Here is a 57,535-nt window from a genome sequence, read left to right on the forward strand (position 1 = left end):
CAGGAGAACAGGAAATGAGCGACTGCCAGGGATTGGGCGATTGCGACGACGCCCGGATGCAACGCATCTACGAGTACCTAGATGGAGCGCTGACCCGCGGTGACCTTGCGGAAATCAAGCATCACCTGGACGAGTGTCCGGAATGCACGCAACAGTACGATCTCGAGTGCGTCATCCGGAACATGGTGAAGCGGTCCTGCACCGAAGCCGCGCCGGAGAACCTGAAGAACGCGATCCTGGACAGGATCCACAACATCCGGCCCGTGGACGCCTGAGGTCGGTGCACGCCTGAGGCCGGGCCAAAGCTTAAACGAAGTGCCCCCGCAACCAGCAGGTTGCGGGGGCACTTCGTTTAAGCTTCGGTTCTAGCCGTGGCTTAGGTGTTGGGGCGCTTCCCGTGGTTAGCGCCGCCACGCTTACGGTCACGGCGTTTACGTGCACGCTTGCTCATAGCTGGCCTCCTTAATATCGGTACTCGAAAGAGCTGCCCTCAAGTCTCCCACATCGGTGGACGGGCCGCGAACCGGCTCCCGGTGCGCGGAACTGAAGGCGGATGTCCCTCCCGGCGTATGCGCTGACCGGGCCGCGGAAGCCGGCGTTTGGTGATCGGCGGAGGCAGGACCGTAGGAGCCCCAGATGACGTTCACGGCTCAGCCTTCAACGAATTCCTGATCGAAATGCGTGCCTGGTCAAGCACCGTCCGCACGGTCTCCAGCATGACGGGCGTCAGCGGCCGCGTGCTGGCCTGCGTCCGAAGTTCCACCCGCAGGTCATCCCGGAAGGCCTGGAGCAGCATCTCCGCCTCCTTGAGCATGCGGTGTCCCTCCGGGGAGGACCGGGCAGTCGAGCCGGTGAAGTCGGCTGTCCTGGCAGCGGAGCGGGCAGCTTCTGCCGTGGCCGCCAGGTCCGCGCGCAGACCCCGCATGTTACTGCGGATGTCGGCCCGCAGGGCGTCCGCCAGCCGCCGGACAGACGCGGCGATGTCATTTTCCACGTTCGCGAGTTCGTCACGCCGGCTGTTCAGCTCGGCCAGGCCTGCCGCCGTGATGCGGTAGTTGGTGCGCCGGCCCTCCGCTTCCGTGGCAACGAGCCCCTCTTCCTCCAGTTTCCCGAGCCGTGGATAAATCGTGCCGGCGCTGGGGGAGTAGGTGCCGCCGAACCTTTCGCTCAAGGCTTTGATGAGCTCGTAGCCGTGCTTGGGCCCGGATTCCAGGAGCGCGAGGAGGTACAGGCGCAGCGCGCCGTGGGCAAAGACCGGGGGCATCAGAGCGGCGATTCTGCGTCGGCGGGAGCCTTGCCGTGGAAGATGGAGGTCTTGCCGGACACCGAATTGGTCCGCACCAGCATCAGCTTGGCATCCGGGCCGGCGATGGTCTGCACCTTGCCTCCTGGCAGTAAGTACTTCTGGTCATCGATCACCACGGCACCGCTGGCAGATTTGGCCACGATGTCCACGCCTACGTCGCGGGGCAGCCTGATGGTGAGGTCGCCGGACACCGAGTTGGCACCGAAGTCGTGCGTGAAGCCCTGAAGGTCGAAGCTCATGTCGCCGCTGACGGTGTTGGCGCGGATGTTGCTGAAAAGGCCCGACGCCGTGACCTCGCCGGAGACGCTCTTTGCCGTCAGGACCCCGCGGTGGTTCCGGGCGATCACCTCGCCGCTGACGGTGTTCACATGGAGGTCACCTGAGGTGCCGTCCGACATGACGGAGCCGGACACGGTATTGAGTTTGGTGTGGCCGCTGATGCCGGACACAAGTCCGTCGCCGCTGACAGTGCCGGCTTCAACCTCGACGCCAGCCGGCACCCCGATGCTAATGACCACCGAATTGTTGCTGTTGTTGTTGACGGAGCCCATCAGGTTCTTGAACCAGCCCTGCGGGCCGTGCAGCTGGTGCCGGACCTCAAGGCGGCCATCGGCGACGGTCACGGCCAGCGGGTCGCCGTGGACCTCGGAGACCTCGATGCGGGCCACGTCCTCGTCGTGGGTGACGATGTCAAACCGGCCGCGGACAATGCCGAGCTTCAGCGACGAGACGCCGTCGACGTCGATGGTTTGGGGGCCGGTGACGGTCCACGAGTTCTCTGCCATGATTCCTCCGCTTGCGATATATCGTGACTGTCAGATCACGATATATCGCAAGAAGCGGAAGATCAAGATATATCGCGAGTAGTTTTTGGCTACTCGGGCGCGTCCATCCCCAGCCACTGGAACCAGCCGCGGTGCAGGACGAGCCATGCCATTAGCCCGTAGCCGGCCTGGCCCGGGGTGCCGCCGTTGGCCGCAAGGTCCTGGCGCCACTGCTCGTGGTTGAGCAGCGGCGAAAAGGTGTCCACGTAGAGGTGCTTGCGCCGCGTGGTGACGTCGGCGAAGGCCGTGTTCAGTTCCTCCAGCCGGCGGTTCTGCACCGGATCCAGGGTGGGCGGCGGCCCGACGACGAAGACTTCGAGCCGTTTCTGCGTGGCGGAATCGAGGATATTGGCCAGATTCAGCCTGCTCCGCGCCGTGGACAGCCCGAACTCTATGTCCCGCCCTGACAGCCCGATGACCAGGCGGTTCTCGTAAAGGTCGCTGAACCGACGGCCTGTTTCCTCCAGCCACCGCGCCGCGAGGCCTTCGGTGCCTTCCTGGGGGCAGGGAAGGGCATAGCTTTCAACCGTCAAGCCGTCCTGCGGAGTGCGGGCCAGCACGCGGCCCAGCCAGCCCAGGGCCCGGGGGTCCCCGAGTCCGGCCAGCAGCTCATCTCCAACAGCTGCAATGCGCAGCATCCTGTCTTCCACTACTACCTCTTCACCTATTTGGAGGGCGCGCCCCGGATACGGACCAATTCCGTACGGCGGTGCAATCCGCAGCCTGCGCCGGCGTCCTGCCTGTGTCCATTAACTCACGCCGATTAAACAGAACTGCCCGGCTGAAACGGTATGTCACCGTCCGGCCGGGCAGCTGCTCTGCTACTTACGCGCGAATGCCTGCTTCAGGAGTACATCCTGCTCGGCGGCGTGGCGCTTCATGGAGCCGGCAGCGGTTGATGCCGACGCCGGGCGGGAGACCAGGCGAACGTGGCGGTCCAGCGCCGCCGGGAGGTTCAGGCCCATGAACGGCCACGGACCCTGGTTCGCGGGTTCGTCCTGCGCCCACACCACTTCGGCGTTGGGGTACTTGGCCAGCTCGGCTTTGATTTCCTCCTGGGGCAGCGGGTACAGCTGCTCCACGCGGACGATCGCCGTCGTCGTGTCATCCGTCTTCTGCCGCGTGGACAGGAGGTCGTAGTAGAGGCGTCCCGAGACCAGGAGAACGCGTTCGACGGCGTCCGCCGGCAGCTGCTCATGGTCACCGATGACGGGCCTGAAGCCGCCGTTGGTGAAGTCCTCCACGGATGAAGCGGCAGCCCTGAGGCGCAGCAGCTGCTTCGGGGTGAAGATGATCAGCGGCTTGCGCGGACGGCTGTACGCCTGGCGGCGCAGGAGGTGGAAGTGCGATGCCGCGGTGGTGGGATTGGCCACGACCATGTTTTCCTCGGCACACAGCTGAAGGAAGCGTTCGATGCGTGCTGAGGTGTGGTCGGGTCCCTGGCCCTCGTGGCCGTGCGGCAGCATCAGGACGAGCGACGAACGCTGGCCCCACTTCTGCTCTGCGGACGAGATGAACTCATCGATGATGGTCTGTGCGCCGTTGACGAAGTCGCCGAACTGCGCCTCCCACAGCACCAGGGCATCCGGGCGCTCCACCGAGTAGCCGTATTCGAAGCCCATGGCTGCGTATTCGGACAGCAGGGAGTCGTAGATCCACAGTTTGGCCTGGTCTTCCGAGAGGTGGCCCAAGGGAGTCCACTCGTTGCCCGTGGCGCGGTCGTGGAAGACTGCGTGGCGCTGCACGAAGGTGCCGCGGCGGGAGTCCTGGCCGGCGAGCCGGACGGGGACACCCTCCATGACGAGCGAACCGAAGGCCGCAAGTTCGCCGAAGCCCCAGTCGATGCCGCCCTCGCGGGACATCTGCTCACGCTTCTCCAGCAGCTGCTTGAGCTTGGCGTGCACCGTGAAGCCCTCCGGAATGTCCAGGTGGGCCTTGCCGATGCGGGCCAGCGTGTCCGCTGAAATTGCGGTGGACGCCGGAGCGTTCGTGCCGGAGTCCGACTGCTGTGCCTGGGGCCGCTCGATGTCGGAGACGGCCGCGGAGTCAGCAGTGATGATCGGAATGGGCGAGGTCTGCGCCGCATGGGTTTCGGCGAAGACACGCTCGAGGCGTTCCTGGTAGTCGCGGAGCAGCTGCTCTGCTTCTTCCTCGGTGATGTCGCCGCGGCCGATCAGCGATTCGGTGTAGAGCTTGCGGACGGAGCGCTTGGCCTCGATGAGGTTGTACATGAGCGGCTGCGTCATCGAGGGGTCGTCGCCCTCGTTGTGGCCGCGGCGCCGGTAGCAGACCATGTCGATGACAACGTCCTTGTGGAACCGCTGACGGAACTCATAGGCGAGCTGGCCGATGCGGACCACTGCTTCAGGATCGTCGCCGTTCACGTGGAACACCGGAGCCTGGATCATCTTGGCGACGTCCGTGGAGTAGGTGGACGAACGCGAAGCCGACGGGGCGGTGGTGAAGCCGACCTGGTTGTTGACCACGACGTGGATGGTGCCGCCCGTGCGGTAGCCCCGCAACTGGGAAAGGTTAAGCGTTTCGGCCACAACGCCCTGGCCCGCGAACGCTGCGTCACCGTGCACCATGATGGGCAGCACGGGGAAGGCCTCGCCTTCGTCCAGGCGGTCCTGCTTGGCCCGCACGATGCCCTCCAGCACGGAGTCCACCGCCTCGAGGTGCGAAGGGTTGGCAGCCAGGTAGACCTTGGTCTCCTTGCCGCTGTCCGAAGTGAACGTGCCCTCGGTGCCCAGGTGGTACTTGACGTCGCCGGAACCCTGCACGGAGCGGGGATCCTGGGTGCCCTCGAATTCACGGAAGACCTGCGCGTAGGTCTTGCCCGCGATGTTGGTGAGCACGTTGAGGCGGCCGCGGTGGGCCATGCCAATGGCGACCTCGTCCAGACCGTCGTCGGCGGCGTCGGAGATGATGGCGTCAAGCAGCGGGATCAGGGACTCGCCGCCCTCAAGTGAGAAGCGTTTCTGGCCGACGAACTTGGTCTGCAGGAAGGTCTCGAACGCCTCTGCGGCGTTGAGCTTGGAGACGATCCGGAGCTGCTCTTCACGGCTCGGCTTGGAGTACGGGTGCTCCAGCTGGTCCTGGAACCACTTGCGCTCGGCCGGCTCCTGGATGTGCATGTACTCGATGCCCGTGGTGCGGCAGTAGGCGTCGCGGAGCACTCCGAGGATGTCGCGGAACGCCAGCATGGGCTTGCCGCCGAAGCCGCCGGTGGGCCATTCCCGGTCCAGGTCCCACAGCGTCAGGCCATAGGTGAGGACGTCGAGGTCAGGATGCTTGCGCTGGACGTACTCCAGCGGATCGGTGTCCGCCATGAGGTGGCCGCGCACGCGGTAGGAGTGGATCAGCTGCTGGATCCTGGCGACCTTGTTGATCTGGTCGGACGGGTCCACCTGAAGGTCCGGGCTCCAGCGCACAGGCTCGTAGGGGATGCGCAGGGACTCGAAGATCTCGTCGTAGAAGTCCTGGGCACCCAGGAGGAGCTGGTGGACCAGCTTGAGGAACTCGCCGCTGCCTGCACCCTGGATGACGCGGTGGTCATAGGTGGACGTCAGCGTGAGCACCTTGCTGATGGCGTTGTGCGCGATGATCTTCTCGCTGGCACCCTGGAATTCCGCGGGGTAGTCCAGTGCGCCGACGCCGATGATGGCGGCCTGGCCCTTGGAAAGGCGGGGAACGGAGTGAACCGTGCCGATGCCGCCTGGGTTGGTCAGGGACACGGTGGTGCCGGCGTGGTCGTCCGCCGTCAGCTTGCCGCTGCGGGCCCTCTTGATGAGGTCCTCGTAGGTGTGCCAGAACTCGGAGAAGTTGAGAGTTTCCGCCTTCTTGATGTTCGGGACCATGAGCAGGCGCGTGCCGTCAGGCTTCGGCATGTCGATGGCGATACCGAAATTGACGTGGGCGGGCTGGACGGAGACAGGCTTGCCGTCCACCTCGTCGTAGTACACGTTCATGGAAGGGAACTGGGAAAGCGCCCGGATGACGGCGTAGCCGATCAGATGGGTGAACGAGACCTTGCCGCCGCGCGCACGGGCCAGGTTGGAGTTGATGACAACGCGGTTGTCGATCAGGAGCTTCGCCGGAATGGCCCGGACGCTTGTGGCGGTCGGCACTTCGAGGCTGGTGACCATGTTCGAGGCGATGGCCTTGGCCGGTCCGCGGAGGACCGAGACAACATCTTCCTCGGGCGCGGTGGGCGCCTTGACGTTCTTCGGAAGCTGCGCCGGAATGGGCTGGGCGCCGGTGCCCGCCTCGGTCTTCTTCGCGCCGTCGCGGGCCACCGTTGCGGGGGCCTTCTTGGCGGGTGCGGCAGGGGCGGCGGCCGGCGACGTTGCCGGTGGTGCCGCAGGTGCCTGTCCCGCGGGGGTGGCAGCAGCCGGGGCCTTGGAAGGCACCGGCGGAGTAACAACGGGCATCTCGCGCGTGGCCGGATTGGTCGTCGCGGATGTCACATTCGGCACCCCGTTGGAAGTCGGACCGCTACCACTGTCAAAGGATTCGAACAGGGGCCACCATTTAGCATCGACCGTATTCTTGTCCTGCTGGTAACGCTCGTACAGTTCGTCAACGAGCCACTCGTTTCCGCCAAATTCCTCTGGTAGACGGTGGCTAGGCTGCTCTGGCACTTGAAATACGCCTCTTCCATGAGTTTGAATTCCCTCTGGTCGCCAAGGTGCCACGGCACAACAATCGAACCAGTTTCTGTGTCCTATGAACCCAGACCTCTGCCAGTCTAGTGACCGTTCCGGCTTAACTGCCAATAAGGGTGACTCAAATCATGTACTGGCCGAATTGTGGCTTGAGGGTGGCCCAAATCCGGGGGTGAGAGCGCTTTTCCGCCAGCCATGAACTTGGCTCCGGGCACGCCTTCAATGACCTCGGGCGCCGGTCGGCCGGGGCGCAGTGCGCACCACCGCGGGCGACGGCGCTCCTGTAGACTGCAATTCTTATGGACAGTAAATCTAGGTGCCGGCCTGGGGGCTGTCAGCGGAGCAGAACCAGCGCCGCACAGCCCACCCGCAGAGCCGGCAATCCCCGTTCACGTTCCCGCCAATGTCCGCCGCTTCACCCCGCCGGGACTTCCCGGGACACGGGCCAGGCCTCGGCCGACCATCCTCCGCCTGGCAGTTTCACCGGCATTCCCTCGCCCGCCAGCTGCCCGCGCAGGCCCCTCAGTACCTCGGCAGGCTGCTAAATGGAGTGGCTTCTTCTCGCCGCAGGGTTCCTGCTGATCTTCGGCACCGGCTTCTTCGTCGCCGTCGAATTTTCCCTCATAGCGCTCGACCAGCCAACAGTGCAGCGCGCCGTTGATGACGGCGACACCGCCGCAGTTCCGCTGCTCAAGTGCCTCAAATCCCTCTCCACCCAGCTCTCCAGCTGCCAGCTCGGCATCACGATGACAACCCTGCTGACCGGCTACGTCATGGAACCGTCGCTGGGCGCGCTCCTGGAAGCGCCGCTGGCCCTGATCGGTCTTCCGGAAGCGATGGCCGGATCTGTCTCCCTGGTACTCGCCATGGGGATCGCGACCCTGCTATCCATGCTGCTCGGCGAACTGGTCCCGAAGAACATGGCGATCGCGCTGGCGTTCCGCGTCGGCCGGGCCGTGGCGCGGCCCCAGCTGATGTTCACAACCATCTTCAAGCCGGCCATCATTCTCCTCAACGGTTTTTCGAACAAAGTGCTCAATGTCTTCGGACTCGAAGCGAAGGAAGAAATCTCCGGGGCGCGGACGCCGGCCGAGCTGGCGTCCCTGGTGCGCAGGTCCGCAGCCATGGGAACCCTGGACGCGGGAACGGCGAACTTCATCGCCCGGACCCTGAACTTCTCGGGCCGCACGGCCGCCGATGTGATGACGCCCCGCATCCGGGTCGAGACCATCGACGCGGACCAGCCCGTGTCGGACATCCTCGACGCCGCCCGCCGCACCGGATACTCCCGTTTTCCCGTGATCGGCGATTCCACTGACGATATCCGCGGGCTGGTGCACGTCAAGAAGGCGATTGCCGTTCCATCGAACCGGCGGTCCAAGCTGGAGGCGGGCGCAATCATGACTGATGTTCTCCGGGTGCCGGAAACCATCCACCTCGATGCCCTGCTGGCCGAACTTCGGGAAGGCAACCTGCAGCTCGCTGTGGTGCTGGACGAATACGGCGGAACTGCCGGAATTGCCACGCTGGAGGACCTCGTCGAGGAAATCGTGGGCGAGGTGGCGGACGAACACGACAAGGTCCGGCCCGGCCTGCTGCAGAGTGCCTCGGGTGACTGGTATTTCCCGGGCTTGCTGCGACCGGATGAACTGTCCGAACAGATTCCCGGACTCAGTGTCCCGGACGAAGCGGCCTACGAAACGGTGGGCGGCTACGTCATGAGCGAGCTTGGGCGCATCGCCTCGGTGGGGGACACAGTGAAGGTTGGCGGCGGAACCCTGAGCGTCACCCGGATGGACGGCCGCCGCATCGACCGGATCTGCTTCAAGCCGGACCGCGAACCTGGCGACGTCACGGCAGGGGAGTCCTTCGCAGAGAAGTCCTCTGCAGAGACCGGTTCCTCCAGGAACGGCTCGGCCAGGAACGGCTCCTCCCGGAAAGGGTCCGCGCGCAAGGCGCCGTCCCGGAACGCTTCGCCGAAGAACGGCTCGTCCCGGAACGCTTCAACCAAGAACACGTCGGCCACGAACGGCGGCGCGGCATGAGTGACTGGGTAGGAATTTTCTGGCTGGTGCTGCTGCTCATCGGGAACGCCTTCTTCGTCGCGGCCGAGTTTGCGGTCATGTCCGCACGGCGAAGCCAGATCGAGCCGCTGGCTGACTCCGGATCCCTGCGCGCCCACACCACGTTGCGGGCCATGGAGAATGTCTCGTTGATGCTTGCCTGCGCACAGTTGGGCATCACGGTCTGTTCACTGCTGATCCTGCTGGTAGCGGAGCCGGCCATCCACCACCTGCTGGCTGTTCCCTTGGCGGCACTCGGAGTGCCCATGGAAATCGCCGACGTCGCCGCGTTCGGGGTTGCGCTGATGGTGGTCACGTTCCTGCACGTGACCTTCGGGGAGATGGTGCCGAAGAACATTTCCGTCTCGGTCGCGGACAAGGCGGCCCTGCTCCTGGCTCCACCCCTGATGTTCGTCGCGCGCATCGTGAACCCGGTGATTGTTGCGCTGAACTGGTCCGCGAACCACATCCTCAAGCTCATGCGGATCGAGCCGAAGGACGAGGTCAACTCCTCCTTTACCCTCGAGGAGGTCCAGTCAATCGTGCAGGAGTCCACCCGGCACGGGCTGGTGGATGATGATGCCGGCCTCATCACCGGCGCGCTCGAGTTTTCGGACCACACGGCCGAGGACGTCATGGTCCCGCTGGAGCGGCTGGTCATGCTCAAAACCTCCGCCACCCCGCTGGAGTTTGAAAAGGCCGTGAGCCGTACCGGATTCTCCCGGTTCCCGATGGTGGATGAGGACGGAATGCTGGCCGGCTACCTGCACATCAAGGACGTGCTGTCGATTCCCGACTCGGGCTATCAGCATCCCATTGCCGAAAGCCGGATCCGGTCGCTGGCCAACCTCTCGCGTGGCGACGAGATAGAAAATGCGATGTCCGTCATGCAGCGCACCGGCTCCCACCTGGCCCGTGTGATCGGACCCCATGGCCAGACAGAGGGCGTGCTGTTCCTTGAAGACGTGATCGAGCAGCTGGTGGGCGAGATCCGCGATGCAACGCAGGCCAAGGGGATACGCAGGCTGGGCGAGCCCGACGGCGAATAGCAGGGCACGCTTACGCGGCGGCGGGGGACAGCAGTCCCTCGCCGCCGCCCAGTTCTAAATAGGAATCATTCCCATTTAGCGTTACACTCGGTACGTTGCTGATCCCGCAAAATGCCGTTCCCAGAACTGAGGTTTTCTCCGTGCGCATGACCGTCCGTACTTCCATCAGCGCCGCCCTGGCCGGTCTCGGCCTGCTGCTCACGGCCTGCGGAACGACGCCCGAGACCTCCGCACCGACGGCCGGCAACCGCATCGCCGTTGTCGCATCGACCAGTGTGTACGGCGATATCGTTGAGTCCATCGGCGGTGACAAGGTCAACGTCACCGCCATCATTTCGCGGACCAGCCAGGACCCTCACTCCTACGAGGCCAGCGCCCAGGACAGGCTGGCCATTTCCAAGGCCAGGCTGGTGCTGGAAAACGGTGGCGGCTACGACGACTTCGTCCACACGATGGCCGACGACAACAACATCCCGCATGACAGCATCATTAGTGCCGTGGAAGTGTCAGGGCTGGCCCCGGCAGCTGACAGCACACCATCCGCGACGGCCGAAAGCGGCCACGACCATGACCACGGTGAATTCAACGAACACGTCTGGTACAGCCCGCAGGCAATGTCCCGACTTGCCGACGCGGTGGCCGCGAAACTGGGAACGATCGACCCCGGTTCGTCTGCCGAATTCACCGCAAATGCCGCTTCCTTCAAGTCAGGACTGACGGAACTCGAAGGAAAGCTCGCCGCCATCAAAAAGGCTCACGGCGGGTCCCGCGTTGCCGTCACTGAACCCGTACCGCTCTACCTGCTCGAAGCTGCCGGACTCGACAACCGCACGCCGGCCGAATACACCGCCGCCATCGAAGAGGGCACCGACGTTTCGCCGGCCGTCCTGAAGGCCGCCACGGCGCTGGTAGCCTCCCCGGACACCAGATTGCTGGCCTACAACGAGCAGACAGACGGCCCGCAAACCGAGGCACTCAAGAATGCGGCCACTGCCGCTGGTACCCCCGTCGTGAATTTCAGCGAGACTTTGCCTGACGGCAAGACGTACCTGCAGTGGATGGCGGACAATGTGGGGAACATCAGTAAAGCCCTGGAGAGCTAAGAATTGACCCCGGTAATCAGCCTGCGCAAGGCATCCCTCAAGTTTGGCAAGCGGGCGCTCTGGGAAGACCTGGACCTGGACATCAAGCCCGGGGAATTCTTTGCGGTACTCGGCCCCAATGGCAGCGGCAAGACCAGCTTCCTCAAGGTGCTTTTGGGCCTGCAGGAACTGCACTCCGGGCATGCAAGCATCGGGGGCCATCCCGTGGAACGGGGCAGCCGGATGATCGGCTACATCCCGCAGCAGAAGCCTTTCCTCCCGGATACCCCCATGCGGGCCCGGGATCTTGTGGGGCTCGGCGTTGACGGCCACCGCTGGGGCATCCGGCTGCGGAACGCCAAGGCCAACCGCAGGATTGACGAGCTGCTGGACCTTGTAGGGGCAAGCGACTACGCCAAGGTGCCCGTCGGGCAGCTGTCGGGCGGGGAGCAGCAAAGGCTGCGCATCGCCCAGGCTTTGGCGACGGATCCCAGGGTGCTGCTCTGTGACGAGCCGCTGCTGTCGCTGGACCTGCACCACCAGCAGGCGGTCAGCGCACTCATCAACAAGCAATGCCACGAGCAAAAGAGCGCCGTGGTGTTCGTGACTCATGAAATCAACCCGATTATCGACTACGTCGACCGGGTCCTCTACCTGGCCGGAGGCCGGTTCAGCGTGGGCACTCCGCATGAAGTCATGACCACCGACGTCCTGTCCGAGCTTTACGACAGCCACGTGGAAGTGATCCACGCGAACGGCAGGATCGTCGTCGTCGGACTCCCTGACGCCACCACCCACCACCACGACGAGGCGCATGCAGCCGCCGGGGAGGGTGTCTGATGGATCCGGAAGGCATCCTGCAGTCGGTGTTCAACTTTGAAAACTACGGTGAACTGCTGGTCCTGGTACAGAACTCGCTCTGGGCCGGAGCCGTGCTCGGCCTGCTCGGCGGCCTGGTGGGCACATTCGTAATGAAGCGCGACCTGGCATTCGCCGTCCACGGCATCTCCGAACTTTCGTTTGCCGGGGCCGCCTTCGCGCTGCTCATCGGCGCCGACGTCGTGTTCGGTTCGCTGATCGGTTCGGTGGCCGCGGCACTCCTGCTGGGTCTCATGGGCGTGCGGGCCAGGGACAAGAACTCCATCATCGGCGTGATCATGCCGTTCGGCCTGGGCCTCGGCATCCTGTTCCTGTCCCTCTATGAAGGCCGCGCGGCCAACAAGTTCGGCCTCCTGACCGGTCAGATCGTCTCCGTGGACACGGTGCAGCTGCAGGTTCTGGCCGGCACCGCGGTGGTGGTCATGGCTGCGCTGTGCGCCATCTGGCGGCCGCTGAGCTTCGCAAGCGTCGATCCCGAACTCGCCGAGGCGCGCGGCGTCCCGGTGCGATCGCTGGCGCTGGCCTTCATGGTGCTCCTGGGCGTCAGCGTGGCTCTGTCGATCCAGATTGTCGGCGCGCTGCTTGTTCTTGCCCTGCTGATCACCCCTGCGGCGGCTGCCCTGAGGGTGACGTCGTCGCCCCGCCTCGTGGTGCTCCTGAGCGTGGTGTTCGCCGTGGCCGCAACAGTGGGCGGCATTCTCCTGGCACTGGGCGGGCGCATTCCCATCAGCCCCTACGTGACCACGTTGTCCTTCCTGATCTACGTGGTATGCCGGGTGATCGGAAGCATCCGGGCCAAGCTCGGGCTCAACGGCAGGGTTATGCGGACCGCGTAGTGGTGCCTGACTGCGTGGTTCCTGACGGTGCACCGGACGCGGTGCCGGCCTTGCGCGCCGAGCAGTCGGGGCAGAGGCCGTAGATCTCCACGGTATGCGCCACTTCGGTGAAACCGTGCTCCTGCGCGGTCCGCGCGGCCCAGGTTTCGACGGCGGGGGCTTCCACCTCCACGGCCTTGCCGCAGTTCCGGCACAGGAGGTGGTGGTGGTGCACCGTCACCGCACACCGGCGGTAGACGGCTTCGCCTTCGCCGTTCCGCAGTACGTCCACCAGCCCTTCATCGGCCAGTGACTGCAGAATCCGGTACGCCGTGGCCAGGGAGACTGAAACGCCCTTGTTCTGGAGTATCCGGTACAGCTCCTGGGTGCTGACGAAGTCATCAAGGTCGTCAAGTGCGGCGCTCACGGCAAGCCGCTGCTTGGTGACCCGCTGCTCTTTGCCGCCAGCTGCCGCCGAAGGGGTCAGCGGCCTGCCGTCAGCGCTGGCGCCGTGTGGCATGGATGGACTCGCTTCGCTAAGGGATATTGGCAATGTACAAGATTACCAGCCGGAGCCGCGTGGACACGGATCGGGGGGATCCCTAGGCTGGCGACATGAAGCTGACAAAATTCACGCATGCGTGCGTCCGGCTGGAAAAGGACGGGCGGGTCCTGGTGCTGGATCCCGGGACGTTCTCGGAGTCCGCCGAAGCGCTCGACGGTGCGCACGCTGTCCTGATCACGCACGAGCACGCGGACCACATCGACGTTGCGGCCGTGGTGTCGGCGCTGGAAGGCAACGCGGAGCTGGAGCTTTTCGCTCCGGAGGGCGTGGCGGAGAACCTGCGGACGGAAACGCCCGGCGCCGCGTCCCGGGTGCATGCCGTGAAGCCGGGAACGTCCTTCGAGGCCGCCGGATTCCCGGTCCGGAGCTTCGGCGGCCAGCATGCGCTGATCCACCCCCACGTCCCGGTGGTGGCCAACATCGGCTACCTTGTGGACGAAAACGTGTACCACCCCGGCGACTCGTTCATCATCCCTGACGGCATCAGCGTGCGTACGCTCCTGGTGCCGGTCCACGCGCCCTGGAACAAGGTGAGCGAGGTGGTGGACTTTGTCATCGGGGTCCGCGCGCCGCGCGCATTCCCTATCCACGACGGACTGCTCAACAGCACGGGCCTGGACCTGGTGGAGGGCCACGTCAAGAGGCTGGGCGCCAGGTACGGCACGGAGTTCGCCCACCTCTCCAGCCGTGAATCCGTGGACGTCTAAGGGTTCCAGGTGCCGGTCTCGAAGAACGTGCTGATCGTGGCCTCATGCGGCTCGGGATCCAGTGCCTGCGCCGCCAGCCACGCAGGGCTGTAGTAGCTACCCGCATAGCGGTCACCGCCGTCGCACATCAGTGATACGACGCTGCCCCGCTGCCCGTCGGCGACCATCTGCGCAACCAGCTGCCAGACGCCCCAAAGGTTGGTGCCCGTGGACGGCCCGGCATGAAGGTCTGCCAGGGTGTGGAGGTGCCGCATCGCGGCGACGGAGGCCGCATCCGGGACCTGGATCATGTGGTCGATCACAGCGGGCACGAAGCTCGGCTCCATGCGCGGCCGACCGATTCCCTCGATCCGGGAGGGAAGGCCGGTGCTGAAGCCGGCCGAACCGCTGCGCCAGCCAGGGTAAAAGGCAGAATTCTCCGGGTCCACCACCGCCAGCGACGTGTCATGGCGGTGATAGCGGAGGTAGCGTCCGATCGTGGCGCTCGTGCCGCCCGTCCCCGCGCCCACCACGATCCACCGCGGAACCGGGTGCTCCTCGAGGGCCAGCTGCTGGAAGATGGACTCGGCGATGTTGTTGTTGCCGCGCCAGTCCGTGGCGCGCTCGGCGTAGGTGAACTGGTCCATGTAATGGCCGTTGCTGGTGGCTGCCACGTCCGCGGCGGCCGCATAGACCTCCGAGGCATGGTCCACGAGCAGGCAGGCGCCGCCGAACTGTTCGATCAGCGCAATTTTTTCGGGGCTGGTGGTGCGGGTCATGACGGCGATGAAGGGGAGACCCAGCAGCTGGGCAAAGTAGGCTTCGGACACCGCCGTGCTGCCGCTGGACGCCTCCACAATCGTGGTGCCCTCGGTGATCCAGCCGTTCACCAGGCCAAACAGGAACAGGGAGCGGGCCAGCCGGTGCTTCAGGCTTCCCGAGCGGTGGGTGGATTCGTCCTTGAGGTAGAGCTGGACACCCCAGTGCTCCGGCAGCGGCACGGAATACAGGTGGGTGTCCGCCGAGCGGTTGTTTTCCGCATTGATCTTGCGGACGGCTTCGTCGGCCCATGACCGGTTCCTGTTGCCTGCACTGTTCACCGGATCAGCCTACCGGTGCGGGGCCGCCCCGAAGGTGGAGTTGCCAGGAGCTGGGGTACCCAGAGCTAAAGTTGGATGTGCCGGCCGCGGCTGATCCTGCCATGCGGTTTGATCCAAGCCAAAGGAGATTTTGATGGGTACCCTCATGGACGTGTCCGCGCTGAACGCACGGATGGCGTCCGGACAGCGCACCGTTCTGCTGGATGTCCGCTGGGCGCTCGGAGACCCCGACGGCCGCAGCCACTACCTCGCGGAACACATTCCGGGCGCCGTGTACGTGGACCTTCCCACCGAGCTGGCGGAGCCCGCGGAGCCTGCCCGGGGGCGGCATCCGTTGCCGCCGACCGAAAAGCTGCAGGAGGCCGCACGGCGCTGGGGCGTCTGCGGGGGCGACGTCGTGGTCGCCTACGACGATGCCGGCAGCACGTCGGCCGCCCGCCTGTGGTGGATGCTTCGGAACGCCGGCTTCGGCACTGTCTACCTGCTCGACGGCGGCCTGCCCGCCTGGCGCCGGGCCGGGTTGCCGCTCAAGGGCGGCCTCGAACAGGCGGCCCCGGGAGACGTGACGCTCGCCGACGGCGGCATGCCCGTGATCGACGCAGCGAAAGCCGCCGAATGGGCCGCACACGGTGTGCTGCTCGACGCCCGGGCCGGCGAACGGTACCGCGGCGAGATAGAGCCGGTTGACCCGCGGGCCGGCCACATCCCGGGGGCCGTCAGCGCTCCCACCACCGGGAACCTTGACGACGGCGGCCGCTTCCTGCCGGCGGAGGACCTCCGGCTCCGCTTCGCCCGCCTCGGAGTCGACGCCGCGACGCCGACGGCGGTGTACTGCGGCAGCGGCGTGACTGCCGCCCATGAGATCGCGGCACTGGAAATCGCCGGCATCCCCGCGGCGCTCTTCCCGGGGTCCTTCTCCGAGTGGTCCAACGATGCGTCCCGGCCGGTGGCGACCGGTGCGCAGCCAGGATGACCCGCACCTGCCGCAACGCTGCTTTGGGCCCGCTCGGGCCGGTTCGGCCGACTGGCCCTGATCCGGCTGCGCGGGGTAGCGTCGACGTATGACTCCTGGACGCCCCGTACCGCCGCCGCTTGCCCTGAAGATCACCCTGGATGAAGGCGCTGCCGAACAGGTGGCCGACGAAACTGCGGCCCCCGGGGAGGGACTCCTGGCCGCCGCCCGCGGGGCGGTATCCAGCACGGGCGGCCTGGTGCCGCTGACAGTGGCCCGGCGCGCGCCCAAGGCCGATGACGTTGAAATTGCCATTGAGTTCTGCGGCCTGTGCCACTCGGATGTGCACACAACCCGCGGCGAATGGGGCACGCAGAACTACCCGCTGGTGCCAGGTCACGAGATCGTGGGCCGGGTCAGCCGGGTGGGCTCCGACGTCGATGATTTTTCGCCGGGAGACCTGGTGGGCGTCGGGTGCCTGGTGGACTCGTGCCGCGAGTGCGAGAGCTGCCTGGACGGACTGGAGCAGTACTGCGAGCGTGGCATGACAGGTACCTACGGTGCGAAGGACGCCCGCAACGGCGATTCCATCACCCAGGGCGGCTACGCAACGTCCGTCGTCGTGGACCGCCGCTACGTGCTGCGGGTGCCGGAAAACCTGGACCCGGCGGCGGCGGCTCCGCTGCTCTGCGCGGGCATCACCACGTTCTCGCCGCTCCGCCGCTTCGGCGTCGAGGAAGGCGACGTGGTGGGCGTCGTGGGTCTTGGCGGCCTGGGCCACATGGCCGTCAAGCTGGCCAAGGCCATGGGTGCGAAGGTAGTGGTCTTCACCACCTCGGAGTCGAAGGTTTCAGCGGCGCTGGAGCTCGGGGCCGACGACGTCATCCTCTCCCGCGACGAGGACACGATGGCGGCCGCGAACCGCAGCGTCGACCTGATCATCGACACCGTGGCGGCACCGCACGACCTGAACCCGTTCTTCCGGACGCTGCGCCGGGACGGGGCGCTGTTCCAGCTGGGGCTGCCTTCCGAAGCCATGCCTCCGGTCAACCCCGGTGCGCTGATCAGGCGGCGCATCGCGTACGCCGGTTCCCTGATCGGCGGCATTGCGGAGACCCAGGAAATGCTGGACTTCTGCGCCGAACACGGCGTGGTGTCGGAGATCGAGATTGTCGGAGCGGAGCAGCTGAACCACGCCTATGACCGGATGGTCGCCGGCGACGTCAAGTATCGTTTCGTCCTGGACGTATCCACCCTGCAGGCACCGGCGGAAAGGGCTGACGCATGAGCACGCTGTTCACCAAGATTCTCAACGGGGACATTCCCGGCCGGTTCGTTTGGCGCGAGCCGGATGTTTCCGCGTTCCTGACCATGGGCCCGCTGGCCGACGGTCACACTCTGGTGGTGCCCACCGAGGAAGTGGACCGCTGGACGGACGCCTCGCCGGAAACGCTGGCCCGGGTGATGGAAGTGGCGCGCCGCATCGGCGCCGTGCAGGTGGATGTTTTCGGTGCCGCCCGGGCAGGCCTTATCGTGGCCGGCTACGAGATCCACCACATGCACGTCCATGTGTGGCCGTCCAACAGCATGGCCGATTTCGACTTCGCGTCCGCGGAGCACAACCCGGACCCTGCACGGCTGGACGCGAACGCCGACAAACTGCGCACCGGACTCCGCGGCGCCGGCTACGGGGAGTTCGTGCCGGAGGCATAGTAGGTGTTGAGGTACCGGCGGCCTGAACGGTGGGTCTAGAACATATATTCCGATCAGCTCTGGGGCTGTTTTAGTCCTGACCTGCGCTTTTACCTTGAAGACAGGTGTCCGTGACGGTGTGACGCGCATTGATAAGTGGCCGTATCTCGCGGCGCTATTTGTCTTGGCAACCTAGACGTAGGCTCGTTGCGAGCTAGACCGGGTTGTGAGCTGACAGACTGTGGATATGGCAAGGGGAACTCTTCGCATATTTCTGGGCGCGGCGCCGGGAGTGGGCATGACTTTTGCCATGCTGCAGGAGGCCCACCAGCTGCTGGGCAGCGGCAGGGATGTTGCTGTCGGCATTGCCTTGGACCATGGCCGGGTGGAAACGCGGGAACTCATGACAGGGCTGGAGGTAATTACCCCGCGACTCGTGGGGCCCCACGGCATCGGTGTGCAGGAGGTGGACGTCGATGCCGTGTTGGCCCGGCATCCCCAGGTCGCCGTCGTTGATGAGTATGCGCACACCAACGCACCCGGGAGCCGGAATCGTCAGCGGTGGCAGGACATCGAGGAGCTGCTCGGCGCAGGCATTGATGTGCTCTCCACCGTCAGCGCCCAGCAGCTTGCCTCTTTGGAAGACGTCGTGTCCGCCATCACCGAGGTGCCTCCGAAGGAAACCGTGCCTGATGAGATCGTGCGCCGGGCAGATCAGATCGAACTCGTGGACATTTCTCCGGAACTGCTGCGCCAGCGGCTCTCTGATGGAAACATCTATCCCAGGGACAGGGTTGACGCTGCCTTGGCAAATGAATTCCGGCTCGGCAACCTCTTCGCGCTGCGGGAGGTCGCCCTGCTCTGGCTGGCAGACAGGGTCGACGAAGGGTTGGCGAAATACCGGGCCAGCCAGGGCATCACAGCGAACTGGCCGGCACGGGAACGCGTGGTCGTCGGCCTCACCGGAGGCCCTGAGGGCGAAGTGCTCATCCGGAGGGCATCGAGGATTCTGTCGAGGGTCAATGGCGGGGACCTTTTGGCTGTTCATGTCCGGCTTTCTGACCTCAAGTCCAGGGAGTCGCCGCTGGCTCTGGAGGCTCAGCGCCAGCTTGTGACCGATCTGGGCGGCAGCTACCACACGGTGTCCGGCGACGATGCAGCAGAGACTTTGCTGGAGTTTGCCCGCAGCGTCAACGCAACCCAGATCGTCGTGGGAGTATCCCGGGGCCGTCTGACCAGCCGACTGCTGGGCAGTGGCGTGGGGTCCAAGGTGGTCCGGGGATCCGGCGACATTGACGTCCACATGGTTTCCCACCCCCTGGGCGGTCGCGGACTGCCCAGGGTCACCTCCGGGGGGCTGGGCCGGGCCAGGACAACCGCGGGCTTTGTTTTGGCGGTACTCATCCCCGTCCTGGCCACCGCGTTGATGTCGCTTGCCCCGGAGCTAAACTTTGCCACCCATGTGCTGGTCCATCTGACCGGAGTGATGGCGGTGGCGTTCATTGGAGGTCTCTGGCCCGCTGTGCTCGCAGCGATTCTGGACTCGTTGCTGCTGAACTACTTCGAGACCGATCCCGTGGGGACCTTCAGCATCAGTGACCCGCAGAATCTGTTCGCTTTGCTCGTGTTCCTGGGTGCGGCGATTGCGGTGTCCCTGGTCGTGGGGCTCTCGGCCAGGCGGGCACAGGAGGCTGCCCGGGCCCGTGCAGAGGCGGCGACCCTGGCGGATCTGGCCAGGGACGCCCTGATCGCAGACGACACCATTGCGGCATTTCTGGATAAAGTCCGTGAGACCTTCCAGGTCCGCTCCGCGGGACTGTTCACCAGAGCTGCGGACACCGGGGACGGCTGGGACCTTCAGGCGCACTCAGGAGAAGCGCCGCCTCCGCCCCCGGGGACGGAGAAATCCGGTGCCGATGCATATGAAATGGCAGATCCGCAGACCGCTCTGGTGGTCTCCGGCAGGACGCTCACAGCCGGGGAGCGGCGGCTGCTAACAGCGCACGGGGCCCACGTGCTCTTACTCCGGCAGCGTCATGCACTCCAGCTCAGACTGAGGAACACCACGAAACTGGCTGAGGGCAACAGCATCCGGACATCCATCCTGCGTGCCGTCAGCCATGACCTCCGGACGCCGCTGGCCGGAATCAAGCTTGCCGTCACCGCCCTGCAGCGTCAGAAGCGACGGCTTCCCGAAGAGATACAGGATGAAATGCTCGACACCATCGACTCCTACGCCGACCGCCTTGACTCCTTGATCGGCAATCTCTTGGACATGTCCCGAATATCCAGTGGATCCACCGCCCCGCTCACGACTCCAGTGACCTGGCGCGATGCCATCGAAGACGCGCTGCGAGGACTACCCGGAGGGGTTATCCGGATCGACCTGGCTCCCAACATGCCTGCCATCGATGCAGACCTGGGCATGCTGGAACGCGTAATTGCGAATATCGTCGAGAACGCCCTGAAATACGCTCCCGGCTCGGACATCGTCATCGTCGGACCCTCCAGCGGATCCGGGGCCGCCACCATCAACGGACGCCCCTGCGGGGAACTCCGGATCGTGGACCACGGCCAGGGCGTGCCCGCGGCGGACGTGATCGCCATGTTTCAGCCGTTCCAACGGCTCGATGACGCGCCGGAAGGCCTCGGCATAGGACTGGGGCTGGCCGTCGCGAAAGGCTTCACCGAAGCGATGGGGGGACAGTTGACGGCAGAACCGACGCCAGGCGGAGGGCTGACGATCGTGATTCGGCTCCCTCTTTCCGCCGGCCCTCAGCTCATGAGCCCTAAAACGCGTGATGCGGACAGTAGCGCGCCATGAGAACCGTACTTGTCGTGGATGATGAGCCCCAGCTCCTGCGCGCGTTGCAGGTAAACCTGCACGCTGAGGGGTACGAGGTGCTGACCGCCCTGGACGGGACGACGGCCCTCCAGCACGCCGCGAGCAACCATCCAGATCTCATCGTTCTGGATCTGGGACTGCCGGACATCAACGGCGTGGACGTCATCACCAAGATCCGCCGCTCGAGCACCACACCCATCATCGTCCTCTCTGCCCGGCACGGGTCCGTGGACAAAGTCCGTGCCCTCGACGCCGGAGCGGATGACTATGTCACCAAACCCTTTGGACTGGACGAGCTCCTGGCACGGTTGCGCGTCGCCGAACGCCGCCTCGGCACGTCCGAGGGAGGCGAACAAGCACTGACTGTCGATGTCGGGGACTTCGAAGTGGACCTCGCAAACCGGAAAGTCACCCGCGACGGCAGACCCGTGCGGCTCACCCCGCGGGAATGGGCAATCCTGCAACTGCTGGTCCGCAACCCGGGACGGCTCATCACCCAGCAACAAATGCTGGCCAAGATCTGGGGCCCCGGTTACGACGGCGAAACCCATTACCTGCGCGTCTACATGGGACAGCTGCGCCGCAAACTCGAAGCCGACCCGGCCCGGCCCAGGCACCTGCTCACCGAAGCCGGAATGGGTTACCGGTTCGAACCCTAACCCCCACGCGGCCCGGACTCCAGAAAGGACGGGCCGGCCATTCCGCTGCACGGGCGTAAATGATTCGTCAATAAAAACTCCTTTCGCCGTCCACGGTTTTTCGCCGGTGTTAGTTTCGGCTGTGATCGCGGTGCGCTGTGCCGTGCGGGAAGGAATCCATGACAACGTTGAGCAGGCCGCCTGCAGACCCCTCGGCCCCCAAGCCGGCCGGCAAAGCGGCACTTAAAAACTGGCTCCTGTTCGGGCTCCAGGACAGCAAAGGCACCCACCAGGGACCCGGCGGGATCACCACCGCCCACGAGAAGAAGCACCCGTGGTGGCAGGTCATGTGCCTGACCGGCGTCGATTACTTCTCCACCCTGGGCTACCAGCCGGCGATCGCGGCCCTGGCCGCCGGCGTGATCTCACCGCTCGCAACGATCGTGCTCATCGCCGTCACCCTGCTCGGAGCCTTGCCCGTCTACCGCCGGGTGGCCGGAGAAAGCCACCGCGGCGAAGGCTCCATCGCCATGCTTGAACGGCTGCTGCCCCGCTGGGGCGGGAAACTGCTGGTCCTGATCCTGCTCGGGTTCGCCGCAACCGACTTCATGATCACCATGACCCTCTCGGCCGCCGACGCCAGCGCACACCTGATCCAGAACCCCGTGGCCCCCGGATGGCTGCAGGGCCAGAACATCCTTGTCACCCTCTTCCTGCTGGCGCTGCTGGCCGCCGTCTTCCTGCGCGGCTTCAAGGAAGCCATCGGAGTCGCCGTCACCCTCGTCGTCCTCTACCTGGGCCTCAATGCCGTGGTCGTGGCCGCGACGCTCATCCAGGTGTTCACACACCCGGTTGCCATGGACGACTGGTGGAGGACCCTGTGGACCTCGCACGGGGACCCGTTCATGGTCGTGGGAATCGCACTGCTCGTCTTTCCCAAACTTGCCCTCGGCCTGTCCGGCTTCGAAACAGGCGTCGCCGTCATGCCACAGGTCCGCGGAGACGAGGCTGACACCGAGGAAAACCCTGCGGGCCGCATCCGCGGAACCCGCCGCATGCTGACAACCGCAGCTGTGATCATGAGCGGATTCCTCATCACCACCAGCTTCATCACCGTCGTCCTGATCCCGGAGCAGGAATTCCAGCCCGGCGGCCAGGCAAACGGCCGAGCCCTGGCCTTCCTGGCCCACGAGTACCTCGGCGTCGGCTTCGGCAGCATCTACGACATCAGCACCATCGCCATTCTGTGGTTCGCCGGAGCCTCCGCGATGGCAGGACTGCTGAACCTGGTCCCGAGGTACCTGCCCCGCTATGGGATGGCCCCGGGATGGGCCAAAGCCGTTCGCCCCCTGGTGCTTGTGTTCACCCTGGTCGGTTTCCTCATCACCTACCTCTTCGAGGCTGACGTGGACGCCCAGGGCGGCGCGTACGCGACCGGCGTCCTGGTGCTGATGACCTCGGCGGCCGTCGCGGTCACCCTCTCGGCCCGCCGACGGAAACAGCGCAAACGCACCATTGGCTTCGGCATCATCTCCGTGGTGTTCACCTACACCACCATCGCCAACATCTTTGAACGGCCAGAAGGCATCAGGATCGCCGGCGTCTTCATCCTGGGCATCATCGTGATTTCCCTGCTCTCCCGCGTCCGCCGCTCGTTCGAACTGCACGCCACCCACGTCCACCTGGACCGGCAGGCCCTGGAATTCATGTCCGATACCCTCGACGGACCCATCGCCCTCATCGCCCACGAGCCGCTCCGGCTCAGCGCCGACGCGTACCGGGAGAAGCTCACCTCAGCGATCGAGGTCAGCCATTTGCCTCTCGAACACGAAGCCCTGTTCCTCGAAGTGATCGTCGATGATTCCTCCGACTTCGAAACGGAACTGCAGGTGCGCGGCGTGATGCGGCACGGATACCGCATCCTGGAGGTCCACGGCCCTGTCGTACCGAACACCATCGCTTCCGTCCTGCTTCATATCCGTGACGTGACCGGTCTAATGCCCCACATCTACTTCCGCTGGACTGAAGGCAACCCGGTGATTAACCTCCTGCGGTTCCTGTTCCTTGGCGAGGGCGAAATTGCGCCCGTCACCCGGGAAGTGCTGCGGGAGGCCGTGCCCGATGTCACTAATCGCCCGTGGGTCCACGTCGGCTGACCGCGGACCAGCACATGCCATCACCATGGTCCGGGGCGGCTTCCGAGGCGCCGACAAGCCGTGAACCCATTAAAGCTGGAGTCCATTGGTCGACCTTTGGTGTCAGCACAAGGAAGCCCAAGGGGCAGGGCTCTCCAAGGGTCGTCGGACGTCTGCCATGAACTGGGAGGACGTGGGCGCTGCCTCGTTTTTCGTGGGAACAACCGGATTGGTGATCTGGCTTGTCGTTTCCCTTATTCGTTCAACCAAGTAGAGGCGGAGCTTGCCGATGGGCTGGCATCAAGGGGATGCAGAGGGCGGGGTGAGGTTCGCTGCACCGCCGGACGCAGTGGAGGGTTACGATGGCCGCGGAGTGGACGGCGCTGCATATTGCCCGCCGGCGGGCTACCTCTTCAGGGACGAGGCCGGAGACACCTGGTGGATTATTTTCCAGATATCTCCTGACTCGGGTTCTCACGGATCCAAAGTCCGTGGAGATGTCCTAGGCTGCAGCGCAGCCTACGACGAGCTCGTTCACGTGCGAGTGCTGGCCGCCGACGTGCTCCGTGTCGACGCTGATACTGCATTCCGCCAGAAGGCACCGTTCAGCTATGAAGAAGCCGCAGAGATCGCCGCCAGTATCCCCCGAGCTGACACGTAGTTCCGTTCCCGTGAGGACGTAAGGCGACACGGCCCCCAACGAGGACGCTCCGTTTCAACTCTTGGGAACCGTTCAGCACCGGCCAGAGATTATGGGGCTTCGCCGCCATGCTGAGGGACGACCTGAAGGTTCAGGAGCGAGGGGTGCTCGGGGTCGTGGAGTATTTCCTGATGGGCCACGCGCAGCTCGATGGCGGTGGCCAGCGGCTCGCCAGTCCCGGGGTTGCGGCTAAAGCGCGGGTGGGCGCCGCTTGAAACCTGTAGCCGGATGCGGTGGCCGCGGCGGAAGCGGTGAGCTGTCGGCCAGAGCTGGATGTGGAGGGTTCGGATTCCCCCAGGGTCCGGTGGGGCGTTTCCGGGGTGCAGGCGGATGATCCCGTCGCAGATGTTGAGGGACCGGCCGTGGGGATGCACGTCGCAGAGTCTGGCGTGGAAGTCGGTATGTTCGAGGCTCGAGCGTATGTACAGTGTCGCGGTGACGGGGCCAATGACGTCGAGATCGGTTTCCAGCCGGTTGCTGGTGTAGGTCAGGACGTCTGTGCGGGCTTCGAGTGTCCTGTTGTCCTGGGAGCGGGCGCCCAAACCGACGATACTGCCGCCGAGGGCGGGCGTCGGGTTGGTCGGGTCGTAAACGTAACGGGATGGGGGCGATGACGGGGGCAGCCGCGTGTCGAGCCTTCCGGCTGGCTGCAGGTACCACGGAGTGGGACGGCCTGTCGCCGGGGGCCAGCCGGGCAGGTCGGTCCAGCGGCGGGTGCCGGTGACCCGCACCCTGACCGGCAGGTTAAGTTCGGGTAGGCGGCGGTTCCCGAGCGCGCGGTCGAGGGTAGCGAACGCGTCGCGCTGGTAGGCCCGGAGTGCCATGTTCCGGCCGTGAGCCGCCGAGCTGACGAACAGGCGCACGGATCGGTCTGTACGACTTAGCGCCGCGTAGTCGGTAAGGACGTTGGGGAGGAAGAAGTCCCACCACCCTCCGGCCAGATGAACGATCGGAGGCATGTTCGATGCGTTGGCGCGGTAGTCCATTACCGCCCAGTATTCGTCGTAACGCTCATGCCGGATCCATTCCTGGAAGTATCCGATCCGTTCACCGGTGGCGATCCTGTCCGCTTCGCTGACCGGAAGCTGGTTCGCGGCGCGCGCCAGACGGCCTTTAGCGGTGAGCGCGGACATGGTTTGGGTCCTGATGAATTGGTCCGGGTTAAACATGCTGCTGACCTGCTGGGCCCATCCGAGGGCGTTGCCGAGGGCGAAGACACCTCCGGGGTACATGAACGTGTGATAGAAGTCCGACGGGCCGACGTCGATGATCGCTGCTTTCCATTCGGGGATTGGTTGCGATGCCAAGTCCCATTGGGCGTACCCGAGGTAGCTGGCGCCCCATGTGGCGAACGCGCCGGGGAACCAGTCCCGGCTCCGCATCCAGTCGATGGTCGCCGGGCCGTCGTCGCGGTTCATCGCGAATCCGTTGAAGGTCCCGCCGGAGCCGCCGGTGCCGCGCAGGCTTTGGATGAGGACCTGGTAGCCGCGCTCGGCGATGAGCCGTGACACGAGGATGTTGGCTGACCGCCTCCCGTACGGCGTGCGGATCAACAGCACTGGCGCCCGTCCGTCGGTCACCGGAAAATACCGGTCCGCCAACAGCACCGCTCCATCCCGCGCCGGGATCGCCAGATCACGCTGCACCCGTACGGATGGCGACCGAACCGGCGGAAGACCGAGCAGCCAACCTAGAAGCCGGCCTGGTGCACTCATCGCCTCATCTCGATTTGTCCCACGAGAAGACCTCCTTAGCGGGCCAGCCCTTGGATCCTTCGAGAACGAACAAGGCCTTCAGCCAGGCAAACTTCGCGCAGAAAGCTTGCTGCCGAAGTGGAGGACTGACTTGACGAGTAGCCGCTGCAGATAAGCATGCATGTTCTTCGGATACCTAACCACTCTTTCTCGTTCCGGCGGGCGCCCGAAGTAGGCAGACAGTGTCCTGGCGGCCCGCCCGGGCTAGTCAGATTCGCTGCACGGGGCGCTCCGCTCGACGAATGCGAAGTAGTGGCGCAGGTCAAAGGCACCGGACTGTCGTTGGAGAGCGGTCAACGGCGCTGAGGTGAGCGAAGAACTGGCAGGCGGTGGTGCGTAAGTCTGCGCACCAACTCTTGACCGGCGAAATGTTAGAGACTAACATTTTCGCTATGGGAAAAGCCGCTGTCACCAGGGCGCTCCTGCAGGAGCAGGCCATGGCCTTGTTCGTTCAGCAAGGTTTCGACGAGACGACCGTCGCGCAGATCGCCGAGGCGGCCGGCGTCTCGCAGATGACCTTCTTCCGGTATTTTCCGACGAAGGACGCCGTGGTTTTTGATGACCCGTACGATCCGGTGATCGCGGACCTCGTTGCCGCCCAGGATCCCGGGCTGCCGGCGATGGAGCGTGTCCGGCTGGGCCTGCTGGGCGCGTGGAACTCGGTGCCCGACGCCGTCGACGATGCGACCAGAGAAAAGATCAGACTGATAGCAGGCCACACGCGGCTTACAGCCGGCATCTGGGAGAACAACCGCAGGACCGAGGACCTGATCGTCGAAGCCCTGACGGGAACCGGCGTTGGCCGGGTTGAAGCACGGGTCGCCGCCGGCGCGTGCCTGGGCGGTTTGACGGCCGCACTGCTGGATTGGGCATCGGAGCCAGACGGGCAGGAACTGCGGGAACGCATGAGTACGGCCTTGGACCTGATGGGCGAATCAGGCAGGACAGCGCGGCGAAACCGATGATAACGCCAGCGGCCATTAAGGCAGAGCGGGTATCGAAAGCCCTGGGCGGACTCCCCGTCCTGGACGACGTGTCCCTGGACGTGGGGCCGTCGGAAATCCACGCCCTGGTAGGGCTGAACGGTGCCGGAAAGACGACGTTGATGCGGATCCTGCTGGGCATGCTCAAACCGGACCGGGGCTCGGCTCACTTGACGGGGCTCCCGGTATCCGGTGCAGGAGCGCAGGTATGGTCAAGGGTCGGGCAGATGCTGGAGACCCCGTTCGCGTACCCGGAGCTGACCGCGCGCGAGAACGTGTACTGCTCCGCACGATTGCACGGGATGGACCGTGACGCCGCCGGATCCGCCGCGGGCCGGGCATTGTCTGATCTGGGTCTGGAGCAATATGCCACCCGGCGTTCCGGGACGCTGTCGCTGGGAAACCGGCAGCGTGTAGGTCTGGCCGCCGCCCTGGTCCATGGACCGGACGTGCTTGTCCTGGACGAGCCGACCAACGCACTGGACCCCCGCGGTGTCATCGTTCTCCGCCGGTTACTCCAGGAGGCATGCCGGGACAGGGGCGCCGCCATCCTGGTCTCCAGCCACCACCTTGATGAGGTCGCACGGATGGCCGACAGGATCAGCGTGCTTCACCGGGGAAGGATCATCGGTACACTGCAGCCCGGGACCGTGGACCTTGAACGCCGGTTCTTTGACCTGGTGCTGCAGTCCGACTTGCAAGAGCAGGAGCCGCTATGAGCATCTCGGTGCAGGCCCGGGAATTCGAGGCCCTGAAATTCCGCCGTGCGCCGGTGGTGCGGACGGTGTCTGTCCTGATCGGTGTCGCCCTGCCGGTGCTCGCAGCGGCCTTCATGGTCGCCGCGACCTCCGACGGGTCCAGCCAGATCGGCCTCAAAGCCGCGGCCATGCTGACGAGTGCAGGCTGGGCCGGGTATTTGGCGATGGTGGGGATGCTTCTGTCCGTCGGGGCGCTGATGGGGATCGGTTTCGTGGTGTGTTGGTGTTTCGGGCGCGAGTTCACCGAAAAGACGCAGGCCTGTCTGTTTGCCCTGCCGGTCAGCCGGCGGCGGCTTGCCTACGCGAAGTTTACGGTGATCCTTCTCTGGGCCCTGCTGCTTTGCCTGGTCAGCATTGCGGTTGCCTTTATTGCCGGCGCCGTCAGCGGTCTGGGCGTACCCGGCCCTGAAGATCTGGTGGCCGCGGGCAAGGCCTGGTGCGGCGGTGCCATGGCAGCCCTACTGGCTTGTCCGCTCGCCATCGTCGCCAGCATTGCCCGCGGCTATCTGCCCGGCGTCGGCGCACTGGTGCTGCTGGTGGTCATCACCCAGGTGGTGACGGCGTTCGGAGCCGGGGCATGGTTTCCCTATGCAGCCCCCGGGCTATGGATGGGCATGGGCGGCGCGGCGGCCGCCGAAACGGTAAACCCGCTGCAGCTCTTCCTCTGCGTCCCGGTGTCCGTGCTCGGCATCGCCGTAACCGGTCAATGGTGGAAGAACATGCAAATCAGCGCAGGTTGAGAAGGCGCGGCCAGGCGGGTACCGTCCGGACGGCCGTCCGGAAGGCGCAGAACAGTGGGGCTAGGCCGCCAGGGCCTTGTTCAGCACGGCGCGGATCCGCTTCTCCGAGACGGAATAAGCGGTGCCGAGTTCGACGGCGAACAGGCTCACCCTCAGTTCTTCGATCATCCAGCGCACCTGGGTGAGTTCCGCCCCGGCGCGGCGCCCGGGCAGCAGGGCTGACACGGCGTCGTCGTATTCATCTTCCAGCCGCTGCACAGCGGCCATATTGAGCGCATCGCGCTGGACGTTTCCGGGCAGCTTTTCGAGGCGCTTCTCAATGGCGGCAAGGTAGCGGGGCAGCTGGCTCAACTGCGCATAACCTGTGCGGGCGACAAATCCGGGGAACACGAGCTGCTCGAGCTGGCTGCGGACGTCGTTAAGCGCGCTGATGAGCGCCAGGCTGGTGGTGCCCTTGAGCTGCTTTTCGATCCGCCGGGTGCTGGCGAGGATGCGTTCGACCACTGCGGTGACACTGAAGACGGTGTCGATCAGCTCCGCGCGCACCTGCTCGTACAGGGCGTCGAAGGAGGCCCTGTCCCGCGGGAGTTCCGGAGGCGTGAGCTTATCCACTGCCGCGAGGGCGCAGTCGGCAATGAGGGCCGACACCGATCCGTGCGGGTTCTGGCTGAAGGTCAGTTTCTCCGTGTTGTTCAGGTGCTCCAGGACGTAGCGGTCCGGCGACGGCACCCGCAAGGCGAGGAGGCGGATGACACCGCCGCGCATGGCCTCCTCCTGCTCAGAGGCGGACTGGAAGACCCGCAGGGCCACCGTCTTCCCTTCGTCCACGAGTCCGGGGTAGCCGGTCACGGTGTGGCCCTTGACCGTGACGCTCACTTCGCGCTGCACACTACCGAAGGACCACTCGGTCAGGCCGGACTGTTCGGCGAATCCCGTGGGAGCAGATGGCCGCCCGTCCTGCCCTGCCGTCTGCGGCGACCCCTTTTTCGAGGCCCGCGGCGCGGCAGTGGCCGGCGTGGCTCCCAGGGATTCCGCGATGGCACGCCGCGTGGCAGGTGCCAGTCTTTCCTGGAGGGCTTCCAGGTCCTTGCCTTCGTCCAGCACCTTGCCGCGGCTGTCCACGACCTTGAAGCTCACGCGAAGGTGCGAAGGAACCGCGTCCCAGTTCCAGGAGCCGGGCGGAATGATATGCCCGCGGATCCGCCGCAGCACCAGCTCCAGGGTTGGCTCAAGATCATCCTCGGCCGGATCGAAATCGGCCTCCAGCGCGGCCACCGCCTGCCTGGCGACGTCCGGAGCCGGCACGAAGTTCTTGCGGACCTGCTTCGGCAGCGACTTGATGAGCGCGGTGACCAGCTCCACGCGCTGGCCGGGGATGAGCCAGCGGAACGCGGCGTCATCGAGCTGGTTGAGGAACAGGACGGGCACCTCGGCGGTGACGCCGTCCGAGGGATTCGGCGGAGAACCCGGGGCCACGGGGTGGAACTCGTAGCTCAGGGGCAGTTCGAAGCCCTTGTGCAGCCAGGTTTTCGGATAGGCGGATTCGTCGAGGGCGTCGGCGTCGTCGCTGAGCAGCAGCGACTGGTCGAAGTCCAGCAGCGCCGGGTCCTGCTGCCGGGCTTCCTTCCACCACTTGTCGAAGTGCCGCTCCGAAACGACGTCCTTTCCCACCCGCGCGTCGTAGAACTCAAAGAGGGTTTCGTCGTCGACGAGCAGATCGCGCCGGCGCATCCTCGCTTCGAGTTCCTCCACTTCCTGCAGGAGCGCACGGTTGCGGTGGAAGAACTTGTGGTGGGTTTTCCAGTCGCCTTCGACCAGCGCATGCCGGATGAAGAGCTCCCGGGCCAGAACGGGATCGACCTTGCCGTAATTGATGCGCCGCTGCGCGATGATGGGCACGCCGTAGAGCGTGACCTTTTCATAGGCCATGACTGAACCCATTTTGGTGGACCAGTGCGGTTCACTGTAGCTGCGCTTGACGAGGTGCGGTGCCACCTGCTCCGCCCAGGCCGGCTCGAACTTCGCGGCAACCCGGGCCCACAGCCGGCTGGTCTCCACGAGTTCCGCGGCCATGACGAACGTGGGCGACTTCTTGAACAGCGCCGAGCCGGGGAAGACGGCGAAGCGGGTGCCGCGGGCTCCGGCGTATTCCCGCTTGCGTTCGTCGAGGATGCCGATGTGGCTAAGGAGCCCGGACAAAAGGCTGATGTGGACGCCCTCGTGGTTGCCCACCGGGTCCGCCTGCCGCTTGTTGTCCAGGCTGATGCCGAGCGGGCGGGCAAGCTGCCGGAGCTGCGCGAACAGGTCCTGCCATTCGCGGACCCTGAGGTAATTGATGAACTCGTTCCGGCAGAGCCTGCGGAACTGCGTGGACGACAGTTCCTGCTGCTTTTCCTGGATGTAGTTCCAGAGGTTCAGGAAACCGGTGAAGTCCGAGTTCTCATCGCGGAAACGGGCGTGCTTTTCGGCGGCCAGCTGCTGCTTGTCGGTCGGGCGCTCGCGCGGGTCCTGGATGGTGAGCGCCGCGGCCAGGATCATGACTTCCCGGACGCAGCCGCGTTTTCCGGACTCGACAATCATGCGGCCCAGCCGCGGGTCGACCGGCAGCTGCGCCAGTTTCTGCCCGACGGCGGTGAGCCCGCCGCCGCCGCGGCCCGAACCGTTGCCTCCGGCATCGGCAGAGCCGTCGCCCGGGCGTGCGGCGCTCAAGGCTCCGAGCTCCCGGAGCAGGGTAACGCCGTCGTTGATGGCGCGCGAGTCGGGCGGCTCCACGAACGGGAAGTTTTCGATGTCCTTGGGGCCGCGCGCCACGCCCATGGCTGTCATCTGCAGGATGACGGCGGCCAGGTTGGTGCGCAGGATCTCCGGGTCCGTGTAAAGGGGCCGGGACTCGAAGTCCTCCTCGGAATAGAGCCGGATGGCGATGCCGTCCGACACGCGGCCGCAGCGGCCGGAGCGCTGGTTGGCCGAAGCCTGCGAAACGCGTTCGATCGGCAGCCTCTGCACCTTCGTGCGGTGCGAGTAGCGCGAGATGCGGGCAGTTCCGGTGTCGATGACGTACTTGATGCCGGGCACCGTCAGGGAGGTCTCGGCAACGTTGGTGGCCAGCACGATCCGCCGTTTGCTGCCCGGGTAGAAGACGCGGTGCTGCTCCTGCAGGCTCAGGCGGGCAAAGAGCGGCAGCACTTCGGTGCCGGCGAGCCGCCGGTTGGCCTGGATCCGGGCATTGAGGGCCTCTGCGGCATCGCGGATTTCGCGCTCGCCGGAGAAGAAAATCAGGATGTCGCCCGGCGCTTCGAGGGCGAGTTCGTCGACGGCGTCGCAGACGGCGTCGAGCGGGTCGCGGTCCTCCTCGAGTTCGTCGTCGGACGCGTTGTTTTCATCATCATCAGCAGACGCGGCGCCGCCTGCCGGCTGGGAGAGCGGCCGGTACCGGATTTCCACCGGGAACGTCCGGCCGGAGACCTCGATGATGGGGGAGGGATCCTCGTCGCTGCCGAAATGCCTGGCGAACCGTTCGGGGTCGATGGTGGCCGAGGTAATGATGATCTTCAGGTCCGGCCGCTGCGGCAGGATCCGCTTGAGGTACCCGAGGATGAAGTCGATGTTGAGGCTGCGTTCGTGGGCCTCGTCAATGATGATGGCGTTGTACTTGCGCAGCAGCTTGTCGCGCTGGATCTCCGCCAGCAGGATGCCGTCGGTCATCAGTTTGACCTTGGTGGAGCGGCTGACCTCGCCCGTGAACCGGACCTGGAAGCCCACTTCCTGGCCGATCTCGACGCCGAGTTCGAAGGCAATGCGCTCTGCCACCGTGCGGGCGGCCAGGCGCCGCGGCTGCGTGTGGCCGATCAGGCCGTTGTCTCCCAGGCCCAGTTCCAGGCACATCTTCGGAATCTGTGTGGTCTTTCCCGAGCCGGTCTCGCCGGCAATGATGGTCACCTGGTTGGCCGCTATGGCGGCCATCAGATCCTCGCGGCGCTCGGAGACCGGCAGCTCGGCGGGGTAGGAGATATGAAAAGTCATGGCTGGAACCAGTCTACTTGGAACTGCTAGCAGGCCACGGCATCCGAAATGGCCCCGGTCGCAACGGAAAGAGGGACCCGGCTCGGATGGAGCCGGGTCCCTCTTGCTTGTTGTTGTGGGCGGGTGGACGGTTGTGTTCGTATCCGAGTGCAACTAGATGATGCGAGTGGTGTAGCTGCTGCTGGGCAGGTCAAGTGCTGACCAGTCCCGTATCGAATACTCGGGAGGGGTGTGGCCGCGTCCGTCCCGCAGGACGGCGGTGAACGTGGCAGCTACCGAGATGAGGACCAGGACTACGAGGGCGATTCCGAAGATTTCCATACCTCTATGGTTCTCCTTGGGAAGATCAGAAAGAAGTGGCAGAAATGCCTAAAAAGAGAAAATTTCTGCCACAATGGATACATGCTTAAGTCAGTAGCCCTGATCACGGTTCCGCACTTCTCGATCTTCGAGTTCGGCACTGCTTTTGAAGTGTTCGGCATTGACAGGTCGGACCGGGGAACCGGTGTACCGCAGTTTGATTTCCGGGTCTGCACTCCCGTCCCCGGCGATATCCCGCTCAAATCAGGCCTCACCATGAACGTCAGCCTCGGCCTGGAGGCAGCGGCAGATGCCGACCTCGTCATCATGACGCCCTACGGCCGGGAGGAGGACGTTCCCGAAGAGGTGCTCGACGCGCTTCGGTCGGCCCACGAGCGCGGCGCCTGGGTGATGTCCATCTGCTCCGGCGCGTTTGCGCTGGCGCGCGCCGGCCTCCTCGACGGACGCCGCTGCACCACGCACTGGCACTATTCGGGTGAACTTGCCGCGCAGTTTCCGAAGGCCCTGGTGGACGAGAACGTCCTGTATGTGCAGGACGAACGGATCATCACGAGCGCAGGAACGGCGGCGGGCATCGATGCCTGCCTGCACCTCATCCGCGTCGAGTTCGGCGCGGCAGTGGCGGCCGCAATAGCCAGGGACATGGTGGTGCCTCCGCACCGCGACGGCGGGCAGGCCCAGTTCATCGACCGCCCCATGCCTGAATGCGGCTCGCAGCCCATGGAGGAATTGCTGCGGTGGATGGTCCAGAACCTGGATGACGAGCATCCCGTCCAGGAACTGGCGGCCCGCGTGCACATGTCACCGCGCACATTTGCCCGCCGGTTCCGTGCCGAGACGGGCGCCACGCCGGCGGCCTGGCTCAATTCCCAGCGGGTGCTGCGGGCTCAGGAGCTTCTGGAGTCCACGGAACTGAACATCGATGAAGTGGCCAGGCAGTCCGGGTTCGGCCACCCGGTGCTGCTCCGGCACCATTTCGCCAAGGTGCTGGACACCAGCCCGCAGTCCTACCGCAGGGCGTTCCGCGGTCAGCTGGCGCCGGCGGGCTAGGAGCGGAACAGGCTGGGACTGGAACAGGCTAAGTGCGGAAACCGCCCCGGGCGCTTCCGTCCGGCGAATCTTCCGCGGCGGCCCGGGCGGTGTCCACCAGAACGCGCCACGGACCGGTCACGGCCCTTTCCGGGAGCGTGGCGCGGTGTTCGCCGGCGCGGATGGAGTACATGAACCGGTCGGGCTGCCCGTCCTGAATTGGCCGGGAGTCCGGTACGGCATCCCACGGGCAGGCCTCGACGATGGGCTGCCAGTGGCTCCTGTCGCTGGACGACTTGGCTTGCACCGTCCAGATACGGGTCAGCCCCGCGATCCCTCCGCTGCGCTCGACTGTGATTTTCATGGCAAGCTTCCTGGGTTTCCGCGGCTGCCGGGAGGGAGAGCGACCCGCCCTCCCGGCGGTCAGCTAGAGCTTTACCTTCACAGTTTCCCACGCCTTGCGCACGGCGTCATGCTCCGCGGACTCCGCACCGAACAGTTCCCGGGCCGATGCCGCTGTGGCCTTGGCAAAGACGCTGAACGTGGCCGTCGGAGGGAGGGAGCCTCCCGTCAGGGTGTCGTACCAGATCTGCCCCGGCGCCTCCCAGGCATTGCCGCCCAGCCCCAGCGCCACGAGGGAGAACGCCCGGTTCGGGATGCCGGAGTTGATGTGGACGCCGCCGTTGTCTGCGCTGGTCCGGACGTAGGAGTCCATGGAGTCAGGCTGCGGGTCCTTGCCCAGGACGTCGTCGTCATACGCGGTCCCGGGCGCCTTCATGGAGCGCAGCGCCGAGCCTTCGACCTGGGGCGTGAAGAGGCCTTCGCCGATCAGCCAGCTGGCATCGGCGGAGGACTGCCTCCGGACGTACTGCTCAACCAGGGCACCGAAAACGTCGGAGACGGACTCGTTGATGGCGCCGGCCTGGTTCCGGTAGGCGAGCCCGGCCGAAAACTGGGTCACTCCGTGCGTCAGCTCATGGCCGATCACGCTGAGGGAACGTGTGAAGCGTTCGAAGATTTCGCCGTCGCCGTCGCCGAACACCATTTGCTGGCCGTCCCAAAAGGCGTTGTCGTACAGTTTGCCGAAGTGGACCGTGGCGTTCAGCGGCATTCCAAGGCCGTCGATGGAATTCCGGCCGAAGACGTCGGCGTACAGGCTGTGCGTATGGCCCAGGCCGTCGTAGGCCTCGTCAGCGGCGGGATCGCCGGTGGCTGCCTCGCCTTCCTTGCGGACGAGCAGGCCAGGGAGGGACTCGCCGGACTTGGCGTCGAAGACGGATCTGTTGACTGGGCCCGGCTGTGCCTGCCGCATGCCCGGGGGAGACTGGGGCGTCGTGGCCGCGCGGGCCGCCTGTACGGTCCTGACGTGCAGCAGGGTTTCCTTGGCGGCCCGGGCAACGGCCGAGAGCCGCGGAGAATCCTGTGCAGCCAGGCGTCGCAGCAGGTAGGGCGGAATGATTGAGCAGAACATGCAAGTCAGCCTACGAGCGGACACTGACAATTCTGTTCAGGCGCACTGGGGACAACCCGCCCCGATGCCTCGGCGCACGGGGGAGAAAGGCGCATTCCGGATGCAGAAAACCCCGCCACTTGCTGGAAGTGGCGGGGKTCTTTCTGTGCCCTCGATAGGATTCGAACCTACGACCTTCTGCTCCGGAGGCAGACGCTCTATCCCCTGAGCTACGAGGGCAGTCAGGGATCCTGCCTTTCCCGGCCGGACGTCCTAGAGCTTAGCAGGAAGGTGGGCCTGAATGGAAAACCGGCCCCGGTCCGCGGTCCGTGTCAGCACCGGCCGTCAGTAACCTGCGAATGAGTCCACGTGGATCCGCCGGGCGCCGGCCTGCCGCGCTGCCCGCCGCAGCGAGCCCACGCTGGCCGGTGAACCCGAAATGAAGACCCTGCGACGGCCAATGTCGGGGACCAGGTGCTGCAGTGCCGGGCCGTCCAGCCTGGCGCCCGTCTCCGCCACGGCGCCTGCGTCCTCGATGAAGTCCGGGGGAGCCGAGCCATCGGCAAGCCGGGCAATGATGCGCGCTCCGGAGTTCTTCAGTTCGGCCGCATACGCGAGCTCTGAGGCGTTGCGGGCGAGGTAGAGAAGCACGACGTCCCGCTCCCCGGCCGAGCCGTCGGAGAGGTGCGCAAGATACGGTGTGATGCCAATTCCCGCTGCGATCAGCAGGACGGGGCCGTTGGATCGTCGCGGCAGGACAAAATCCCCGGCCACCGTGGTGGCCGTGAGTTCATCCCCGGGCCTGAGCGCCAGGAGCTTCTGCTTGGCGGCGGAGACGGGTTCGGCGGTGCCCACGCCGATCTTCACGTGCCGCGCATTGGGGGGACTTGTCAGGCTGAAGACCCGGCGCCGGCCCCTTCCGTCCGGCTTGGCATGCGGGAGGTCCAGCTCCAGATACTGGCCGGGGGCGTGGCGGAGGGGGTGCCGCGGCTCGAAAACAAATTCCGTCGTCGTCGGCGTGAGCCGGCGCGAGTGCCTGAACAGCAGCCGGACGCTTCCCCGCTGACCGGCCAGGAACGCAAATAGGTTGCCGACCAGCAGCGCCAGCTCGGGCGAGTTCGCGACGAAACCGAAGTTGAAGGGGGTTGCGAAGAGGACTCCGACGACGGCGGCCAGCACCAGCTGCTGCCACCGCCGCGGAGGCAGCGTCAGCGGTTCAGTGAGCATGAACCCGACGAAGAAAATTACGGGGCTCTGCGCCAGGGGCTGCCAGACGGCGCCGCCCGGGTCCACTCCTGACTGCAGGAGCCCGGCCGCCACAAGGGACGTGGCCACCGCGGTGAAGACCGCGGCCATGAGCATTTTCCGGGTCCGGTAGAGAACCAGCAGCACCCCCGGAACCAGCACCCACAGCATCGCCGGGGTCCCCGCCCACCAGGTGGCAATATTCAGGCCGGTCAGGCCGGCGATGAACGCGCCTGCTGCCGCGGGATTGAAAACATGCCGCCCGCGCCACGCAAGCGCATATTTTGAGGCGGACGCGAGCACGCAGGCCAGGGCCACTCCGGCAAGATCCACGGCGACGAACGTCGGCCCGAACTGGGTGGGCCAGAACAGGAAATAGAGCAGCAGCCCGGTGATCAGCGATGACTCCGAGTGCGGACGGACACGGAACAGGGCAGCCAGTGCCCGGTTCGACGCATAGGTCAGCCCCACGCACAGCGCAAGATGGGCCAGGAGGTGCAGGATGCCGAACGTCAGCCAGCCCAGGGCATCGAGGACAAGGCTGTAGGCGGCCAGGGCTGCAAGGACAAGCAGCACCAGCCGGTACATGGTGAACCGGCCCAGGAAGGCATCCAGCGCCGTGGCTGGCGAGGTCCGCGGCCGGGAGGTTGTGGAACTCATGTGAACAGCGTCCCTTCGAATTCCGCGGAGTATTCCGCACTGCCGTTGGAAAAAACCTTAAGCCAGGAAAACCGGAAATGGCGCTCCAGCACCTCGCCGGAGACAAAGAACAGGGCTGTGGCCAGGGCATCGGCCTCCATCGCGGTTCCGGCCATGGCCCAGGTGGCCACGACCGTCCGGACCGGGACCCCGGTAGTGCCGTCCAGTACATGGTGGAGTCCGTCACCCCAGGCCCTGCGGTTCGAAGCCGAGGCGCACAGGGCACCGGTGCCGAGCGGCACCGTGCCGATCGCCTTGCTGGAGTCGTACGGATGCTCCAGCGCCACTGTCACCGGCGTGTTTCCGCTGTTCAGGAGGTCGCCGCTCGCGTCGATGAAGAACTCGGTGACGCCGTGGCCTCGCAGCACGCCGGCCAGGAGGTCCACCAGCTGGCCCTTTCCGGCCGCGCCGATGTCAAGGACAAGGGGCGTTTTGGCGGTCACGGAGGTCCCGCGCCATTCCAGGACATCATCCCAGGCAGGCGGCGGAGCGGCGGCGCCGCGTGGCTGGAGGGAATAGCCGGGTCCGTACCCCAGCTGCTCCAGGCTCCCCCCGATCAGCGGGGTCATGGCGCCGTTGCTCAGGGCATACAGGATCCGGTAGAGCGAGGCCAGGGATGTGGCTTCAGCCGGAAACACGAAATGTCCCGGCCGGGCGGACATCCGGGACACCAGGGAATCGCCGCGGAACCGGGACCACGTGGAGTCGTAGCGCTCCACCTCGGCAAGCACGTCGCTGCGAGGTCCGGGTCCCAGCGGTGCGGGAGTGGAAATCTCCCAACTGGTTCCTATTCCGTCAAAGTTGAAGTTGTGCCAGCCCGGGTGCGGCATGGGCTCTCCTTTGCCTGCGCTTCAAAGTCCTGCCTTCCATGCAGCCCCCGCAGCAGGTTACAGCGCCTGGGTCTTGATCTCTTCGACCGCCTGGTTGAAGCCGCCGCTGGTCAGGGATGAACCCGCCACCTTGGAGACCTTGATCTCATCGAGGCTCTTGCCCACCACCTGATCCGCGATTCCGCTCGCGAACTGTCCCTGGAACTTGCGCGTGTTCGGATTGGACGGGTGTTCGGTGATCTCGACGGCGGACACCGTGCCGTTGGCCAGCGTCAGCTGCACGCCCACGGTCTCCGTGCCGTTTGGTGACTTATAGGTGCCGTCGGCTTTGTAGGTGCCGTCTTTGTAGCCTGCGCCGGACGACGCCAATGCGGTGGACGACGCGCTGGGTGCCGTCGTGGCCGACGATTCGGGGGACTGGGTTTCCTGGGCGGCGGGCTGTTGGGCCGAAGGCGCGCAGCCGGCCACCGTGCCGGCCAGGGACAGGCCGGCTATGCCGACGAAGACGCTTTTACGGACGGAAGGCTTCACGGGTGTCTCGTTTCGTTTGTACGGGCACTTACCGGGTGGATGACGCTCACAATAGGTTAAAGGTTCAAACTGTGAATTTCCCTACTCTTAGCTGTGACGAAGAGGGGCCCGTCGAGGGGGCCTGGGCCCCTCCGGATTCCGCCACATGGCGGGGCCCCCGGTAGGCTAGGAATGTGACTCCCGAAGAACTCTCCCTCGCCATATCCTCTTGCCTGAAGGACGCCGTTGCAGCCGGCGACATCGCTCTTTCCGAGTCGGCGGTTCCCGATGCCGTTCTGGTGGAGCGACCCAAGAACAGGGAGCACGGCGACTGGGCAACGAACATCGCCCTGCAATTGGCCAAGAAGGCGGGAACCAACCCGCGGGAGTTCGCCACCATCCTCAGTACGCGGCTCAAGGAGATTTACGGCGTTACGGCCGTAGACATCGCCGGTCCGGGCTTCCTTAATATCACCGTGGACGCGGCAGCAGCCGGGACGCTCGCCAAAGCCATCGTGGAGGCCGGCCCGGAGTACGGCACCAACTCCGCGCTCGCAGGCCACACGGTCAACATGGAGTTCGTCTCCGCCAACCCCACCGGACCGCTGCACATCGGGCACACCCGCTGGGCGGCACTGGGTGATTCGATCGCCCGCGTCCTGCGCGCCTCCGGTGCGCAGGTCACGGCCGAGTACTACATCAACGACGCCGGCACCCAGATGAACGTGTTCGCCAACTCCGTCCTCGCTCGCCTCCACGGCCGGGACGTGCCCGAGGGCGGCTACCCGGGCGAGTACATCCGCGACCTCGGCCATGAAGTGCTGACCCGGCATCCGGACATCCGTGAGCTGACGGACGTGGCGGCCCTCCCGGTGATCCGGGCAGCGGCGTACGAGGCCCAGCTGAAGGACATCCAGGACACCCTGGCGGACTTCGGCGTCTCCTTCGACGTGTTCTTCTCCGAGCAGGAACTGCACGAAGCCGGCGCGATCGAAAGTGCCGTTGCCCGCCTGCGCGAACAGGGCCACGTGTTCGACGACGGCGGTGCCGTCTGGCTGCGCACCACGGACTTCGGCGATGACAAGGACCGCGTGATGATCCGCGCGAACGGCGAACCCACGTACTTCGCCGCGGACGCCGCCTACTACCTGTCCAAGAAGGACCGGGGCTACACGGAAAAGATCTACCTGCTGGGTGCCGACCACCATGGTTACATCCACCGGCTCAAGGCCATCGCCGCCGCCGCCGGCGATGATCCCGAGGTCAACATCGAGGTGCTGATCGGCCAGCTCGTTTCGGTGAACGGCGCCAAGCTTTCCAAGCGCGCCGGCAACATCATCGAGCTCAAGGACCTGATCTCCTGGCTGGGCAAGGACGCCGTGCGCTACTCCCTGGCCCGCTTCCCGGCCGATTCGCCCCTCACCCTGGACCCGGAGCTGCTCAAGAAGCACTCAAACGAGAACCCGGTCTTCTACGTGCAGTACGCTCACGCCCGCTCCCGCGGCACCGCCCGCAACGCCGTGGCCGCCGGCGTGGACCGCAGCGCTTTCGACGCCTCGCTCCTGCACCACCCCACGGAAAATGAGCTGCTGTCCTACCTTGGCAGCTACCCGTCCATCGTGGCCAAGGCCGCGGAGCTCCGCGAACCCCACCGGGTGGCCCGCCACCTTGAGGTCATCGCCGGGGCCTACCACCGGTGGTACGACGCCTGCCGCGTTGCCCCGCTGGGCGATGAGGCCGTCACCGACCTCAACCGCACGCGCCTGTGGCTCAACGACGCCACGAGCCAGGTGCTGGCCAACGGACTGGACCTGCTTGGCGTCTCCGCGCCGGAACGGATGTGAACTGAATGACTGCACATGCATTGAACCAGTCCTCGCCCCTTGCCCCGGACTGGCTCGCGGTGCCGTCGGACCTGAATGCCCTGCACCCGCCCATGTGGGCTGCCGGAGTGGAGCGGAACGACGACGGCGAACTCGCCCTCGACGGCATTCCGGTCAGCACGCTGAAGGAACAGTTCGGCACGCCGCTGTTCGTCATGAGCGAGGCCGACTTCCGGGCGCGGGCACGGGCCTTCAAGGATGCCTTCGACGAGGCCTTTGCCGACATCTGCGGGGGAGTGGACGTCTACTACGCCGGCAAATCCTTCCTTTGCACGGCCGTGGCCACCTGGGTGGCGGAGGAAGGCCTGCGCCTCGACACCTGTTCCGGCGGTGAACTGGCCGTTGCCGCCCGTGCCGGCATCGACGGCGCCAACCTCGGCCTGCACGGCAACAACAAATCCGATGCCGAGATCGCCCGGGCCCTCGACATGAAGCTCGGCCGGATCGTGGTGGACAGCCTGGACGAGCTGGAACGCGTGGCCAAAATCGCCTCCGGCCGGGGCGAGACCGCCAAGGTCATGCTGCGGCTGACGCCCGGAGTGCACGCCCACACCCACGAGTTCATCGCCACCGCCCATGAAGACCAGAAGTTCGGCCTCTCCATGGCGGAAGACTCCACGGAGCAGTCAGGACTGTCGGCAGCCGAGGAAGCCGTGGCCGCGGCCACGAGCTACCCCGGCATCGAACTGCTGGGACTGCACTGCCACATCGGCTCGCAGATCTTCGAGCCCGACGGCTTTGCCCTTGCGGCGGTGAAACTCCTGGGCTTCCTCGCCGAGATGCAGCAGAAGTACTCGATCCAGCTCCCCGAGCTGGATCTCGGCGGCGGATACGGCATCGCCTACACGCCGGTGGACACGCCCCGCCCGGCAGCCGAAATCGCGCAGGCGATGGCCGCCGTCGTCCGCTCAAAATGCGCCGAGCTGGGCATATCCGCCCCGCGGATCTCGATCGAGCCCGGACGGGCCATCGTGGGCAGCAGCACGTTCACGCTGTACGAGGTGGGCACGCTCAAGACGGTCCGGGTGGACGCTCCGGCCGCGGGAACGGCCGGAACGGCGGGGGAACAGCCAAAAAACGTTACGCACCCTCGCCGCTATGTGTCAGTGGACGGCGGCATGAGCGACAACGCCCGTCCGGTGCTCTACGACGCGGATTATTCGGCCATTCTCGCCTCACGGGCCTCCGCCGCGGCGCCGCAACTGTCCCGCGTAGTGGGCAAACATTGCGAGAGCGGCGACATAGTTGTTAGAGATGTATATCTGCCCGAGGACGTGGCAGCCGGTGATCTGCTCGCTGTACCGGGGACCGGCGCCTACTGCTGGGCCCTGTCAAGCAACTACAACTATCTGGCCCGGCCGGGCGTTGTCGCTGTGCGCGGCGGAGCTGCCCGGCTGATCGTCCGCGGGGAAACCGAAGAAGACCTGCTGAACCGCGACATGGGAGCCTAAATGACCGAATTGCGAACCCTGAAAGTAGCCCTGCTGGGCTGTGGCAACGTCGGGGCTCAGGTCGCGCGGATTCTCCTCGACGACGCCGGCGCCCTCGCCCCGCGGACGGGTGCACACCTGGAGCTGGCGGGCATCGCCGTGCGCGACCTCGATGCCGAACGCGATGTGGAACTGCCGCGTGAGCTGTTCACCACGGACGCCGAAACCCTGGTCAAGGACGCCGACCTCGTGATCGAGCTGATGGGCGGCCTCGAGCCGGCCCGTTCGCTGATCCTCTCGGCCATCCAGAACGGCGCGAGCGTTGTCACCGGCAACAAGGCCCTCCTGGCCGCGGACGGCCCCACACTCTACGAAGAGGCGGACAGGGCCGGCGTCGAGCTTTCCTACGAAGCCGCCGTCGCAGGGGCCATCCCCATCCTGCGCTCCATCCGCGACAGCCTGTCCGGTGACCGCATCACCCGTGTGCTGGGAATCGTCAACGGCACCACCAACTTCATCCTCGACCAGATGGACTCCACCGGCGCGCAGTTCGCCGACGCCCTGGCCGAGGCACAGCGCCTCGGTTACGCCGAGGCGGATCCGACGGCCGACGTCGAAGGCCTGGACGCCGCGGCCAAGGCTGCGATCCTTGCGTCCCTGTCCTTCCACACGCGCTTTGACCTGGCGAACGTCCACTGCGAGGGAATCACGGGCGTCAGCGCCGCTGACATCGCGGCGGCCAAAGAGGCCGGATTCGTCATCAAGCTGCTGGCCATCGCCGAGAAGCTGACCGACGCGGAAGGCAACGACGGAGTGTCCGTCAGGGTCCACCCGACCCTTCTTCCGCGCGAGCACCCGCTGGCGGCTGTCCGCGGAGCCTTCAACGCCGTCTTCATTGAGGCCGAGAATGCCGGAGAGCTGATGTTCTACGGCCAAGGCGCCGGCGGAACCCCGACGGCGTCTGCCGTGCTGGGCGATCTCGTCTCGGCAGCCCGCCGCATCGTCCTGGGCGGTCCCGGACGCATTGAATCCACCACGGGCCACGTCCCGGCACTGCCGATTGACGCCGTGTACACCAGCTACTACATCGGCCTGGACGTTGCGGACCAGCCCGGCGTTCTGGCGAAGATTGCCCAGTTGTTCGCCGAGCACGGCGTCTCCATCGAAATCATGCGCCAGACCATCCACCGCGACGCGGACTCGAACGTCGAATCCGCGGAACTGCGGATCGTGACCCACCGCGCAACTGAAGCTGCACTGGCAGCAACCGTCGAGGCCGTCAAGGGCCTGGACGTCATCAATTCCGTTACATCCGTACTGCGGGTAGAAGGAGTCTAAGTGGCTCACCAATGGCGCGGTGTCATCCGCGAATATGCTGATCGTTTGCCCGTAACGGAATCCACCAAGGTAATCACCCTCGGTGAGGGCGGCACGCCGCTGGTCCACGCTCAGAAGCTGTCCGAGCTGACCGGCTCGGAGGTGTACCTCAAGGTGGAAGGCATGAACCCCACCGGGTCCTTCAAGGACCGCGGTATGACCATGGCCATGACTGCCGCCGTGGCGTCAGGCGCCAAGGCCGTGGTGTGCGCTTCCACCGGAAACACCTCCGCCTCGGCCGCGGCCTACGCCACCGCCGCCGGCCTGAAGTGCGTCGTGCTGGTGCCCGAGGGCAAGATCTCCATGGGCAAGCTGAGCCAGGCCATTGCGCACGGCGCCACCCTGCTGCAGGTCGACGGGAACTTCGACAACTGCCTGGACATCGCCCGCAAGCTGGGTGAGTCCTACCCCGTCTTCCTGGTGAACTCCGTCAACCCGGCCCGCATCCAGGGGCAGAAGACGGGTGCCTTCGAAATCGTGGACGCCCTCGGCGATGCCCCGGACATCCACGTGCTGCCGGTCGGCAACGCAGGAAACATCACCGCGTACTGGAAGGGCTACAAGGAGTACGCCGCGCCGTTCGAGTCGGAGACTGCCGGTACCCTTCCCGCTGTTTCCACCAGGACCCCGCAGATGTGGGGCTTCCAGGCGGCCGGGGCTGCCCCCTTCGTGGCCGGACACCCCATCACGGAGCCGGACACCATCGCCACGGCCATCCGGATCGGCAATCCTGCGTCGTGGGACGGCGCCATCGCGGCCCGCGATGAGTCCGGCGGCTTTATCGATGCGGTGACGGACGACGAGATCCTCGCCGCGCACCGCTGGCTGTCCGCCAAGGAGGGCGTCTTCGTGGAGCCCGGCTCCGCCGCTGGTGTGGCGGGCCTGCTGAAGAAGCACGCTGCGGGCGAGGTTCCCTCCGGCAAGACCATTGTCATCACCGTCACCGGCCACGGACTGAAGGACCCCCAGTGGGCCCTGCGCACCGAAGACGGCAGCGACGTGCAGCCGGTCAAGGTGTCCAACGACGTCGTGACGGTTGCCGCCGAGCTGGGACTGGAAGACAAATAGCCTTGGAAACCACCCTCACAGTCCCGGCCGAGTCTGCCGCCGGCGCGCCGGCAGTCCCGGCCGGGCAGCTGGTGACCGTACAGGTTCCGGCCACCAGCGCCAACCTGGGCCCCGGGTACGACAGCCTGGGGCTGGCCCTGTCGCTGCACGACACCCTTACGGTGGAAACGCTGGCCGGCGGCCAGCTTGAGTTCGAGCTCAGCGGCGAAGGCGCGGAAACGCTGCCCCGCGACGCCAGCCACCTTGTGGTCAAGGCCATCACCGAGGCCCTGCATCGCCTGGGGTACCGGCATGACGGCCTCAGGATCACGGCAGACAACGTCAACCCGCACGGCCGCGGCCTGGGTTCCTCGGCGTCTGCCGTCGTCGCAGCTGTCACCGCGGCGAATGCGCTGGTTCCGGAGCAGTCGCGCCGTGGCAAGGACTGGATCCTGCAGCTGACCAGCGAGATGGAGGGCCACCCGGACAACGTCGCTCCCGCCATTTACGGCGGCCTGGCGCTGTCCTGGCAGGACAGTGACCAGTACAGCAGCACGTGCGCCACGGTGGATGAAGCAGTCATTCCGATCGTGGCCGTTCCGGACTTTGAACTGTCCACGGAAGCAGCGCGCGCATTGCTTCCGGCGTCGATCGGTCACCACGCCGCCGCCATGAATGCCGGCCGGGCGGCGCTGTTGATCCACGCGCTGACGCAAAAGCCGGAATTCCTCCTCGCCGGCACCGAAGACTACCTCCACCAGAGCTACCGCGCGGAGGCCATGCGGCCCAGCGCAGCCCTGATCAAGGCCCTCCGCGGAGCAAGGCACGCAGCCGTTGTGTCCGGGGCGGGACCCACCGTCCTGGTCCTGGCGAACGGCGAAGCGGAGGCCGCGGCCGTCCTTGAGTTCATCGACGTGTTTACCGCCGCGAACACGCCCGACATCAACTGGCGTGTGATGAAGCTGGCAGTGGACGTTGAAGGTGCTAAAGTGGGAGTGCACCGGCGGTAATCCCGCAGTCAGTCAACGCAGTTTATGCAGTTAGACGGCGACTCTGTAGTCGAGAGGCCCTGCAGTCAAGAGACCGTGCAGTCAAAGACCCTGAAAATGGCCGTGTTGCCTATCTGGTCCGCAACTGTTTCGATCTGCTGTTGCTTCGATCTCTTATTGCGCAATATTTTCGGTGCCACCTGCTTGGCCTGACGCAGGAACTTACAGAAACGTTCTGTTCCCTGAAGTGTCAGTCCGCCGCTCCTCCATTATTCGGAGCGTTGAAGGTGATCAGTATCCGGCCCTGCCGCGAATTCCATCCGGCAAGGCCGAAATCCCGGCTGCAGATCTGAACTGCAGCCCAGATCAAATCATCGCGTCCAGCTCCTAGTCTGGACGCCGTCGAGGGGGAAGGATCCTTCGTGACCGAAACCACTGAGCTGTCGCCAGCTGTGGACATATCATCTTCTGCTTCCGGATCGTTGACGGAAGCACCCGCCAAGAGCAGTGGCCTCGCCGGCCTCAAGCTCGCCCAGCTGCAGGCTCTTGCCAGCCAGCTCGGCATATCTGGCGGCTCCCGCATGCGCAAGGGAGACCTGGTCTCGGCTATTTCCGCGCACCGTGCGGGCTCTTCGGCCAGCAAGGCCCCGGCCCGGGCTGCCGAAAAGGCGACTGATAAGAACGTGGCTGCGGCAAGCCCGGAGGCTGCCGAGGCCACCGAAGCCCCTGCCCAGGAAGGGACCCGGGCACGCGGCCGAGGCCGCAGCCGCCGTGCGGTCAGTGACGGCGTGGTTTCCACCCCCGTGGCGGAACCCGCAGCCGAGCCTGCCGCCGAGGCCGCAGCTGCTCCGGCACCTGCCGAGGCAGCAGAGCCGGCCGCTGCGGAAGGCGCTGCCGAGCGACGCCAGCCGCGTACCCGCAACCGCCGACGCGGCGAGGCCGCCGCAACGGCTCCGCAGGCCGCCGAGGCCGCTGAAGCTCCGGCCGAAGCCGCTGCGCCTGAGGCACGGGCAACTGAAACCCGCGCCGCCGAGACCCGCGGTGCCGAGACCCGCGAACAGGGCGGCGAAGCCGGCGACGGCGGGCAGCGCACTGACCGCCGTGACAGCCGCACCCGCGGTGGCCGCGACGCAGCAGAAACCTCCACCGGCCGCGACACCCGCCGTGACGACACCCGGGACGGCGATGACACCGAGGGCGGCAGCCGCCGCAACCGCCGCAACCGCCGCGACCGGAACGATCGCAACGAGCGGTCCGACAGCCGGGACAGCCGTGACGGCAACGCCCGCAACGACCGCTTCCGCGACCGCAACGACCGCCGTCGCGGACGTGCCCAGGGACCGGACGTCGACGACGTCGAGGTCACCGAGGACGACGTCCTGCTGCCCGTAGCGGGCATCCTGGACGTCCTGGAGAACTACGCCTTCATCCGGACCTCCGGCTACCTGCCCGGTCCCAACGACGTCTACGTATCCCTCGCCCAGGTCAAGAAGTACAACCTGCGCAAGGGCGACGCCGTCGTCGGCGCCATCCGCGCCCCCCGCGACGGCGAGGACCGCAGCCAGCAGTCGGCGCGCCAGAAGTTCAACGCCCTGGTCCGCGTGACCTCAGTCAACGGCAAGACCTCCGAAGAGCTCAAGGACCGCGTCGAGTTCGCCAAGCTGGTGCCGCTCTACCCGTCCGAGCGCCTGCGCCTCGAGACCGACCCCAAGAAGATCGGCCCCCGCGTCATCGACCTGGTTGCCCCGATCGGCAAGGGCCAGCGCGGCCTGATCGTTTCGCCGCCGAAGGCGGGCAAGACGCTCATCCTGCAGTCCATCGCCAACGCCATCACCACCAACAATCCTGAGGTCCACCTCATGATGGTGCTCGTTGACGAACGTCCTGAAGAAGTCACGGACATGCAGCGCACGGTCAAGGGCGAGGTCATTGCCTCCACCTTCGACCGTCCCGCGGACGACCACACGACCGTTGCCGAGCTTTCCATCGAACGCGCCAAGCGCCTCGTGGAAATGGGCATGGACGTTGTGGTGCTCCTCGACTCCATGACCCGCCTGGGCCGCGCCTACAACCTGGCAGCACCGGCCTCCGGCCGCATCCTGTCCGGTGGTGTCGATTCTGCCGCGCTGTACCCGCCGAAGCGCTTCTTCGGTGCAGCCCGCAACATCGAAAACGGCGGCTCGCTGACCATCCTGGCAACGGCCCTCGTGGAGACCGGATCCAAGATGGACGAGGTCATCTTCGAAGAGTTCAAGGGCACCGGCAACATGGAGCTCCGCCTGTCCCGCCAGCTGGCCGACAAGCGCATCTTCCCGGCCGTGGACGTCAACGCGTCCGGTACCCGCCGCGAAGAGAACCTGCTTTCCCCCGAGGAAGTCAAGATCATGTGGAAGCTGCGCCGCGTCCTCTCCGGACTCGAAACGCAGCAGAGCCTTGAGCTGCTGACCAACAAGATCCGGGAGACGCAGAGCAACGTCGAGTTCCTCATGCAGGTCCAGAAGACGACGCTTGGTGCAAAGTCGGATAACGACAAGTAGCTGAGTTCAGGGGCGGGGTGCGGTTACCTCGCGTGGTTCGCCGCGCGGGTTTTCCGCCCCCGCCCCTTCGCGTTGTGGGGCCGCCGGGCATTTTTGCCGGCCCCGCCCCTTCGCGTTGCTGCTGACGTACTGCGTACGTCAGCAGCAACGCTCCGACAGGCCCGATGCCACTCCCTGGCCGGCAAAAATACCCGACGGCGGTCGCCCCCGTCACCTACCGCTGTGAGCATCACTAAACTTATACACACAGCGTTGAAAGGTTTTGAAAATGTTTGAGTCCGTACAGGGCCTGCTTGATGAGCATGATGCTATCCAGGCCCAGCTTGGGGATCCGGCTGTTTATGCTGACCAGCGGCTGGCGCGCAAGCTCGGGCGGCGGTCTGCCCAGCTGAACGGCATCGTGGAGGCGTACCACAAGTGGCATGCGATTGAGGATGATCTCGCAGCCGCGAAGGAGATGGCTGCCGAGGATCCCGAGTTCGCTGCCGAGGTGCCCGAGCTCGAGGCTGCCCTGGAAATGGCGGCTGCCAAGCTGCGCCGGCTGCTCATTCCGCGGGACCCGGACGATGCCCGCAATGTGATCCTTGAAGTCAAGGGCGGTGAAGGCGGCGACGAAGCTGCCCTGTTCGCCGGCGATCTCCTCCGCATGTACACCCGCTATGCGGAATCGCGCGGGTGGAAGACCGAACTCATTTCCGCCACGGAGTCGGATCTGGGCGGCTACAAGGACGTCCAGATGGCCGTCAAGGGAAGCTCGAACGATCCGGCCGAGGGCGTCTACGCGCGGCTGAAGTTCGAGGGCGGCGTGCACCGTGTGCAGCGCGTTCCCGTCACCGAGTCGCAGGGGCGCATCCACACCTCGGCTGCCGGCGTTCTGGTGCTGCCTGAAGTGGACGAGCCCGAAGAGCTCGAAATCAACCAAAACGACCTCAAGATCGACGTCTACCGGTCCTCGGGCCCGGGGGGCCAGTCGGTGAACACGACCGACTCCGCCGTGCGCATCACGCACCTTCCCACCGGCATCGTGGTGGCCATGCAGAACGAAAAGTCCCAGCTGCAGAACCGCGAAGCGGGCATGCGCGTTCTCCGCGCCCGCATCCTGGCCCACCAGCAGGAGCAGATCGACGCCGAGAACTCCGCGCAGCGCAAGTCCCAGATCCGCACCATGGACCGCTCGGAACGGATCCGCACGTACAACTACCCGGAAAACCGGATTGCGGACCACCGCACCGGATACAAGGCCTACAACCTGGACCAGGTCATGAACGGCGACCTCGAGCCGGTCATCCAGTCGGCCATCGAGATGGACGAGCAGGCACGCCTGGACGCCATCGGCGACTAGCCGGGAAGCGCTGAAAACCCCATGACGCCCGAGAACATGACGGCCGGTACCGGCCAGTCCCTGGCCGATGCCGTCAGCGAGGCCACGGCGATTCTTGCCGATGCCGGCGTTCCCAGCCCGAGGGTCGATGCCGAACTGCTGGCCGACCACCTGCTGGGCGTCGGGCTCGGGCGGCTTCGCGCCATGCTGCTGGGCGGTGCCCCGGCGCCGGCAGGCTATGCGGAACTGGTGGCCGAACGGGCCAGGCGCATTCCGCTGCAGCACATCACCGGCGTCGCGCATTTCCGCTACCTTCAACTTGCGGTGGGTCCCGGCGTCTTCATTCCCCGCCCCGAAACAGAGTCGGTGGTCCAACTGGTCATCGACCGGCTCCGGGAACTTCTCCGCGCCGGCGTGGCCCGGCCCAAGGTGGTGGATCTCGGCACCGGATCCGGGGCCATCGCCGGGTCAGTGGCGCACGAAGTCCCCGAAGCCGCAGTCCATGCGGTGGAGTACAGCGAATTTGCGCATGCCTGGGCCGCGAAAAACCTGCAGCCACTGGGCGTCACCCTCGTCCGGGGGGACCTGCGGGACGCGCTGCCGGACCTCAACGGAACATTCGACGTCGTCGTGTCCAACCCGCCGTACATCCCCGCCGAGGCAATTCCGAACGAGCCGGAAGTGGCGCTCCACGATCCTCCTGAGGCGCTGTACGGCGGCGGAGCCGACGGCATGGAACTTCCGACGGCGGCCGCGGCCTCCGCTGCCAGGCTGCTGGTTCCGGGCGGCTACTTCGTGATGGAGCACGCGGAAGTCCAGGCTGCCTGGATTTCCGCCATGCTGGCCGGAACTGGACAGTGGTCCCACGTGACCACGCACCTTGACCTCAACGGCAAGGAACGGGCCACCAGCGCCGTCCTTGCCTCACCGCCCGCGCAGTAATGAAAGAATGAGGCAGTGACCACTACGTATAACTGCACCGCCGATGACGAGCGCACCGCAGGACTGGCCCACGCACGGCGTGCCATCCTTGAGAAGAAGTGCGTGGTCTTCCCCACGGATACCGTCTACGGGATTGCAGCCGACGCATTTTCGCCGCAGGCCGTCACCATGCTGCTGGTTTCCAAGGGCCGCGGCCGGAACATGCCCCCTCCGGTGCTGATCCCGCGCCTCAACGCCCTCGACGGCTTGGCGACTGACGTATCTGCCGATGCACGCCTGCTCGCCGAGGCCTTCTGGCCCGGGGGCCTGACGCTCATTTTCCACGCCCAGCCTTCCCTTGACTGGGATCTGGGAGAGACGAAGGGCACCGTAGCCCTCAGGATTCCGGCGGATGAAGTGGCTCAGGATCTCCTCACCCTGACCGGGCCGCTGGCTGTGTCGTCAGCCAACAGGACCGGGCAGGCTCCGGCCCAGACCGCGTTCGAGGCCCGCTCCCAGCTGGCGGAATCCGTGGAAGTCTACCTCGAGGGCGGCTTCCGCCCGGTGGAAGGAACCGATGCCCTGCCCTCCACGATTGTGGACGCGACATCATTGCCACTGCGCGTCGTCCGCGAGGGAGCAGTGAGCCTTGAACGGCTGCGGGAAGTCGTCCCCGGGGTGCTCGACCTCCAGGGCAACGCGCCGGAGCCGCCCGGCGCTGCCGATATTGAAGGCGCTGCAGAATCCGAAGACGCTGAGGTCGCGGCAGTAACTGGGGACGCTGCCGGGGCCGGCGAGGATCCGGCGGACCGTCCCGGGGCCGGCGACAAAGTGTCCGGCACGGAATGACGCTGCAGCGGCAACCCATCCCCGTCCTCGGTGTGGACGCCACACCGCTGGACGTCGCCGGACTCACGGAAGTCCTCGACAAGTTCGTGGCAGACGGAACCACCCGGACCGTCGTCGGGCACAACCTCCACAGCGTGACGCTCTTCCATTCCGAACCGGAATTCCGGACGTTTTACGAGAACAGCGACGTCGTGCTGATCGACGGCGCGCCTGTCCTGTGGCTCTGGGGGAGGGGACGGAAGCGGTCCGGACCCGTCATGGACTACCGGCTGGGGTCGACTGACTGGATCCCCGCGCTGGGCCAGGTCAGCGGCCTGAAAAGCATCGCCGTCGTCGGGGCCGGCCCCGTGGCCAACGCCAGGGCCGTCGCCAAGCTGAAGGCTATTGCGCCTGGGGCGTCAGTCTCCGGCATGCCGGGGGAGGGCTGGGACGAGGAACTCGAGGAAGAGGTGACCGCCTGGCTGGCCGAGCAGCGTCCGCAGCTGGTGCTCATCGGACTGGGGATGCCCTTGCAGGAAAAGGTGCTGCGGCGCCGCCTCGAATCCCTTCCTCCCGCGGTCTACTGCGCAGTTGGAGGTGCCATCGAGCAGATTGCCGGAATCCAGAAGCTGGCGCCGCGCTGGCTGGGCCGCCTCGGCCTGGAGTGGGGCTGGCGGCTCCTGCTGCATCCGCGGCGCGTGGCCTACCGCGTGTTCGGCGAGCCCTGGGTACTGGTCGGGCTCCTGGTCCGGCGCCGGCTACGCGGGCAGGGCTAGCTGCGAAGTGTGCCGGGCGCCGGCAAGCCTGCCGGGCGCCCGCGCCAAGGCTAGAACTTCTGGTCTTTCAGGGGACCAAAACCCTTGCCGCGGAGTCCTGCCGAGAATGCCCTGAACCAGTCGGCCAGGCCGCGGAAATCGCCGCGTCGCAGGAAATAGCCGAGGTAGCCGCCGACGTCGGCAACCAATGACTTGACGCGGAAGTGGCGGCGGATCAGATAGCCGCGGTTGCGGTAGTAGTAATAGCGCTTGAACGCGGTCTCGGGGACGATGACGTGCCACCGGGCGCCAAAGACGTGCTTGGTTTCGGAGAACGCGTGCGGATGCGTAATGGCTGCCGTCGTGACCGTGCCGAAGCGGACGCCCGCCTTTCGCAGCCTGATGGTGAAGTCCACCTCGTCGCCCCGGATGAAGAGGCGCATGTCAGGCAGGCCAACCTTGAAGAAAACATCGGAGCGGATCAACGCGCCGTTGAAGAAGTGGCCGTCGTTCGGAAGGAACCCCACCTTCTCCAGCGCGCCTCGGTCGTGGGTCACTTTGCCGTCCAGGCGGAAGAAAAAGGAGAGCCTGTCAGGGTGGCCCGGCGCCACCACGAGCGGGACCACCGCCTCCAGGTCCCGCGCCTCCGCCTCGCGGATCAGGGTGGCGAGGCATTCGGGGTCTGCCGGCTCGGCGTCGTCGTCCATCATCCAGATCCAGTCAGCGCCGCTTGCCACCGCCTTAAGGACCGCCAGGGAAAATCCGCCGGCCCCGCCCAGGTTGGCTTCCGAGCGGATGTAGTCCACATTTTCATGCTGTCCGGCAACGTCTGTGGCCGGCATGGTGCCGCTGTCAACGAGGCAAATGGACGCCACCGGTGCTGTCTGGCCATTGATGGCTTTGAGGAGGACGGCGAGCTCACGGGGACGGTCAAACGTCACGGCAGCAACTGCGACCGACACTGGCATTGCGGGTTCCTTTCAGCACAGCCGTCGGCAATTTCCCGCCGGCATGAGGCCGTGTGACGCGAAGCCATGGAGCCGTTGGCGTTAGTATCTTGACTAGAGTCCACTGTAATACAGCCCCGTCAGGCACTATGCACTGCCTGTCTGTGCGCATGGCGACGGAGAAGTTTCATTTATTGCACGTCAGATCCACAGTTATTGAGCCCCCACAGTCCCCCAAACATCATGGCGCATCTGCGCCGCCCTGAAGACCGGTGCGATGCCGCCATACGGCGGGTCGCTTCGCGCGTCTCCGGGTCACACAGTGCCCGACAGCAGAACGCCGGAGGGCAGCGGGTCAGCGGAGCGGGTGACGCGCCGTGATCATGTACCTGCTCATGATGCTGACCGCAGCCTTTGTCTCGTATGCAGCAACCTGGGGCGCGCGCCTGATAGGCAACAGGCTTGAGCTGTTCGCCCCCATCCGCAGCCGTGACATGCATTCGAGCCCGGTGTCGCGGCTCGGCGGCCTGGGGATCTTCGCCGGAGTGCTGGTGGCACTGGTCGTCGCGAACCAGTCTTTTTTCGTCAAGGACATCTTCCACGGCAATGCAGCCCCCTGGGGCGTGCTGGCAGGGGCAGCCGTCATTGTGCTCGTTGGCGTTGCGGACGATCTCCTGGATCTGCGCTGGTGGGTCAAACTCATCGGACAGAGCCTCGCCGCCCTTGTGGTGGCTGTGTGGGGCGTCCGGATGACCATCATTCCGTTCGTTCCCGAGCCCATCCGCTTCGACTCGGACCCTGTTAGCGTCCTCGTCACCGCCGGTCTTATTGTGACCACGATGAATGCCTTCAACTTCATCGACGGACTGGACGGGCTGGCTGCCGGCGTGGCGATCATCGGCGGCTCGGCCTTCTTCCTGACCGCGTACTGGGTGCACCGGAACGCGCCGCTGCTTGACCGCTCAGATCTTGCCACGCTCCTGACAGCGGTGCTCGTGGGCAGCTGCCTGGGGTTCCTGCCGCACAACTGGTTTCCCTCGAAGATCTTCATGGGGGATTCCGGGGCGATGCTGATCGGCCTGCTGATGGCATCGGCGGGCGTCGTGTCGACGGGCCAAATCAGCTCGGGGCTCTATGACCGCGTGAACGGTATCCCCACGATCATCCCCATCCTGCTTCCCTTCGCCGTGCTCTTCCTCCCGCTGCTGGACCTCGGCCTTGCGGTGGTCCGGCGCACTGCCGTCGGCCGCTCGCCCTGGTCCGCCGACCGCGGCCACCTGCACCACAAGTTGATGGACATCGGGTACTCCCACCGCACGGCCGTGATGCTGATGTACATGTGGACCGCAGTACTTTCGTTCGGCGGACTCGCCTTCGCTGTCTACCCCTGGCAGGTGGTTCTCGCGATGGACATCGCGGCCACCCTCGTGATGGGGCTCATCACGGCGTGGCCTTATCTCAGCCGCCGGAGCGTGGAAACGCCGGAATAGCCCCGGCTTTCCCGATTATTTCTATCTCGTGTAGAATTCAGGGGCAGGTCTTTCCTGCGACACTCCACCCCCTGGCCCCGAAGATTGGGTTCGCATGACCTCCAACGCCGAGCCCGGACCAGCGTCCGGCAAAGGATCCGTTGGCGTCTCCGGCCCCACCCGGTCTCTGTGGCTGGGCCTGTTGGGAATCAGCTCCGCAGTCTCCGCTGCCGCCCTTGTCCTTGCGGGCATTGTGGCAGTAACCCTGAATGGCTGGACCGGACTGCTTTCGAGCAGCTTCGGCGGGCTGCTGGTCATGGCTTTCTTTGCCATCAGCCTCTTGATCGGCCATTTCGTCGGCCGGAACAACCCGTCCGGCGCCATAGGCCTGTTCGTGGCAACCTACTTCGTCAAGGTCATCGGCTTCGCGGTGGTCCTTTTTGCGATTGGTGCGCCCGAGTGGCTGCATGGGCGCTGGTTCCTTATCGGAGCGGTCGTCGCTGTGGTGACCTGGCAGGCGGCTGAAATCTACGGTTTCAGCAAGGCCCGGCTACAGATCTACAACGACCCCGAACCAAACAAGGGCAACACCGATGTCTAAGCGAAACCACCCCGGCAAAAGCTCCTCCGGCGACCCTGGCAAAAGACACGGCGCTCCGGGCGTCTCAGCCGAAAATGGTGACGGCGGTTACAACGCTGGAATTGCCGTCTTTAGCTACATTATTGGCGGAATCATCGTCTGGAGTTTGATAGGGTGGGGACTGGATTATCTGTGGGGAACCCGCTGGATTGTGCTCCTAGGCGCTCTGCTTGGAGCTGCGGGAGGGTTCTATCTGTCCCATATGCACGGCCTCACCAGTTCAAGAAATACAGCTGGCGGGAACAGTGCAGCCAGCGGCCCGTCTGAGGATGGGAACAGTAATGCCAAATAATTTTACGAGGGGGAGGGCAAGCATGAAGCGCGCCGGAACCCGACCAACGCCCAACGATGGACACTGCAGAGAGGAAACGCGTTGATCGCGCTTGCGCTCCCGGCCCAAAATTCAGGAGAGTTCACTCCTCCTGGAATTGAAGAAATGCACCTGCCGGCAATCCTGCCGTGGGGTGCGGCAGACGGATTCTCCAAGCAGATGCTGCTGGTAATCCTGTCCGTCGTCATTATCGCTACATTCTTTCTGCTAGCTGCGCGGAAGCAGCAGCTGGTTCCTGGCAAGCTGCAGTTCGCGGGTGAGATGGCCTATGGCTTCGTCCGCAACAGCATCGCCAAGGACATCATCGGCGGCAGAGACTTCATGAAGTACGTCCCGCTGCTGTTCAGCCTGTTCTTCTTCATCCTGGTGAACAACATCTACGGCGCGATCCCCGTGATCCAGCTCCCGAGCTTCTCCCACGTTGGCGGCGCGTACGTGCTGGCCGTCATCGTGTACATCACCTGGATCGGCATCGGCATCCAGAAGAACGGCCTGCGGTACTTCAAGCTCGCCACCGTGCCGTCCGGAGTGCCGGTGTACATCCTTCCGATCGTTATCCCGATCGAGATCATCTCCAACTTCCTGGTCCGTCCGGTTACGCACAGCCTCCGTCTGTTTGCCACCATGCTGGCCGGCCACCTGATCGTCATGATCGCCGGTTCAGGAATCGAATTCCTCGTCATGCAGGAAAACGTTCTGCTCAAGGGCACCTCTGTTCTGGTCCTTGCCGGCGCGATCGCCATGTACATGCTCGAAGCGCTCATCATGGCGCTGCAGGCCTATGTCTTCACCCTGCTGACGGCAATCTACATCGAAGGCGCACTCCACGCCGACAGCCACTAGGCACCCCACAAACTTCCCCTCACGGGGATGAAGCAACCCAAACAACCTGCCACAGAGATGGCATCTTGAAAGGAAGAAAAATGGAAGGCTCCATCAACGGCTCCCTCAACCTCATCGGCTACGGCCTCTCCGCCATCGGCGGTGGTATCGGTGTGGGTCTCGTGTTCGCCGCTTACATCAACGGTGTGGCACGTCAGCCGGAAGCACAGCGCGTTCTGCAGCCGATCGCATTCCTCGGCCTTGCGCTGACTGAAGCCCTCGCCATCCTGGGTCTGGTCTTCGCTTTCGTTCTCAAGTAAACCTTCAGAACCAAGCGCACATTCAGAACCGAGTAGATAAGGACGGGTGAAATATGAATCAGCTGATCATCTCAGCCGCCACCGCCGAGGCGGCTAACCCGCTCGTTCCCAATCCCTGGGAAATGGGCGTCGTCCTCGCCGGCTTTGCTGTCCTCTTTTTCATCGTGGTCAAGTTTGTTGTCCCGATGTTCGAGAAGACGTTCGCAGAGCGTGCCGAGGCCATTGAGGGCGGCATCGCCAAGGCCGAGCAGGCGCAGGCTGAGGCTTCCGCCGCACTCGAAGAGTACAGGCAGCAGCTCACCGAGGCCCGTGCCGAAGCCAACCGCATCCGCGAGGAAGCCCGTGCCGAAGGCGCCCTGATCCTTGCGGAGCTGAAGGAGAAGGCTGCATCCGAGTCTGCGCGCATCACTGCGCAGGCACACGTGCAGATCGAATCCGAGCGCCAGGCCGCAGTAGTGGCCCTGCGTTCAGAGGTGGGCACCCTTGCCACCACGCTGGCTGGCCGCATCGTTGGCGAGTCCCTTGAGGACGACGCGCGCGCGGCACGTGTTGTTGACCGCTTCCTGGCTGATCTGGAGACCCAGAACGCAGGTGTAGCAAAGTAATGGCAGGTGTATCGAGCGAATCGCTGACCAAAGCGCTGACCGAACTGGAGGCCAAGCTTCCATTTGCATCGCTGCAGTTGGCAAAGGAACTCTTCGGAATCCTGGGAGCGATAGACAGCTCGGCTGGCCTGCGCCGCGCCCTGACTGACCCGTCCCGTAGCGGTGACGAAAAGTCGGCGCTGATCAGGAAACTGTTCGGCGGAAAAGTCTCCGCTGAGGCTGCGGACATCGCGGCCGGGCTGGCCAGCTCACGCTGGGCATCGGCGCGAGACATCGGCGATGCACTCGAGACGCTTGCCGCGACGGTAGTAATTGCCGTCGCAGAAAACAAGTCGGCCGTTTCTGCCTCCGGAATCACGGGGCTGGAAGAACTCGAGAACGATCTGTTCTCCTTCAACCAGGCCGTGGCGTCCAACCACGAGGTGCAGCGTGCTCTGTCTGAACCGCAGGCCAGCGCCGCAGCAAAGATTGCCCTGGCGGCGAGGCTGGTTCCTGGCGCAAGCGAGGAAGCCAAAGTCCTCACCGGCCAGGCAGTGTCGCAGCCACGTGGCCTCAAGCCCACCAAGCTCGTCGGCCGTTTCGCCGAGCTTGCCGCCAAGCGCCAGCAGCGGTGGATTGCAACGGTCAGTGTCACGCGTCCCGTCACGGAGACGCAGGCCAGCCGTCTGCAGGCAGGGCTCAACTCCCTCTACGGGCGAGAGCTCAAGATCAACACCACTGTTGATCCGACGCTGATCGGTGGAATCCGCGTGCAGGTTGGTGACGAAGTGCTCGACGCTTCCGTCATCACCCGCCTGTTGGAGCTTCGCCGCCAACTGGCCGGCTAGCCGGACAAGCACAACTTAACTGATAGAAACCCCGGTCATCGTGAGCAACGATGATCACGAAAACAGGAGAGCAGGGACTGCAGATGGCCGAATTGACCATCAACGCCGACGACGTCCGTATTGCGTTGAACGAGTTCGCGGCGTCC

At 65.4% G+C, this 57,535-nt stretch carries 52 protein-coding genes and 1 tRNA gene (2 of these 53 running past the window's edge); 37 read left to right on the forward strand and 16 right to left on the reverse strand.

Translation table 11 applies throughout. The annotated features are described in order from the left end of the window. Together ASG92_RS21925 and rsrA are read left to right on the forward strand one after the other, a co-directional pair. Nucleotides 1–18: the final stretch of a sigma-70 family RNA polymerase sigma factor gene (locus ASG92_RS21925; RefSeq protein WP_240987250.1), read on the forward strand. Its footprint begins 726 nt before the window's first position; the window shows 18 of its 744 coding nt (coding positions 727–744); the start codon falls outside the window, past its left edge; it ends in the stop codon at nt 16–18. Further along, a complete protein-coding gene (rsrA, locus tag ASG92_RS21930; RefSeq protein ID WP_056633360.1) occupies nt 15–275 on the forward strand; it encodes a mycothiol system anti-sigma-R factor in 261 nt (86 codons plus the stop codon). Before ASG92_RS21925 ends, rsrA begins: the two co-directional genes overlap by 4 nt. A gap of 368 nt (nt 276–643) precedes the next feature. On the opposite strand, the gene ASG92_RS21935 is transcribed toward rsrA, so the two are convergent. The 4 genes from ASG92_RS21935 to ASG92_RS21950 all read right to left on the reverse strand — a co-directional run bounded on the left by ASG92_RS21935 (nt 644) and on the right by ASG92_RS21950 (nt 6,773). Then, the gene (locus ASG92_RS21935; protein ID WP_056633363.1) at nt 644–1,264 is read right to left on the reverse strand and encodes a PadR family transcriptional regulator; all 621 of its coding nucleotides are present in this window, start codon (nt 1,262–1,264) and stop codon (nt 644–646) included. Then, nucleotides 1,264–2,091, reverse strand: a complete 828-nt coding sequence (locus tag ASG92_RS21940) for a DUF4097 family beta strand repeat-containing protein (RefSeq protein WP_056633366.1) — start codon at nt 2,089–2,091, stop codon at nt 1,264–1,266. Before ASG92_RS21940 ends, ASG92_RS21935 begins: the two co-directional genes overlap by 1 nt. Before the next feature lie 89 nt (nt 2,092–2,180). Continuing rightward, a complete protein-coding gene (locus ASG92_RS21945; RefSeq protein ID WP_200952051.1) occupies nt 2,181–2,780 on the reverse strand; it encodes a GDSL-type esterase/lipase family protein in 600 nt (199 codons plus the stop codon). A 171-nt stretch (nt 2,781–2,951) separates the two neighbouring features. Then, nucleotides 2,952–6,773 carry a multifunctional oxoglutarate decarboxylase/oxoglutarate dehydrogenase thiamine pyrophosphate-binding subunit/dihydrolipoyllysine-residue succinyltransferase subunit gene (locus ASG92_RS21950; protein WP_056633372.1) on the reverse strand — a complete coding sequence of 1,274 codons (3,822 nt, stop codon included), beginning with the start codon at nt 6,771–6,773 and terminating at the stop codon, nt 2,952–2,954. Between the two features lie 569 nt (nt 6,774–7,342). On the opposite strand from ASG92_RS21950, the gene ASG92_RS21955 reads away from it, so the two are divergent. The 5 genes from ASG92_RS21955 (at nt 7,343) to ASG92_RS21975 (ending at nt 12,706) form a co-directional block, all read left to right on the forward strand. Next, the gene (locus ASG92_RS21955; protein WP_056633375.1) at nt 7,343–8,842 is read left to right on the forward strand and encodes a hemolysin family protein; all 1,500 of its coding nucleotides are present in this window, start codon (nt 7,343–7,345) and stop codon (nt 8,840–8,842) included. Beyond that, nucleotides 8,839–9,909 (forward strand): hemolysin family protein, encoded by a 1,071-nt coding sequence (locus ASG92_RS21960; RefSeq protein ID WP_056633377.1) that lies wholly within the window; start codon nt 8,839–8,841, stop codon nt 9,907–9,909. The genes ASG92_RS21955 and ASG92_RS21960 overlap by 4 nt, the downstream gene beginning before the upstream one ends. A 146-nt stretch (nt 9,910–10,055) precedes the next feature. Next, complete coding sequence (locus tag ASG92_RS21965; protein WP_056633831.1) at nt 10,056–11,012, forward strand: zinc ABC transporter substrate-binding protein; 957 nt, start codon at nt 10,056–10,058, stop codon at nt 11,010–11,012. 3 nt (nt 11,013–11,015) lie between these two features. Beyond that, entirely contained in the window at nt 11,016–11,831 is an 816-nt protein-coding gene (locus ASG92_RS21970; protein ID WP_200952052.1) for a metal ABC transporter ATP-binding protein, read from the forward strand. Then, nucleotides 11,831–12,706 (forward strand): metal ABC transporter permease, encoded by an 876-nt coding sequence (locus tag ASG92_RS21975; protein WP_056633380.1) that lies wholly within the window; start codon nt 11,831–11,833, stop codon nt 12,704–12,706. The genes ASG92_RS21970 and ASG92_RS21975 overlap by 1 nt, the downstream gene beginning before the upstream one ends. Here the strand turns inward: ASG92_RS21975 and ASG92_RS21980 are convergent. Then, nucleotides 12,690–13,205, reverse strand: a complete 516-nt coding sequence (locus ASG92_RS21980; protein WP_056633383.1) for a Fur family transcriptional regulator — start codon at nt 13,203–13,205, stop codon at nt 12,690–12,692. The two genes, ASG92_RS21975 and ASG92_RS21980, sit on opposite strands and share 17 nt — an antisense overlap. Before the next feature lie 95 nt (nt 13,206–13,300). Here ASG92_RS21980 and ASG92_RS21985 point away from each other — a divergent pair, with 95 nt between their 5' ends. Beyond that, nucleotides 13,301–13,957 (forward strand): MBL fold metallo-hydrolase, encoded by a 657-nt coding sequence (locus ASG92_RS21985; protein ID WP_056633385.1) that lies wholly within the window; start codon nt 13,301–13,303, stop codon nt 13,955–13,957. Here the strand turns inward: ASG92_RS21985 and ASG92_RS21990 are convergent. Continuing rightward, a complete protein-coding gene (locus ASG92_RS21990) occupies nt 13,954–15,036 on the reverse strand; it encodes a PLP-dependent cysteine synthase family protein (protein ID WP_056633388.1) in 1,083 nt (360 codons plus the stop codon). The genes ASG92_RS21985 and ASG92_RS21990 overlap by 4 nt on opposite strands. Nucleotides 15,037–15,169: 133 nt before the next feature. Here ASG92_RS21990 and ASG92_RS21995 point away from each other — a divergent pair, with 133 nt between their 5' ends. From ASG92_RS21995 to ASG92_RS22025, 7 genes are all read left to right on the forward strand, one after another. Next, a complete protein-coding gene (locus ASG92_RS21995; protein ID WP_056633390.1) occupies nt 15,170–16,009 on the forward strand; it encodes a sulfurtransferase in 840 nt (279 codons plus the stop codon). Nucleotides 16,010–16,097: 88 nt separating this feature from the next. Further along, complete coding sequence (locus ASG92_RS22000) at nt 16,098–17,276, forward strand: NAD(P)-dependent alcohol dehydrogenase (protein ID WP_056633394.1); 1,179 nt, start codon at nt 16,098–16,100, stop codon at nt 17,274–17,276. Beyond that, entirely contained in the window at nt 17,273–17,701 is a 429-nt protein-coding gene (locus ASG92_RS22005) for an HIT family protein (protein WP_056633397.1), read from the forward strand. The genes ASG92_RS22000 and ASG92_RS22005 overlap by 4 nt, the downstream gene beginning before the upstream one ends. A 226-nt stretch (nt 17,702–17,927) precedes the next feature. Continuing rightward, nucleotides 17,928–20,504 carry a DUF4118 domain-containing protein gene (locus ASG92_RS22010; RefSeq protein WP_056633400.1) on the forward strand — a complete coding sequence of 859 codons (2,577 nt, stop codon included), beginning with the start codon at nt 17,928–17,930 and terminating at the stop codon, nt 20,502–20,504. Further along, the gene (locus ASG92_RS22015) at nt 20,501–21,184 is read left to right on the forward strand and encodes a response regulator (protein ID WP_056633403.1); all 684 of its coding nucleotides are present in this window, start codon (nt 20,501–20,503) and stop codon (nt 21,182–21,184) included. Before ASG92_RS22010 ends, ASG92_RS22015 begins: the two co-directional genes overlap by 4 nt. A 158-nt stretch (nt 21,185–21,342) precedes the next feature. After that, a complete protein-coding gene (locus ASG92_RS22020) occupies nt 21,343–23,319 on the forward strand; it encodes a hypothetical protein (RefSeq protein WP_056633406.1) in 1,977 nt (658 codons plus the stop codon). 268 nt (nt 23,320–23,587) lie between these two features. Further along, entirely contained in the window at nt 23,588–23,959 is a 372-nt protein-coding gene (locus tag ASG92_RS22025; protein WP_056633409.1) for a hypothetical protein, read from the forward strand. 89 nt (nt 23,960–24,048) lie between these two features. On the opposite strand, the gene ASG92_RS22030 is transcribed toward ASG92_RS22025, so the two are convergent. Beyond that, complete coding sequence (locus ASG92_RS22030; protein WP_056633412.1) at nt 24,049–25,713, reverse strand: CocE/NonD family hydrolase; 1,665 nt, start codon at nt 25,711–25,713, stop codon at nt 24,049–24,051. 431 nt (nt 25,714–26,144) lie between these two features. Between ASG92_RS22030 and ASG92_RS22035 the strand changes: the two genes are divergently transcribed. From ASG92_RS22035 to ASG92_RS22045, 3 genes are read left to right on the forward strand one after another with little or no spacing between them, the layout of a single operon-like run. Next, nucleotides 26,145–26,717 (forward strand): TetR family transcriptional regulator, encoded by a 573-nt coding sequence (locus ASG92_RS22035; protein WP_157372391.1) that lies wholly within the window; start codon nt 26,145–26,147, stop codon nt 26,715–26,717. Beyond that, a complete protein-coding gene (locus ASG92_RS22040; protein WP_056633414.1) occupies nt 26,714–27,454 on the forward strand; it encodes an ABC transporter ATP-binding protein in 741 nt (246 codons plus the stop codon). The genes ASG92_RS22035 and ASG92_RS22040 overlap by 4 nt, the downstream gene beginning before the upstream one ends. Next, complete coding sequence (locus ASG92_RS22045; protein ID WP_056633417.1) at nt 27,451–28,233, forward strand: ABC transporter permease; 783 nt, start codon at nt 27,451–27,453, stop codon at nt 28,231–28,233. The genes ASG92_RS22040 and ASG92_RS22045 overlap by 4 nt, the downstream gene beginning before the upstream one ends. Before the next feature lie 60 nt (nt 28,234–28,293). On the opposite strand, the gene hrpA is transcribed toward ASG92_RS22045, so the two are convergent. Together hrpA and ASG92_RS29355 are read right to left on the reverse strand one after the other, a co-directional pair. Then, nucleotides 28,294–32,256, reverse strand: a complete 3,963-nt coding sequence (gene hrpA / locus ASG92_RS22050) for an ATP-dependent RNA helicase HrpA (protein ID WP_056633420.1) — start codon at nt 32,254–32,256, stop codon at nt 28,294–28,296. 153 nt (nt 32,257–32,409) lie between these two features. After that, nucleotides 32,410–32,577: a hypothetical protein gene (locus ASG92_RS29355; RefSeq protein WP_181038383.1), complete on the reverse strand. Its 168-nt coding sequence runs from the start codon at nt 32,575–32,577 to the stop codon at nt 32,410–32,412. Between the two features lie 81 nt (nt 32,578–32,658). Here ASG92_RS29355 and ASG92_RS22055 point away from each other — a divergent pair, with 81 nt between their 5' ends. Beyond that, complete coding sequence (locus ASG92_RS22055) at nt 32,659–33,627, forward strand: helix-turn-helix domain-containing protein (protein ID WP_056633423.1); 969 nt, start codon at nt 32,659–32,661, stop codon at nt 33,625–33,627. 28 nt (nt 33,628–33,655) lie between these two features. On the opposite strand, the gene ASG92_RS22060 is transcribed toward ASG92_RS22055, so the two are convergent. From ASG92_RS22060 to ASG92_RS22085, 6 genes are all read right to left on the reverse strand, one after another. Then, on the reverse strand, nt 33,656–33,970 hold the full coding sequence (locus ASG92_RS22060) for a protealysin inhibitor emfourin (protein ID WP_056633426.1): 315 nt from the start codon (nt 33,968–33,970) through the stop codon (nt 33,656–33,658). A 63-nt stretch (nt 33,971–34,033) separates the two neighbouring features. Then, on the reverse strand, nt 34,034–35,077 hold the full coding sequence (locus tag ASG92_RS22065) for a M4 family metallopeptidase (RefSeq protein ID WP_056633429.1): 1,044 nt from the start codon (nt 35,075–35,077) through the stop codon (nt 34,034–34,036). 146 nt (nt 35,078–35,223) lie between these two features. Beyond that, nucleotides 35,224–35,296: transfer RNA gene (locus ASG92_RS22070), tRNA-Arg, on the reverse strand. A 105-nt stretch (nt 35,297–35,401) separates the two neighbouring features. Beyond that, entirely contained in the window at nt 35,402–36,961 is a 1,560-nt protein-coding gene (locus ASG92_RS22075; RefSeq protein ID WP_056633432.1) for a hypothetical protein, read from the reverse strand. After that, on the reverse strand, nt 36,958–37,830 hold the full coding sequence (locus ASG92_RS22080) for an FAD:protein FMN transferase (protein WP_056633435.1): 873 nt from the start codon (nt 37,828–37,830) through the stop codon (nt 36,958–36,960). Before ASG92_RS22080 ends, ASG92_RS22075 begins: the two co-directional genes overlap by 4 nt. A gap of 57 nt (nt 37,831–37,887) precedes the next feature. Continuing rightward, complete coding sequence (locus tag ASG92_RS22085) at nt 37,888–38,361, reverse strand: FMN-binding protein (RefSeq protein WP_056633438.1); 474 nt, start codon at nt 38,359–38,361, stop codon at nt 37,888–37,890. 173 nt (nt 38,362–38,534) lie between these two features. Between ASG92_RS22085 and argS the strand changes: the two genes are divergently transcribed. The 10 genes from argS to ASG92_RS22135 all read left to right on the forward strand — a co-directional run bounded on the left by argS (nt 38,535) and on the right by ASG92_RS22135 (nt 51,449). Further along, nucleotides 38,535–40,184, forward strand: a complete 1,650-nt coding sequence (argS, locus tag ASG92_RS22090) for an arginine--tRNA ligase (RefSeq protein ID WP_056633441.1) — start codon at nt 38,535–38,537, stop codon at nt 40,182–40,184. Nucleotides 40,185–40,189: 5 nt separating this feature from the next. Beyond that, nucleotides 40,190–41,674 carry a diaminopimelate decarboxylase gene (lysA, locus tag ASG92_RS22095; protein WP_056633443.1) on the forward strand — a complete coding sequence of 495 codons (1,485 nt, stop codon included), beginning with the start codon at nt 40,190–40,192 and terminating at the stop codon, nt 41,672–41,674. Continuing rightward, complete coding sequence (locus tag ASG92_RS22100; RefSeq protein ID WP_056633446.1) at nt 41,675–42,991, forward strand: homoserine dehydrogenase; 1,317 nt, start codon at nt 41,675–41,677, stop codon at nt 42,989–42,991. It abuts the gene before it with no gap. Continuing rightward, complete coding sequence (gene thrC, locus ASG92_RS22105) at nt 42,992–44,098, forward strand: threonine synthase (protein ID WP_056633449.1); 1,107 nt, start codon at nt 42,992–42,994, stop codon at nt 44,096–44,098. Between the two features lie 2 nt (nt 44,099–44,100). Beyond that, the gene (thrB, locus tag ASG92_RS22110) at nt 44,101–45,087 is read left to right on the forward strand and encodes a homoserine kinase (protein ID WP_056633452.1); all 987 of its coding nucleotides are present in this window, start codon (nt 44,101–44,103) and stop codon (nt 45,085–45,087) included. 401 nt (nt 45,088–45,488) lie between these two features. Next, the gene (gene rho, locus ASG92_RS22115; protein WP_056633455.1) at nt 45,489–47,603 is read left to right on the forward strand and encodes a transcription termination factor Rho; all 2,115 of its coding nucleotides are present in this window, start codon (nt 45,489–45,491) and stop codon (nt 47,601–47,603) included. Between the two features lie 268 nt (nt 47,604–47,871). After that, the gene (gene prfA / locus ASG92_RS22120) at nt 47,872–48,945 is read left to right on the forward strand and encodes a peptide chain release factor 1 (protein ID WP_056633458.1); all 1,074 of its coding nucleotides are present in this window, start codon (nt 47,872–47,874) and stop codon (nt 48,943–48,945) included. A gap of 36 nt (nt 48,946–48,981) precedes the next feature. Further along, nucleotides 48,982–49,866: a peptide chain release factor N(5)-glutamine methyltransferase gene (gene prmC, locus ASG92_RS22125; RefSeq protein WP_056633838.1), complete on the forward strand. Its 885-nt coding sequence runs from the start codon at nt 48,982–48,984 to the stop codon at nt 49,864–49,866. 15 nt (nt 49,867–49,881) lie between these two features. Continuing rightward, the gene (locus tag ASG92_RS22130) at nt 49,882–50,694 is read left to right on the forward strand and encodes an L-threonylcarbamoyladenylate synthase (protein WP_056633461.1); all 813 of its coding nucleotides are present in this window, start codon (nt 49,882–49,884) and stop codon (nt 50,692–50,694) included. Further along, the gene (locus ASG92_RS22135; protein ID WP_056633464.1) at nt 50,691–51,449 is read left to right on the forward strand and encodes a WecB/TagA/CpsF family glycosyltransferase; all 759 of its coding nucleotides are present in this window, start codon (nt 50,691–50,693) and stop codon (nt 51,447–51,449) included. Before ASG92_RS22130 ends, ASG92_RS22135 begins: the two co-directional genes overlap by 4 nt. Before the next feature lie 50 nt (nt 51,450–51,499). Here the strand turns inward: ASG92_RS22135 and ASG92_RS22140 are convergent, their stop codons facing one another. Continuing rightward, nucleotides 51,500–52,396, reverse strand: a complete 897-nt coding sequence (locus tag ASG92_RS22140; RefSeq protein WP_056633467.1) for a glycosyltransferase — start codon at nt 52,394–52,396, stop codon at nt 51,500–51,502. Nucleotides 52,397–52,752: 356 nt separating this feature from the next. Between ASG92_RS22140 and ASG92_RS22145 the strand changes: the two genes are divergently transcribed. From ASG92_RS22145 to atpA, 8 genes are all read left to right on the forward strand, one after another. Next, nucleotides 52,753–53,865, forward strand: a complete 1,113-nt coding sequence (locus ASG92_RS22145) for an MraY family glycosyltransferase (RefSeq protein WP_056633469.1) — start codon at nt 52,753–52,755, stop codon at nt 53,863–53,865. A 94-nt stretch (nt 53,866–53,959) separates the two neighbouring features. Next, nucleotides 53,960–54,445: a hypothetical protein gene (locus ASG92_RS22150; protein ID WP_056633472.1), complete on the forward strand. Its 486-nt coding sequence runs from the start codon at nt 53,960–53,962 to the stop codon at nt 54,443–54,445. Further along, complete coding sequence (locus ASG92_RS30070; RefSeq protein ID WP_082579658.1) at nt 54,438–54,776, forward strand: hypothetical protein; 339 nt, start codon at nt 54,438–54,440, stop codon at nt 54,774–54,776. The genes ASG92_RS22150 and ASG92_RS30070 overlap by 8 nt, the downstream gene beginning before the upstream one ends. An 81-nt stretch (nt 54,777–54,857) precedes the next feature. After that, nucleotides 54,858–55,658 (forward strand): F0F1 ATP synthase subunit A, encoded by an 801-nt coding sequence (gene atpB / locus ASG92_RS22155; RefSeq protein ID WP_056633475.1) that lies wholly within the window; start codon nt 54,858–54,860, stop codon nt 55,656–55,658. 80 nt (nt 55,659–55,738) lie between these two features. Then, nucleotides 55,739–55,957, forward strand: coding sequence for an ATP synthase F0 subunit C (atpE, locus tag ASG92_RS22160; protein ID WP_003804776.1), 219 nt, complete (start codon nt 55,739–55,741; stop codon nt 55,955–55,957). Nucleotides 55,958–56,010: 53 nt separating this feature from the next. Then, on the forward strand, nt 56,011–56,562 hold the full coding sequence (locus tag ASG92_RS22165) for a F0F1 ATP synthase subunit B (RefSeq protein ID WP_056633477.1): 552 nt from the start codon (nt 56,011–56,013) through the stop codon (nt 56,560–56,562). After that, nucleotides 56,562–57,389 carry a F0F1 ATP synthase subunit delta gene (locus tag ASG92_RS22170; RefSeq protein ID WP_056633480.1) on the forward strand — a complete coding sequence of 276 codons (828 nt, stop codon included), beginning with the start codon at nt 56,562–56,564 and terminating at the stop codon, nt 57,387–57,389. The genes ASG92_RS22165 and ASG92_RS22170 overlap by 1 nt, the downstream gene beginning before the upstream one ends. Before the next feature lie 83 nt (nt 57,390–57,472). Then, nucleotides 57,473–57,535, forward strand: the 5' end (the start) of a protein-coding gene (gene atpA / locus ASG92_RS22175; RefSeq protein ID WP_056633841.1) for a F0F1 ATP synthase subunit alpha. The gene runs 1,575 nt beyond the window's last position; the window shows 63 of its 1,638 coding nt (coding positions 1–63); its start codon is at nt 57,473–57,475; the stop codon falls past the right edge of the window.

It is taken from the genome of Arthrobacter sp. Soil736 (assembly GCF_001428005.1).
Classification (GTDB): Bacteria; Actinomycetota; Actinomycetes; order Actinomycetales; family Micrococcaceae; genus Arthrobacter.

Coding starts and splice junctions, on each gene's coding strand:
- ASG92_RS22005 (WP_056633397.1), top strand. CDS start 17,273: ATGAGCACGCTGTTCACCAAGATTCTCAACGGGGACATTCCCGGCCGG.
- ASG92_RS22055 (WP_056633423.1), top strand. CDS start 32,659: ATGCTTAAGTCAGTAGCCCTGATCACGGTTCCGCACTTCTCGATCTTC.
- ASG92_RS21995 (WP_056633390.1), top strand. CDS start 15,170: ATGGGTACCCTCATGGACGTGTCCGCGCTGAACGCACGGATGGCGTCC.
- hrpA (WP_056633420.1), bottom strand. CDS start 32,256: ATGACTTTTCATATCTCCTACCCCGCCGAGCTGCCGGTCTCCGAGCGC.
- ASG92_RS22065 (WP_056633429.1), bottom strand. CDS start 35,077: ATGTTCTGCTCAATCATTCCGCCCTACCTGCTGCGACGCCTGGCTGCA.
- prfA (WP_056633458.1), top strand. CDS start 47,872: ATGTTTGAGTCCGTACAGGGCCTGCTTGATGAGCATGATGCTATCCAG.
- ASG92_RS22080 (WP_056633435.1), bottom strand. CDS start 37,830: ATGCCGCACCCGGGCTGGCACAACTTCAACTTTGACGGAATAGGAACC.
- ASG92_RS21960 (WP_056633377.1), top strand. CDS start 8,839: ATGAGTGACTGGGTAGGAATTTTCTGGCTGGTGCTGCTGCTCATCGGG.
- ASG92_RS30070 (WP_082579658.1), top strand. CDS start 54,438: ATGTCTAAGCGAAACCACCCCGGCAAAAGCTCCTCCGGCGACCCTGGC.
- rsrA (WP_056633360.1), top strand. CDS start 15: ATGAGCGACTGCCAGGGATTGGGCGATTGCGACGACGCCCGGATGCAA.
- ASG92_RS22060 (WP_056633426.1), bottom strand. CDS start 33,970: ATGAAAATCACAGTCGAGCGCAGCGGAGGGATCGCGGGGCTGACCCGT.
- ASG92_RS22100 (WP_056633446.1), top strand. CDS start 41,675: ATGACCGAATTGCGAACCCTGAAAGTAGCCCTGCTGGGCTGTGGCAAC.
- prmC (WP_056633838.1), top strand. CDS start 48,982: ATGACGGCCGGTACCGGCCAGTCCCTGGCCGATGCCGTCAGCGAGGCC.
- ASG92_RS22035 (WP_157372391.1), top strand. CDS start 26,145: ATGGGAAAAGCCGCTGTCACCAGGGCGCTCCTGCAGGAGCAGGCCATG.
- ASG92_RS22025 (WP_056633409.1), top strand. CDS start 23,588: ATGGGCTGGCATCAAGGGGATGCAGAGGGCGGGGTGAGGTTCGCTGCA.
- ASG92_RS22015 (WP_056633403.1), top strand. CDS start 20,501: ATGAGAACCGTACTTGTCGTGGATGATGAGCCCCAGCTCCTGCGCGCG.
- ASG92_RS22045 (WP_056633417.1), top strand. CDS start 27,451: ATGAGCATCTCGGTGCAGGCCCGGGAATTCGAGGCCCTGAAATTCCGC.
- ASG92_RS22000 (WP_056633394.1), top strand. CDS start 16,098: ATGACTCCTGGACGCCCCGTACCGCCGCCGCTTGCCCTGAAGATCACC.
- ASG92_RS21975 (WP_056633380.1), top strand. CDS start 11,831: ATGGATCCGGAAGGCATCCTGCAGTCGGTGTTCAACTTTGAAAACTAC.
- lysA (WP_056633443.1), top strand. CDS start 40,190: ATGACTGCACATGCATTGAACCAGTCCTCGCCCCTTGCCCCGGACTGG.
- ASG92_RS22040 (WP_056633414.1), top strand. CDS start 26,714: ATGATAACGCCAGCGGCCATTAAGGCAGAGCGGGTATCGAAAGCCCTG.
- ASG92_RS21935 (WP_056633363.1), bottom strand. CDS start 1,264: ATGCCCCCGGTCTTTGCCCACGGCGCGCTGCGCCTGTACCTCCTCGCG.
- ASG92_RS21985 (WP_056633385.1), top strand. CDS start 13,301: ATGAAGCTGACAAAATTCACGCATGCGTGCGTCCGGCTGGAAAAGGAC.
- ASG92_RS22075 (WP_056633432.1), bottom strand. CDS start 36,961: ATGAGTTCCACAACCTCCCGGCCGCGGACCTCGCCAGCCACGGCGCTG.
- ASG92_RS21955 (WP_056633375.1), top strand. CDS start 7,343: ATGGAGTGGCTTCTTCTCGCCGCAGGGTTCCTGCTGATCTTCGGCACC.
- ASG92_RS21965 (WP_056633831.1), top strand. CDS start 10,056: ATGACCGTCCGTACTTCCATCAGCGCCGCCCTGGCCGGTCTCGGCCTG.
- ASG92_RS22150 (WP_056633472.1), top strand. CDS start 53,960: ATGACCTCCAACGCCGAGCCCGGACCAGCGTCCGGCAAAGGATCCGTT.
- ASG92_RS22165 (WP_056633477.1), top strand. CDS start 56,011: ATGAATCAGCTGATCATCTCAGCCGCCACCGCCGAGGCGGCTAACCCG.
- ASG92_RS21940 (WP_056633366.1), bottom strand. CDS start 2,091: ATGGCAGAGAACTCGTGGACCGTCACCGGCCCCCAAACCATCGACGTC.
- ASG92_RS22030 (WP_056633412.1), bottom strand. CDS start 25,713: ATGAGTGCACCAGGCCGGCTTCTAGGTTGGCTGCTCGGTCTTCCGCCG.
- atpE (WP_003804776.1), top strand. CDS start 55,739: ATGGAAGGCTCCATCAACGGCTCCCTCAACCTCATCGGCTACGGCCTC.
- ASG92_RS22020 (WP_056633406.1), top strand. CDS start 21,343: ATGACAACGTTGAGCAGGCCGCCTGCAGACCCCTCGGCCCCCAAGCCG.
- ASG92_RS22135 (WP_056633464.1), top strand. CDS start 50,691: ATGACGCTGCAGCGGCAACCCATCCCCGTCCTCGGTGTGGACGCCACA.
- ASG92_RS22140 (WP_056633467.1), bottom strand. CDS start 52,396: ATGCCAGTGTCGGTCGCAGTTGCTGCCGTGACGTTTGACCGTCCCCGT.
- ASG92_RS29355 (WP_181038383.1), bottom strand. CDS start 32,577: ATGGAAATCTTCGGAATCGCCCTCGTAGTCCTGGTCCTCATCTCGGTA.
- ASG92_RS22170 (WP_056633480.1), top strand. CDS start 56,562: ATGGCAGGTGTATCGAGCGAATCGCTGACCAAAGCGCTGACCGAACTG.
- ASG92_RS21980 (WP_056633383.1), bottom strand. CDS start 13,205: ATGCCACACGGCGCCAGCGCTGACGGCAGGCCGCTGACCCCTTCGGCG.
- ASG92_RS22010 (WP_056633400.1), top strand. CDS start 17,928: ATGGCAAGGGGAACTCTTCGCATATTTCTGGGCGCGGCGCCGGGAGTG.